Raw genomic sequence first — 57671 nt, 5'->3', positions numbered from 1 at the left:
CCAATCCGGAGAACATCCTGGAGCTGTACATCGACTCGCTGAAGGAGCTGGGGCTCGATCCGCTGGTGCACGACCTGCGCTTTGTCGAGGACAACTGGGAATCGCCCACGCTCGGCGCCTGGGGGCTGGGCTGGGAGGTGTGGCTCAACGGCATGGAGGTGACCCAGTTCACCTACTTCCAGCAGGCCGGCGGCCTGGAATGCCGTCCGGTGACCGGCGAGATCACCTATGGCCTCGAGCGGCTGGCGATGTATCTGCAGAACGTGGACAACGTCTACGACCTGATCTGGACCGACGGCCCGCGTGGCGTCGTCACCTACGGCGACGTGTTCCACCAGAACGAGGTCGAGCAGAGCACCTACAACTTCGAGCACGCCAACGTGCCCGAGCTCCTGCGCTGGTTCGACGTGTGCGAGGCCACCGCGAACCAGCTGATCGCCGCCAACCTGCCGTTGCCGGCCTACGAGCAGGTGATGAAGGCCAGCCATACCTTCAACCTGCTCGACGCGCGTCGCGCGATCAGCGTCACCGAACGCCAGCGCTACATTCTGCGCGTGCGCACGCTGGCCCGCGCCGTGGCGGAAACTTACGTGGGCCAGCGCGAGAAGCTCGGTTTTCCGGGCCTGAAGAAGCACCAGGAGCAGGCTGCATGAGCGCCGCCAAGTCGCTGTTGATCGAGCTGGGCACGGAAGAGCTGCCGCCCAGGGCGCTGGACGAACTGGCTGCCGCGTTCGCGAGCGGCATCTGCGACGGGCTGGCCCGGCGCGGCATCGACGCCGGCCTCGATGCCGCGCGCACCTTCGCCACGCCGCGGCGTCTGGCCGTCCATATCCCGGGCGTCGCCCAGGCCCAGCCCGAGCAGACCATCGAACGCCGCGGTCCGGCGGTGAGCGCCGGCGTGGACGCGAACGGCCAACCGGCCAAGGCGCTGGTCGGCTTCGCGCAGTCCTGCGGGGTCAGCGTGGATGCGCTGGAGAAGCTGCAAACCGACAAGGGCGCGTGGTTCGTCTACCGCTCGGTGAAGCCGGGCCGGTCGGTGGCCGCGCTGTTGCCGGAGATCGTCGCCGAGGCACTCAAGGCGCTGCCGATCCCCAAGCCGATGCGTTGGGCCGGACACGACTACAGCTTCGTGCGCCCGGTGCACTGGCTGGTGATGCTGCACGGGTCGGAGATCGTCGATGGCGAGGTGATGGGCCTGACCAGCGGACGCAAGTCGCGCGGCCACCGCTTCATGCGTCCGCAGCCGATCCACGTGGTGGACGCCGACAGCTGGGAAGACGCGCTGCTCGCCGCCAAGGTGATCGCCGATCCGGCCGCCCGCCGCGATCGCATCCGCGACGAAGTCGCCCGCGTCGCCGCCGAGATCGGCGGCACGCCGCGCCTGGACGGCGCGCTGCTGGACGAGATCGCCAACCTCACCGAATGGCCGGTGGCGATCGCCTGCACCTTCGAGCGCGAGTTTCTCGCGGTGCCGCCGGAGGCGCTGGTCACCACCATGGAGGCGAACCAGAAGTTCGTGCCCGTTTTCGATGCCGACGGCCGGCTCACCGAGCACTTCATCGGCATCGCCAACATCGAGTCGAAGGATCCGTCCGAGATCCGCAAGGGTTACGAGCGGGTGATCCGTCCCCGCTTCGCCGATGCCAAGTTCTTCTGGGACGAGGATCTGAAAACGCCGCTGGCGGGTTATCAGGAGGCGCTGAAGAATGTCACCTACCAGCAGTCGCTGGGCAGCCTGTGGGACAAGACCGTGCGCGTGGCCGAGCTGTCGCGCGTGATTGCCAGCCGCGTGGGCGTGGACGCCGGCGCGGCGACGCGCGCCGCCAGCCTGGCCAAGTGCGACCTGCTGACCCGCATGGTCGGCGAGTTCCCCGAGCTGCAGGGCGTGATGGGTCGCTACTACGCCAGCCGCCAGGGCGAACCCGCGGCCGTCGCCGACGCCTTGGACAGCTTCTACCGGCCGCGTTTCGCCGGCGACGCGATCGCCGCCGACGCGGTGGGTCAGGTGGTGGCGGTCGCCGAGCGGCTGGACACGCTGGCCGGCATTTTTGCCGTGGGTCTCAAGCCCACCGGCAGCAAGGACCCGTTCGCCCTGCGTCGCACCGCGCTGGGCCTGGCGCGCACGCTGGTGGAGGCGGGCCTCGAACTCGATCTGCAGGCGGCGTTTGCCGAGGCGCTGGAGCTGCTGCCCGAGGCAGCGCTGCAGGCGGGCATCAAGCCGGGCAAGGACGGCCAGGCCGGCGCGTTCGATGCCGGCGTGCGGCGCGCCGCGCTGCAGCGCGAGTTGCACGAGTTCGTGCTCGATCGCCTGCGCGGCTACTACGCCGAGCGGGGCTTCGACGGCCAATCGTTCGAAGCGGTACTGGCCGTGGCGCCGACCAGCCTGGCCGACTTCGACCGCCGCCTGCGCGCGGTGGCCGACTTCTCGCGCCGCCCGGAGGCGACCAGCCTCGCGGCGGCGAACAAACGCGTGGCCAATCTGCTGCGCAAGCAGGCCGAGGAATCCGGCGCGGGGGTCGTGCCCACCGCGGTGGACGCCGCCCGCTTCGAACTGCCCGCCGAGCACGCCCTTGCCGAAGCGCTGGCCGCCGCCGACCGGGACAATGCCGGCCCCTGGGCCGGGCGCGACTACGGCCGCGTGCTGGAGCGTCTGGCGCAGTTGCAGGCGCCGGTGGATGCGTTCTTCGATTCGGTGCTGGTCAACACGGACGACGTGGCCGTGCGCGCCAATCGACTCGCCCTGTTGGCGAAGCTCAAGGACCAGTTCAGCGCGGTGGCCGATATCGCCCTGCTGTAAGCGGTCAGCCAACGCCGGTGCGTCCGCTGCCGGCCGCGTGTTTTGGCGCCGTCAGGCGATCTCGTCGCACCGCAGGCGCAGCGCCAGTCGCTGCTGGAATGCGAGCAGGGCACTAGCGTCGATCTGGGTGCCGCCCGGCCCCACGATTTCGTACAGCTCGCCAAGCAGGCGCTCGTGCTCCGCGTCGTCGAGCTCGCTGCCGGACAGCGACAGGTCCGTGCGCAGGATGGCGCGTGCCGCCTCCAGCCGCTGCTCGTCGACCACCTGGGCCATCGGTGCGTCATCCAGCGGCGTGGAAAGGCCGTCGCGTCCACGGTTCTCGCGCGACTCACCGATCGTCCGCGCCTCGCCGGTGCGCGGTTCCGCCTGGATCGCGCCTTCGCCGGCCACCAGCCAGACCAGCGAGATCCCCAGCGTGCGGGCCAGGGTGACGCATCGCGCCCGCGACGGATCGCTGTTGCCGTCGCGCCAACTGCGCACCACACCTTCGGAAAAACCGCACATACGGGCGATCTCGGTGGCGCTGCCCACGCGCTGGATCAGCAACCGGATGCGCTCGGCGAAGCTGTTGGAAGCGCTGGTCGCCGCATGGGTGGCGGTGGGGTCGATCGACGCAAGCCGGGATTGGGTGGTTTGAGGCGGGAGGAGGTGCTGGCGAGAATTCATGGATGTGCCTGGAACGAGGGTGCCGCCAAGCGCGATCCGGGCGCATGCCGCGGCAACGGGGGATAGGAAACACTACCTGACGGCCGACCATAGCCGGGACAAAGTGTCGTGAATCTTTCGCCCAGTAGGGTTGCACCGAAGCACCGCGGCAGGCATGGGGCAGTGTGCGACGGCTTGCTCGACGACGGCTCGCTTGACTGCACGCTTGACTTTTCCCCTTCATCCTTTATCGGCTAAGCTTGACCCTCTCCCCCGCGGTGCTTTGCGTGGCGCGTCGGCGTCAGGCGAGGTTCGTGCCCGTTAAAGATCGTTCGATGAGGTTTCACGATGCGCAAGGCAATTTGGTCGCTGGTTTCGGTGGCTGCGCTGGCGATGTCCGGCTGCAACAGTTCTTCTTCCTCCCAGCAGGCGCCGAGCAAGGCCGATGAGGGCGCCGCCGCGACCGCCGCGCCCCAGGCCGGCAACACGGTGGCCGGCCAGATCACCCTGCGCGAACCGACCCAGCTGTCGCCGCAGGCCAAGCTGGAAATCAGTCTGGTGGACGTGTCCGCCGCTTCGGCCGGTGCCGCCGCGGAGGGGGCCGCTGCCCCGGCTGCCGCGCGCGCGCCGCTGGCCACCAAGACGATCTCACCGGTGGGGCCGTTCCCGGTCAGCTTCGAGCTGGAGTTCAACCCGACCGACGTGAACCCGAACGACCTCTACGTGGTCAAGGCCAACCTGGTCGATGGCGATCGCACCTACGAGATGCCGCTGCAGGCGCCGGTGCTGACCAAGGGTGCCAGCAACCAGGTCAGCATCCAGTTGGTGGCCCGGCAGACCCCGGCGGAGAAGGATCTGGCCGCGTTCGAGGATCTGAAGAAACAGATCGGCGGCATGAAGATCAAGTCCGGCACCAAGCTGGAGAAGGACGCGTCGCGCGGCTGGCAGGTGTTCCGCAAGGACGGACAGGTGCAGTTCATCCGCGAGCAGGTCGATTACGGCGACAAGGGTTTCACCGAGACCGATTACGCCTACAAGGCCGGCAAGGCATGGGTCGCCGTGCAGCAGAAGAAGTCCAGCAAGGACGCCAAGCCGAATGCCATCGAGCGCGTGAGCTGGGATGTGGACGGCAAGCCGGTGCTCAGGCAGGTGGTGAGTGGCGGCAAGACCAGCGACCTTTCAGACGGCGAGGCGGACAGCCTGAAAAGCCAGGCCGAGGTGATCCTGAAGCTCGCCCAAAAATAGGCGATCCGCTTCGGTGTCCGGCAAGGCGCCGGGCGCCTCCGGTACTGGAAACAAAAAGGCCGTCCGCATCGCGGACGGCCTTTTTCGTAGTGCGGGCCGATGGATCAGAACGCGACCTTGAAGCCCAGGTTCACGCTGTTGTCCTTCTGCGTGCTGTCGCTGAAGCGGCTGTTGACCGCGATCCAGCTGGTCACGCTGGGGGTGAGCTGCGCCGACAGTCCGATGTTGGCGCTGCCCCAGGTCTTGTCCGGCGTGAAGCCCGACAGCGCGAAGCTGCCGCCCATGCTGTTGAGACCGGCGCGCACGGTGCGCGGGTCGGCCTTGCTGTCGTGGTTCCAGGCCAGCTCGACGAACGGGGCCATCTGCAGGTCGTTCACCTTCCACGAGCCCATCAGGCGCCAGCCCAGCGAGCTGATCAGCGCGTCGCGCTGCTGGCGACCGAAGTACATCGCGGTCGAATCGCGGCCGCCCTCGGTATAACCGTTGACCTTGATCGACTGCCATTCCACGTGAGCGAACGGGCCGGTCTTCAGCGACGGCCCCATGTCGAACCACCAGCCGCCCTCGACGCCGCCGCCCAGGTGCGAGCCATCGGCCTTGCCGCTCTCGACGCGCAGCGACGGGCCGAGCTGGATGCGCCGCTCGATGTCCTTGAAGTTGGACTGGCCGAAGCTGGCGAAGCCGCCCACGTAGCCGCCGCCGTTGCTGTACAGGGCAAACGCCTGGCCGGAGATGTCCTGCATCTTGTAGCCGCCGCTGTTGCCCTTGAAGTCGGCCTTGCTCTGGCCGATGCCCAGCGACAGGCCCACCGAAGTGTGCTCGCCGGTGCGCACGTCGGCGCCGAGCGTCAGGTTGACGTTGTCGCTGCTGGTCCTGGGCGTGCTGTCGGTGCCGTCGAAGCGCTGCTGGCCGTAGTCGATGGCGGCGAACATGCGCGTCCCGCTGCCCTGGCTGTCGGCGAGCATCTCGTTGCGGATCGCGCGGTACTGCGCCGCGGACGACGCCAGCGGCGCCTCGCCCAGCAGCGAGATCTGGCCCGGCGCCGCCAGCTCGGCCAGCACCACCTGCGACAGCAGGCGATGCGCCGCGGTGGTGGGATGCACGCCGTCGGCGAACAGGTAGCTCTCGTCGGTGCCGGCCGCATAGGTGTACGGCAGGCCCGAGCCCGCGGGGCCGCACTGCACCGAGCTGGCGGCCAGGCCACAGGCCGCGTCGGTGACGTTGCTGAAACCGAACGCCTGCGGATTCGCAACGACCTCGTTGATCAGGCCGTAGGTGTTCACCGGGATCACGTTCAGACCCTGGCTGCTCAGCTGCGACAGGCCGCTGCTCAGCGTGCTGTTGTAGAGCACCGACAGCTGCGTGGCGCCGGCCGAAGCGGCCGCGCCCTGCGCCATGGCCGACGGCGTCTTGCCGATGTCCGGCAGGTTGTACACCACCACATAGTTGGCACCGGCGGCCTTGAGCTGGCCGAGCATGCCCACTTCGGTGATCGCCGCATTGGCGGTGCCGGCGGCCAGTACGGTCGGATCGGTCGAGGTGGCGGTGAGGTAGAAGATGTCGTTCGCGCCACCCCACACCTGGTAGAGGGCATTCGGATCGGCCTGCCCGCCGGTGGCGGTGAGATACATGCCCAGCTGCTGCGGCAGGGTCGGCACGGCCGCCACGTTGTTGACCAGGCCCGCGCCGCCCCAGGCGAAGTCGGTGCCACCGGCCAGCGAGGCGGTAATCGGATGGCCGAGACCATCGGCGACCAGCTCGGCGGCGGTCTTGCCCGGGTTGGTGGTGAAGCGCAGCGGCGGCTGGATCTGCGGCGCACTGGCGAGCGAGATGTTGCCGCCATCGCTGAGGCTGTCGCCGAACACGACGACCTGGCTGAAATCGGTGGCGCTGGCGGCCTGGCTGGCGAACAGGCCGGCGACGATGGCGCCGGCGAGAAGACGGGTACGAGGCATGGTGATGGAGCTCCTGGGCCGGGGTGGCTTGTTATGACCGCGTTACGGTAATCCACTCCATACCTGAGCGCATGCTGCGTTGCATCGCAACGGCGCATGCGCTCAGGCGGGGCGCTTTCAGCGCTGCCTGGCGCGCAGGAGGGCGTCGGCGAAAGCGCTGTTGGCGGGCGGGGCGCTGGGCTTGGGCGCGCCGCCGCCGGGGCGTGGCCCGCGGCTGTCGCGGCGCGGCTCACCGCCACCCGCGGCCGGCCGCGCGCGGCTCTGCCCCGGCTCGTCGTCCAGCCGCATCGACAGGCCGATGCGCTGGCGCGGCAGGTCAACCTCCATCACCTTCACCTTGACGATGTCGCCGGCCTTCACCGCGTCGCGCGGGTCCTTGACGAAGGTGTGCGACAGCGCCGAGACGTGGACCAGGCCGTCCTGGTGCACGCCGATGTCGACGAAGGCGCCGAACGCGGCGACGTTGGTGACGCGGCCCTCGAGGATCATGCCGGGGCGCAGGTCCTTCACGTCCTCCACGCCCTCGGCGAAACTCGGCGCGACGAACTCGGGGCGGGGGTCGCGGCCGGGCTTCTCCAGTTCCTTGAGGATGTCGCGCACGGTCGGCACGCCGAACTGCTCGTCGGTGAACTGTTCGGCCTTGAGGCCGCGCAGGAAGCCGGTGTCGCCGATGATGTGGCGCACCTCGCGGCCACACTGGGCGATGATCCTCTCGACCACCGGATAGGCTTCCGGGTGCACCGCGCTGGCGTCCAGCGGATTGTCGCCGCCGGTCACGCGCAGGAAGCCGGCGCACTGCTCGAACGCCTTGTCGCCCAGGCGCGGCACCTTCAGCAGCGCCTTGCGGTTGGCGAACGGACCATTCGCGTCGCGATGCTTCACCACGTTCTCGGCGACCGAGGCGGTGAGGCCGGCCACGCGCGAGAGCAGGGCGGCCGAGGCGGTGTTCACGTCCACGCCGACCGCGTTCACGCAGTCCTCCACGCGGGCGTCCAGCGCGCGGGCCAGCTTCACCTGGTTGACGTCGTGCTGGTACTGGCCCACGCCAATCGCCTTGGGCTCGATCTTCACCAGCTCGGCCAGCGGATCCTGCAGGCGGCGCGCGATGGAGACGGCGCCGCGCAGGCTCACGTCCAGCTCGGGGAATTCCTTGGCGGCGGTCTCGGAGGCCGAGTACACCGAGGCGCCGGCCTCGCTCACCACCACCTTCGAGAGCTTGTGCTCCGGATGGCTCCTGGCCAGCCCCTTGATCAGCTCGCCGGCCAGCTTGTCGGTCTCGCGCGAGGCGGTACCGTTGCCGATCGCGATCAGGTCCACGCCGTGCTTCTGGCACAGCCGCGCCAGCGAGGCCAGCGACTCGTTCCACTGCCGCCGCGGCTCGTGCGGATAGATGGTGTCGGTGGCCAGCAGCTTGCCGGTGGGATCGACCACGGCGACCTTCACGCCGGTGCGGATGCCCGGGTCCAGCCCCATCACCGTCTTGGCGCCGGCCGGTGCGGCCAGCATGAGGTCCTTGAGGTTGTCGCCAAACACGCGGATCGCCTCGTCCTCGGCGCCTTCGCGCACGCGGCCGAACAGGTCCAGCGTGAGGTGCAGGTGCAGCTTCACGCGCCAGGTCAGGCGCACCGTCTCGCGCAGCCAGGCGTCGGCGGCGCGGCCGCGGTCGAGGATGCCGGCGTGCGCGGCCACGCGGCCCTCGCCCTCGGCGTGGCCCTGCTCCGGATCGAGCGCGGGGATGAGCTCCAGCTCGATCACCCCCTCGTTGCGTGCGCGCATCAGCGCCAGCAGGCGGTGCGAGGGGATCTTGCCGATCGGTTCGACGTGGTCGAAGTAGTCGCGGAACTTGGCCCCTTCGTGCTCCTTGCCCTCGACCACCCTGGCGCGGATCTGCCCCTTGTCCCACAGCCAGTCGCGCAGTTCGCCGACCAGTGCGGCATCCTCGGCGATGGTCTCCATCAGGATCGCGCGGGCACCGTCCAGCGCGGCGCGCACGTCGGCCACGCCCTTGTCCGCGTCGACGAAATCGGCGGCGAAGGTTTCCGGGTCGCGCGTGGGATCCTCGCGCAGGCCCAGCGCCAGCGGCTCCAGGCCCGCTTCGCGGGCGATCTGCGCCTTGGTGCGGCGCTTGGGCTTGTAGGGAAGGTAGAGGTCTTCCAGCCGCGCCTTGGTGTCGGCGGCGAGGATGTCGCCCTTCAGCGCGTCGGTGAGCTTGCCCTGTTCCTCGATGCTGGCCAGCACCGCCGCGCGGCGGTCTTCCAGCTCGCGCAGGTAGCGCAGGCGCTCTTCGAGCAGGCGCAGCTGGGTGTCGTCGAGGCCGCCGGTGGCCTCCTTGCGGTAGCGCGCGATGAACGGCACGGTGGCGCCGCCGTCGAGCAGATCCACGGCGGCGCGCACTTGCTCGGGCTTGGCGGCGATGTCCTGGGCAATGCGTTGTTCGATGCTGGGCATGGTCGAGCGGGTTTTCCTTGAGGTTAGGAGCGTGGGCCGTCGAAAGCAGAACTGATCGCTGATCATAGCAAGCGGCCAGGAGCGGTCCGGTGCGTGCGGCAGCAAAGGAAACGCCGCGGCAGGCCGCGGCGTCGGTAGTACGTAAGGAGGCTGGTCAGGCGTCAAAGCGGCCGGGCGCGCTGCCTTCCTTTCTCGCGTCGTGTTGCTGGAATTCGGAAGCACGGCCGTTCAGCACCAGCGTGCTGGCGACCATGTCATGCAGCGCCTGCTTGCGGCTGGTCCAGCCGGCCATCAGAAAGCCGAAGCCCAGCGTAAACACGCTGAGGAACTTCGCCGGATAGCGGCCGAGCGCGCGCGGGAGGCTGATGCGCGCGCCGTGCAGATCGGTAACCCGGATGCCGAGCGCGAGCTTGCCCAGCGTACCCTGCCAGACCGAGCTCTCGCACAGCGCGAAGTACAGCCAGGCGAGCACGCCGGTTACCAGTGTGGCGTTGCCGATCTCCGCATAGAACCGGCTGTAGGCATCCAGCATGGCCTGGATGTTGCCCGCTGCCGCCTGCATGGCCTCGCCGAGGCGGGCTTGCGCCGCTCCCGCGCCCATCGCATCCATGATGAGCTTGTTCGGGATGTACAGCACCAGCGCATCGATGATGTAGGCGAGGAAGCGCTTCCAGAAGCCGGCGTAGTTCTCCAGCGCCATCGTGACGGTCGGCGGCAGCGGCGCGGCGGCGATCGGCGGCGGCGTGGCCGAGGCGGGGCGTTGCACGTCCTCGGGAAACAGCACCGCCAGCGGCTGCCAGTCGGCCAGGCCGTCGTACCAGCCGAGGTCGTCGCCGCTGGCTTCGCCGCTGCGCAGCCACTGGCGGACATCCGCTTCCTTGTAGGGCCCGTGGCGTTCGCCGTTGCGGCCGATCCAGATGTCCATGCGTGGGTGCCTCGCGGTCAGTCGAATCGCGCCATGATGCCACGGCACCATGACGCGGGCAGGCGTCAGGCGGCGCGTCGCTTGAGGTGCACCAGCAGCAGCGAGATCGCTGCCGGGGTCACGCCACTGACCCGCGCTGCCTGGCCCAGCGTGGCCGGCTGCACGCGCTTGAGCTTGAGCAGCACCTCGGCGGACAGGCCGCGCACCTGGTCGTAATCGAAGCCGGTCGGGATCGCCGTGTGTTCGTGGCGGCGCGCCCGTTCGATCTCCTCGCGCTGGCGTTCGAGATAGCCGGCGTACTTGGTCTGCACTTCCACCTGCGCCGCCACGTCCTCGTGCTCCACCGCCGGGCCGAGCTCGGGCACCGCGGTGAGGCGGAGGTAATCCAGCTCCGGCCGGCGCAGCAGGTCCAGCGCGTTGGTCTCGCGGCTCACCGCGATGCCGAGGTGGCGCTCGATCGCTGCACCCAGGGCATTGTTCGGCGCGGCCCACAGCGCGCCCAGGCGCTGCGTCTCGCGCTCGACCGCGTCGCGCTTGGCGCGCAGCGCATCGAAGCGTTCGACGGGCACCACGCCCAGCGCGTGGCCGGTTTCGGTGAGGCGCAGGTCGGCGTTGTCCTCGCGCAGATGCAGCCGGTATTCGGCGCGCGAGGTGAACATGCGGTAGGGCTCGAGGGTGCCGTTGCCGGTGAGGTCGTCGATCAGCACGCCGACATAGGCCTCGTCGCGGCGCGGGTACCACGGCGCCTTGCCCTGTACGGCCAGCGCCGCATTGAGCCCGGCGATCAGGCCCTGCGCGGCGGCTTCCTCGTAGCCGGTGGTGCCGTTGATCTGGCCGGCGAAGTACAGGCCGCCGATGGCCTTGGTCTCCAGCCACGGCTGCAGGCCGCGCGGATCGAAGTAGTCGTACTCGATGGCGTAGCCGGGCCGGGTGATGTGGGCGTGCTCGAAGCCCTTGATCGAGCGCACCAGCGCCAGCTGCACGTCGAACGGCAGCGAGGTGGAGATGCCGTTGGGATAGATCTCGAACGTATCCAGCCCTTCCGGCTCGATGAACACCTGGTGGGATTCCTTCTCCGCGAAGCGCACTACCTTGTCCTCGATCGACGGGCAGTAGCGCGGCCCCACGCCCTCGATCTGGCCGCTGTACAGCGGCGAGCGGTCCAGCGCGCCGCGGATCAGTTCGTGGGTGCGTCCGGAGGTATGCGTGATCCAGCAGCTGACCTGGCGCGGGTGCTCCTCGCGCGAGCCGAGGTAGGAAAACACCGGCGCCGGATCGTCGCCCGGCTGCTCTTCCAGGCCGCTGAAGTCGATGCTGCGTCGGTCGAGGCGCGGCGGCGTGCCGGTCTTCAGCCGGTCGGCCGCCACGGGAAGTTCGCGCAGCTTTTGCGCCAGCATGCTGGCCGGCGGGTCGCCGGCGCGGCCGCCGGCGTACTGCGCCGGACCGATGTGGATCCTGCCGGCGAGAAAGGTGCCGGCGGTCAGCACCACGGCGGGCGCGTGGAAGCCCAGGCCCATCTGGGTGATCACGCCGGTCACCCGGCCGCCCTCGACGATCAGGTCGTCCACCGCCTGCTGGAACAGCTCCAGATTGGGCTGGGTTTCCACGATCCGGCGAATCGCCGCCTTGTACAGGGCACGGTCGGCCTGGCAGCGGGTGGCGCGCACGGCCGGGCCCTTGGAGGCGTTGAGCGTGCGCCACTGGATGCCGGCGCGGTCGGCGGCCCGGGCCATGGCGCCGCCCAGCGCGTCGATCTCCTTCACCAGGTGCCCCTTGCCGATGCCGCCGATGGCCGGGTTGCAGCTCATCTGGCCGATCGTCTCGATGTTGTGGCTGAGCAGCAGCGTGCGCGCGCCGGCGCGGGCGGCGGCAAGGGCCGCCTCGGTGCCGGCGTGGCCGCCGCCAACCACGATGACGTCGTAGGATGTCGGGTGACGCATGGAACTGACCTGCTGGGTCCAAAAGTGGACGTGGTTGGGCGATATGGTAAGTCGACGTCAGGCGGTGCGCCTGTTTGGAAATGCCTGGCACGGTTCATGCACAAATTCTCACGCACTTTTCACGGGCAGACGCTGCGCAGTCGATGCGCGCCGAGACGGAACGACAGGGGTTCCGCCGCGTGCCGGGAAAGGAAGCAATGACGGCGCCCTCGGGCGCCGTCTCCCTTTGCGGGATGCGTTGCGAGATGCGCAAAACACAAAGCCCCGCGCCATATGGCGCGGGGCTTTGTTTTGAGAGATCTGGCGCCCGGCGGTCTCAGGAACAGGGGGAATCCAGGATGACCGTATTGCCGGGCGCCAGAAACCGGTAAATCGGGAATGCGGGTGGCCAAGACGCCAGTAACGTGGGTCCGATATTCGACTCGCACGCGTGAACCCGGTGTGACCGAAACGGCTCTTTTGGCCTTGCCGCGGCAGCACCTGACGCGATGCGTCAGTTCCGGTGGCGGGTGCACAAAACGGGTGTGAGTGCGATCACATTGTTGGCACGCCGGATGCATTCCCCCTGGCGAGGCAACCGCAACAACCGAGGGGGGGCGCGGCATGGACATGAGCATCAATTTCGAACCGGTCTATCGGCAGCACGACCTGTGGATGGAGATCGGTCGCGTCGAGATGGCGATGGAGCAGCTCGAGCGCCGTGGGGAGCGCGAGCGCAGCACGCTGCGTCCCCGTCTGGAATCGCGCCGTCACCGCCTGCTCGAACAGCTGCAGCAGCTCTCCGCCTGAGCGCGCTGGCCGCCCGTGCCGGTCATCGGCACGGCCTGCCTTCGGTACGGCGTGGAGTGTCTTCGCTCCGCCGCGCCGAAGGCCTGCGAGGGATGGCGAGTGCCCCGTTTCGCTTGAGCGATCAGCTCTTCAGCATGCCCGCCACGATTTCCGCCAGATTCCGCGACAGCCCCGGCGTTTCGGCCAGGGCTGACAGCACGTGTCTGGCCGCGTCACGGCGTACCGGTTCCAGCCGCTGCCAGCCATTGAAGGCGGTCGCCAGCCGCGCGGCGATCTGCGGGTTGAGCGCATCGAGCGCCACCAGGCGCTCGGCCAGCAGCCGATAACCGGCACCATCGGCGCGATGGAAACCGCTCGGGTTGCTGCTGGCGAAGGTGCCCAGCAGGGCGCGCGCGCGGTTGGGATTCTTCAGCGTGAAGGCCGGATCGCTTTCCAGCGAGCGCACGCGCTCCAGCGCTCTCTCGCCCGGCAACTGCGCCTGCACCGCAAACCACTTGTCCAGCGCCAGCGGATTGTCCGCGTGGCGGCGACGGAAATCGGCCAGCGCGTCGGCGGCCGATGCCGCCTCGCTGCGCACCAGCACCGAGAGTGCGGCCAGGCGATCGGTCATGCCCTGCGCCCGGCGGTATTGGGCGTCCGCACGGGCCTGCGCCGTGGGTGCATCGGCCAGCGCGAGCAGTTCCAGCACGCGGCGCTTGAGCCGCCGCTGCGCCTTGGCCACCGCATCGAGCTGCAGCGGTCCGGCCACGTCGAGCGCGGCCAGCCGTTGCGCCAGGGCCAACACGCCGATTGTCTCGGCCAGCTGCTTCTGCAGTTGCTGCCGCAAGGCGTGGATCTGCGCCGGATCCACCTCCTGCTCGCGCTCGGCCAGCTCCACCTCGCCCGGCGGCGTCAGCAGGTCGGCCAGCAGGGCCGGGTCCAGCGCGCAGTCGGCAAACAGCTGCGCCAGCGCGTTACACCATGCCTGCAGGGCGGTCCGCCCGCCATGGCGGCAGTCGTCGAACGCCAGCGCGGCCAGCTGCTGGCCGGCCTCCCAGCGGTTGAAGCCGTCCGGATCATGGGTGAGCAGCAGGGCGAGGTCGGCCGGGGCGGAGTCGCACTCCAGGATCACCGGCGCGGAGAATCCGCGCAGCAGCGAGGGCACCGGCGAGCGCTCGATTTCGTCGAACGCGAACGTCTGTTCGGCCCGGTCGAGCACCACCACCGTCTCATTGCCGAGCGTCCTGTCGTCGATGCGCAGCGCCAGCATGCGGCCGTCGCGATCGAACAGCGCGAGCTTCACCGGGATCGGCAGCGGCGGTTTCTCCGGCTGGCCGGCCGCGGCCTGCGCGTGCTGCGACAGCGTGAGCGTGTAGCGGCGCGCGCCGGCGTCGAAGTGTCCGCGCGCGCGCAGTCGGGGCGTGCCGGCCTGGCCGTACCAGGCGAGATAGGGCATCAGGTCCAGATCGTTGGCGTCGCCCAGCGCGGCAAGGAAATCCTCGATCGTGGCGGCGCGGCCGTCGTTGCGTTCGAAGTAGCGGTCCATGCCGCGGCGGAAGCCCTTCTGCCCCAGCCTGCCGGCCAGCATGCGCACCAGTTCCGAGCCCTTCTCGTAGACGGTGGCGGTGTAGAAGTTGTTGATCTCGTGGTACTCGGCCGGGCGCACGGGGTGCGCCAGCGGGCCGGCGTCCTCGGGGAACTGCGCGCGGCGCAGCAGCGCCACGTCCTCGATGCGCTTGAGCGCCGCCGAGTTCATGTCGGCGGAGAACTGCTGCTCGCGGAACACCGTGAGCCCTTCCTTCAGCGACAGCTGGAACCAGTCGCGGCAGGTCACGCGGTTGCCGCTCCAGTTGTGGAAATACTCGTGCGCCACCACCGCTTCCACCGCCTTGTACTCGTCGTCGGTGGTGGTGTCCGGATCGGCCAGCAGGTATTTCGCGTTGAAGATGTTGAGACCCTTGTTCTCCATCGCGCCCATGTTGAAGTCGTGCGTGGCGACGACGTGGAACACGGACAGATCGTAATTGCGCCCGTAGGCCTGCTCGTCCCAGCGCATGGCGCGCTCGAGTGCGTCCATCGCGTAGTGGCAGCTGTCGATCACGTCGGCTTCGGCCCAGATCACGAGTTTGACGTCGCGTCCATCGGCGGTGCGGTAGTCGCGCTGGATTTTTTCCAGCCGTCCGGCGACCAGCGCGAACAGGTAGCAGGGCTTGGGATGCGGATCGACGAAGCGCGCCCAGTGGCGGCCGTCCGGCAGCTCGCCGGCGCCGTCCGGGTTGCCGCCGGCCAGCAGCACGGGAAAGCGCGCGCGCTCGGCCTGCAGCGTCACCGTGTAGCGGGTGAGCACGTCGGGGCGATCGGGGAAGAAGGTGATGTGGCGGAAGCCTTCGGCCTCGCACTGGGTGAGCAGGAAGCCCGCCTCGCGGCTGCCGGAGAGATACAGGCCCTCCAGCGCGGTGTTGGCGGCGGGGTGGATGCGCACGCGGGTGCTCAGCACGCTGCCGTCGCGCGCGCCGTCCACTTCCAGCACGCCGTCGGCGTAGCGCCACGCGCCGGCGTCCAGCGGCTGCTCGTCCAGCGCGATCGCCAGCAGCTCCAGCCCCTCGCCGTCGAGCCGCAGCGGCCTGCTGGCGTCGCCGCGCAGATGCAGGCGGGCGGCGACTTCGGTGGTGTCGATGCCGAGCTCGAAGCTCAGCTCGATCGATTCCACGCGCCACGCGGGCGGGGTGTAGTCGCGCAGGCGGATCGGAGCGGTGGCGTGGTCCTGACGGTCGGGCATGGGAGAGCGGATCGGGTGGGGCCGATCAGGCTAACATGGCCGGCCTTGTAGCCAGGTTCACGTCGATGCCGTCCTTCGAGGTTGCCCGCGATGCGCTGGGAGCGCACGCACTGATCGTGCTGCACGACGCCGCGCGCGCGCGCAGCGTGCGGATTGCCCGCCGTGGCGCCACCGTGCTGTCGATCGAGGTGCGTCACCGCGACCGCACGATCGACCTGGCCGACGGCTACCGCGACGCCGCCGAACTCGACGCGCGACCCAGCTCGCGCTTCGCGGTGATGGTGCCGTTCGCCAACCGCATCGCCGGTGCACGCTACCGCTTCGACGGCGTCGACCGCGACCTGCAGCCCGGCGTGCCGGAGGTCGAGCGCGCGGCCCGCCATGGGTTCGTGCGCGGCGTCGATTTCGACCTGCAGGCGCTCAGCGCAGACGACGACGGCGCCGGGGCCACCTTCACCACCGCGATCGCGGCGGACGCGCACCCCGGTTATCCATTCGCGATCGCGCTGGCGATCCGCTACCGTCTCAACGCGCGCGGGCTCACCTTGGAGGCGACCATGCGCAACACCGGCGACCGCGCCGCGCCGTGCTTCTTCGGCTGGCATCCGTATTTCCGCCTCGGCGACACGCCGCTGGCCTCGTGGGAACTGCAGGTGCCCGCGTGCACGGTGATCGCCACCGACACGGGCTACATTCCGCTGCCCGGCCACGCGGCGCGCGTGCCGATCGACCGCGCGCCTGCGCTCGATTTCCGCACGCCACGCGCGGTGGGCGCGCTGGAGCTCAATCACGCTTTCGCCGACCTCGTGCCCGACGCCGATGGCCGGCTGCGCAGCCGCCTGCGTGACCCCTCCAGCGGCCTGGGCCTGGCGCTGTGGCAGGAGCGCGGCGTGATGCTGGCATTCACCGCCGACACGGTGAGTCGCGACGTGCGCGGCTCGCTGGCGCTGGAGCCGATGGAAAGCTGGGCCGATGCCTTCAACCGGGCCGATTGCGCCGACGCGATCCGCCTCGCCCCCGGCGCCGAGCGCCGCTTCCGCTGCGGCGTGGAGTTCGAAACCGCATGAACCTGCCCGCGCTGCCCACGCTCGAGACCATCCGCGACGCCGCCGCGCGCATCGCCCCCTACGCCGTGGTCACGCCGGTGCTGCGCAGCGATGCGCTCGACGCGCTGGCCGGCGCCCGCCTGCACTTCAAGTGCGAGAACTTCCAGCGCGGCGGTGCCTTCAAATTCCGCGGCGCCTGCAACGCGGTGTGGTCGCTGGGCGATGCCGACGCGCGCCGCGGCGTGGTCACCCACTCGTCCGGCAACCACGGCAGCGCGCTGGCGCTGGCCGGGGCCACGCGCGGCATCGCTGCCCATGTGGTGGTGCCCGAGGGTGCGGTGCAGGCCAAGCTCGAGCTGATCGCGCGCGCCGGCGCGGTGCTGCACCGCTGCGCACCGACCCAGGCCGCGCGCGAGGCGAAGGCCGAGCAGGTGCGGCGCGACACCGGCGCCGTGCTGGTACATCCGTATGCCGATGCGCGGGTGATCGCCGGGCAGGGCACGATCGCGCTGGAGCTGCTCGCCCAGGTACCCGCGCTGGATGTGCTCATCACGCCGGTGGGCGGCGGCGGGCTGGCCGCCGGCGTGGCGATCGCCGCGCACGCGCTGTGCCCGGGGCTGCCGCTGTTCGCCGCAGAACCGGCCGGTGCCGACGATGCGGCGCGTTCGCTGGCGGCCGGCCACCGCGTGCAGAGCGTTGTCCCCGATACCGTCTGCGACGGCCTGCGCGCGCTCATCGGCGCGCCGAACCTGCAGGCCTTGCGCGAGCACGCGGTGGAGGTGATCACGGTCACCGACGCGGAAGCCATCGCCGCGATGCGGCTGATCTGGGGCGAGCTCAGGATCATCGCGGAGGTGTCCTGCGCCACCGTGCTGGCCGCGGTGCTCAAGGCGCCAGGATGCTTCGCCGGTCGCCACGTCGGCCTGGTACTCACCGGCGGCAACGTGGATCTCGACGCGCTGCCCTGGGGCACGACGCCGCGCCCCTGATCCGTGCCGGCGGCCGCCGGCCGCATCACGGGACGGTTTTCGCCAGTCGGCTCAGTCGCCGATCGTCTCGCCTTGCAGGGACGTCGCGTGCCGCCCCGGCGGCGCGGCGTGATCCACCGGCACCGGCCGGTAGCCCGGTCCGAACGACACTTCGCCCGGCTTCCAGCCATCGAGCGTGCGCACTGCACCCCAGAAGCGCCTGAACGCCGCCCAGTGCAGGCCGACCAGGCCATGCTCGTTGTCCGCATCCACCACCGGATCGCCCACGCCGGTGGGGCGGATCGGCTCGCCGTACAGCGCGGTGCCGAACAGCACGTCCCAGATCGAGAACACCTGGCCGTAGTTGCAGTTGTGCAGGCCCGGACGCTCCGGATCGACCCGCATGTGATGCAGGCGATGGAAAGTGGGGTCGACGAACAGCCGTCCGAACAGCGGCCCGAAGTTCAGCCGCGTGTTGGTGTGCGAGAAGTTCTGCACCAGCTCGCCCAGCAGCATCAGCCAGGCGAAGTCGGTCGGCGCCACGCCGATCGCCAGGCCCACCACGGCGAGGATCATCGACTGGATGAAGCCGTCCACCAGGCTGCCGCGATCGTTGGTCCAGCAGCTCATCTGGCGCGTGCTGTGGTGCATCGAGTGCAATGCCCACCACCACGGCAGCGCGTGCTGCACGCGGTGCATGGTGTAGTACACCAGGTCGTAGATCACGTAGTAGACGAGGAACAGCGCCAGCGGGTGCTGCCCCAGCACGGGAAACCAATGCGTGATGCCGAGGATCGAGTCGCGGCTGGAGGTGTCCGGCCCGTTGGACACGCCGCCGAAGTAGTTGGCGAACGGCGTCAGCACCAGATAGGAAAACAGCGGGAAGATCCCCAGCAGCATCCACAGCGTGTACTGGCGATCGACCCGGGTCAGCCTGCGGTCGATCCAGCGCTCGGCCGGCCAGAAGCTTTCCAGCGGACGGAACAGGCCCGCGATGATCGCCACCTGCGCCACCGCAATCAGCAGCGACTCGGCGATCTCGCGCGGATCGCCGGCCAGCCCGTCCAGGTGCAGCCATTGCAGCAGCGGCAGCACGCCGTGCCGGGAGAAGGCATCGACCAGGGCGGTCCAGGCGTGCGCGAGGGAAGGCATCGGAAACGGCATCGGCGGGAGTGCACCGCGTAGCCTCGTCGCCCCGCCTTTCCGGCGGGTTTCACCGGGGTCGCTCCGGCATGCCTGACCCGGCGCGACGCGTGGGCTGGCTTGCCGCTTCCCGCGGTGTGGAATCATCGGGCGTGGAAATCGACCGACAGCCCCGTCGCCGCGCGTGAGCCCCGTCAGCGTCGCCGCAGGCGCAGCGCTCCGATACATTGCGGATCCGCCGTCACGAGAGAGAGAGAGAGATCGATGCAACGCTGTCGCTGGGCCGGGGACGATCCGCTGATGTGCGCCTACCACGATCGCGAGTGGGGCACGCCGCTGCACGACGACCGTGCGCTGTTCGAGTTCCTCTGCCTGGAAGGCGCGCAGGCCGGCCTGTCGTGGTGCACCGTGCTGGCCAAGCGCGAACGCTATCGCGAGGTGTTCCACGGCTTCGCGATCGATCGCGTGGCGGCGATGAGCGATGCCGAGCTCGACGCGCTGATGCTCGATCCGGGCATCATCCGCAACCGTCTCAAGATCTCGTCCGTGCGCGACAACGCACGCGCCGCGCAGGCGGTGATCGCCGAACACGGCAGCCTCGATGGCTGGCTGTGGTCGTTCGTCGACGGCGTCCCGATCCGCAACGCCTGGCGCAGTGCGGCGCAGGTACCGGCCACCACCGCGCACTCCGACCGCCTGAGCAAGGCGCTGAAGAAGCGCGGCTTCCGCTTCGTCGGCAGCACCATCTGCTACGCCTTCATGCAGGCCACCGGCATGGTCGACGACCACACGCTCGACTGCTTCCGCCACGGCATGCGCTGAAGCGACGGTGTTTGCACCGCAGCATCGCACGTGCCGCTCAGCCGGTGGATGGATAGCGGTGCGTGCCGGGGTCACGGCACGACAGGCAGGGGCTCACGACAGGCAATGGCGTAAGTTTTTGCGCATCGAGCCGTCGTGTGCACGTCGTGTGACGCAGTTCGCACGAATCGCCTCGATTCCCGCACGGGAACTGAGCGCAACCCCAACGCCATCTAAACAAAGCGCCTCGCAAGCCTTGTGGTTGCGTCGGTACTGCGGAACCATGCCACGGGTTTTGCTGCACGCGGTCGCCATCGTCACACGATGCGCGACGGGATACAGGGGCGTGGCAGGGACGGCAGCTTGCATGACCTCCCATCATCCATCCACGGAGAACCCGCATGAAAACCAAGCAGCTTGCGCTTGCCTGCGCCATCGCACTCTCCGCGCCCATCGCGGCTCCCGCTTTCGCGCAGACCTCGGCCGGCGACACCACGGACACGCAGACCAGCACCACCAGCGGCCCGGAAGCCTCCCGCCTGAGCACCGAGTTCTCGACCTTCGCCGGTTCGGACACCAACGCACAGGCGCTGGTGTCCGGCCTGCGTGACGGCACCGCCATCACGCTGGACCAGACGGTGACCCATGCCGACGGCACCACCAGCACCACGCAGACCACCATCCAGCCGGCCACCGGCCCGCTCGGCTACGGCAACGTGCGCATCGCGCTGGCGCTGGCCGAGGCCAGCCTGGCCCGGCAGGGCATCGCCGATCCCACCGCCGAGGAAATCGCGGCCGCCCTCAACGGCGGCACGCTGACCCTGGCCGATGGCACCGCGGTCGATCTCAACGGCGTGCTCGCCGATCGCGCCGCCGGCCAGGGCTGGGGCCAGATCGCCAAGGCGATGGGCTTCCAGCTCGGTGAGCTGATGCGTTCGCCGAACGCCACCGCCCACGCCGCCGCCACGGCGCACGGCCACGCCGACGTAAGGGTGGCCAAGGTCGACCTGTCGGCCCACGGCCAGGCTTCCGCGCACGCCTCGATGCCCGACCACGCCGGCGCCATGGCGAGGATGGATCGCCCCCAGCGTCCGGTCCGCCCCGAGCGCCCGGCCCTGCCGGAGCGCCCGCAGCTGCCGGATCATCCGACCCATGTCGGTCGTCCGGGCGGCTGATCGCCGTTCTTCCCCGCGGGCCCGGCCCGGTGCCGGGTCCGCTCCCTTCTCAGTCATCAGGAACCCCACGTCATGCGCAACACAGCGTATTGGATCGCCCTTGGCTCGCTCGCACTGATCGCCGCCCCGGTGGCCCATGCGGCCGATGGTGGCGGCCAGTTCAGCCTCAGCGGCGGTGCCGACTACAGCAGCGGCAAGTACGGCACCAGCATCACCACCGACATCTGGTCGGTGCCGGTCACCGCGGCCTACCAGACGGATCGCTGGACCTTCAAGCTGGTGGTGCCGTACGTCAGCATCAGCGGCGCCGGCAACGTGATTCCTGGCACCGGTCCAGTCAACAACGGCAACCCGATCGGCCGCGGCCTGGGTCGCCTGCTCGGCGGCGGCGGGGGCAGCGGTACCCCGACCACCACCACCTCCGGCTCCGCCTCGGGCCTGGGTGACGTGGTGGCCTCGGCCGGTTATCAGGTCTACACCAGCCAGGACGGCACCTTCGGTCTGGATCTCACCGGCAAGGTCAAGTTCGGCACCGCCGACGAGAACAAGGGCCTGGGCACCGGCAAGAACGACTACGGCGTCTCGCTGGACACCTACAAGGTGGCCGGCAACTGGACCCCGTTCGGCGGCGTGGGCTGGACCAAATACGGCAGCTCGCAGTACATCAAGCTGAAGAACGCGCTCAACGCCAACCTCGGCGTCGACTACAAGCTCGACAGTACCAACAACGTCGGTACGTACTACTACTACCGCGAACGCATCGCCGAGGGCAGCGCCTCGCAGAGCGAGCTCGCCGGTTACTGGAACCACAAGATCGGCAACCATTGGCGCGTGCAGGCGTATGCGCTGACCGGTTTCAGCAACGGCAGTCCGGATTGGGGCGCCGGTGCCTCGATGAAGTTCCTGTTCTGAATCCGGCGCGGACGACGCACGCGTTCCCCGCGCGATTTTCGGCCCCGCCGCGCACGTCGCGGCGGAGCTTCTTCCTGTGTCCGCCGCGACGCCTCAGGCGCCGCGCCGCGATAGCGCACACGCGCGGTGTGCGGGGTGCCCGGGATCCTCGTGCAGCAGGCGACGGGTGACGCCGTTGGTCCAGCCGAAGCCGTCCTGCAGCGGATACTCACCGCCATCGCCGCCGTGCGCGCCGTCGTCCTCGTGGTTGAGCACGTATTTCTCCACCAGCTTGCCCTCGCGCTGGTACAGGCTGCCCACGGTGTGCAGCCAGCGCTGCGCGATGTCGCGCGCCAGCGGTTGCTGACCGCAGCGGGCGAAGCCCTTGATCGCCAGCCACTGCAGCGGTGCCCAGCCGTTGGGTCGGTCCCACTGCTGGCCGCTGCCCACCTCGCTGGTGGCGATGCCGCCCTGCGCCAGCAGACGCTGGCGCACTGCGGCGGCCACGCGCCCGGCGCGCGCGTCGTCGTCCACCAGTCCGGCGAACAGCGGCGCGGCGGTGGCCGCGGTGACCAGTTCGCGCCGCCTGCCGTGCTGCCAGTCGAAGTCGACGAAGGCGCCCTGCGCGTCGTCCCACATCCAGCGCAGCATCGCCTCGCGGCGCGCCCGCGCGCGCGAAGCGAAACCGGCCGCGTCCTCGCGCTGTCCGGCCGCTCCACTGAATCGGGCGAGCTGGCGCTCGGCGATGTACAGCAGGCTGTTGAGATCCACCGGCAGGATCGCCGTGGTGCGCGTGGTAGAGAGATCGTCCGCGCGGTCGCACCAGCGTGCGCTGAAGTCCCAGCCGGAGGCTGCCGCGGCGCGCAGGTCGCGGTATACCTCATGCGTGGGCCGCGCACTGCGCGACGCGGTGGTCTCGTCTTCCAGGAACGACTCCTCGCGTGGCGTGTCGCGATCGTCCCAGTAGCGATTGAGCACGCTGCCGTCGTCCAGCCGTACGCCGTGGCGGTGCGCGTCGCCGCGGCGCAGGTCGTCGGTGCCATCCATCCACCACGCGTACTCGCGGCGCAGCTGCGGAAGGTAGCCGAGCGCCTGGCACAGGCCGTGCTGCTCGAACAGCGCCACCATCAGCGCGAACACCGGCGGCTGCGAGCGGCTGAGGTAGTAGCTGCGGTTGCCGTTGGGTACGTGGCCGTAGTGGTCAATCAGCCAGGCGAAGTTGTCGGCCATCGCGGCGAGCAGGTCGCGCCGGCCGCTTTCGACCAGGCCGAGCATGGTGAAGTACGAATCCCAGTAGTAGATCTCGCGGAAGCGTCCGCCGGGCACCACGTAGTCGTTCGGCAGCGGCAGGATCGAGCTGTCGGCCGGGTGCTCGTGCGGGCGACGCGTGAGCACGCGCCACAGGCCGTCGATGTGCGCTTTGAGGGATTGGTCGGGGTCGGAGGTGTAGTGGCTGGCGGCAGCCTTCTCCTCGTCGAAGTGCGCGTGCACGAACTGCGCCAGGTCGAAGTCGTCGCGATGCCGCTGCGCGCGGTAGCGCTCCAGGATGCGCTGCGGATCCTGTCGCGGGATGCAGTCGACGAAGGTCTTGCCGTCGTCGAACACCCGCGCGCGCTGCACGGCCCGAAATAGTTCCTGATAACGGTCGGCCGGCGTCAGCGGATCGGCGGCCGGCATCGCGGCCACGCGCCCGGCGGTATCATGCGAAGTCGCGTCCGCCATCGTCATTGTTCGGCGTAGTTCCACAGCAGGCCGCCGTCGACGAACAGCGTGGTGCCGGTGACGTAGGCCGCCTCGTCGCTGGCCAGGAACGCGGCGGCATTGGCCACGTCCTCGGGCGTGCCCAGCCGCTTGAGCGGGATGTTCGCCAGCAGCGCCTTCAGCTTCTCCGGCTGCGCCATCAGCGCGGCGTTGATCGGCGTCTGCACCGCGCCCGGCGCGATGTTGTTGACGCGGATGCCCAGCGGTGCCAGCTCGATCGCCAGGTTGCGCATCAGCATCTTCAGCCCGCCCTTGCTCGCCGCGTAGCTGGCGAAGTGCGGAAACGGCAACTCCTCGTGCACCGAGCTGACGTTCACCACCACGCCGCCCTCGTTGCGTTCGCGCACGTGCAGTGCAAACGCCTGGGTGGCGAAGAACGCGCCGCGCAGGTTCACGCCCATCACGGCGTCGTAGTCCTCCTCGGTGACCTCGACGAACGGCGCGCGCTTCTCGATGCCGGCGTTGTTGACCAGGATGTCCACCCGACCCATCGCCTCGACCGCCCGGGCGATCACTTGCCGGTCGGCGGCCGCGTCGGCGATGTCGCCGGCCACCACCACGCCGTCACTGCCGGCGGCGCGAATCAGCGCCAGCGTCTCGTGGGCCTGGTTGCCGTCCTCGCGTTCTTCCACCACCACGCGGGCGCCCTCGCGGGCCAGCTTCAGCGCGATGGCGCGACCAATGCCCTGGCCGCTGCCGGTGACCAGCGCCACCTTGCCTTGCAGTCGCATGCGTTGCTCCTAGTGATCGCCAGCTTCTTGTCGATAGCGTGCGTTGCTAAGCACACGAGCATGACAGGTTGCCCGTGAAGGTCGCGGCAGTGCATGGCGTGCGCTCACGGAGCGCCACCTCTATCCTTGGAAGGGTCGCCACATGCCGTTCGAACATCATGGACCTGACGGAATCATTTGCATCGTGCGTACCTGACGATCTTGTGGCGCGGTATCAATTCGCCGAGACGCGAAACGCCGCCAGGATCTTGCGGGCAACGAATCCGCAGGCATTTGGACAGATCATCGAAGTCCTCCGCGCATTCCGCTTGCAGACTTCGGACTTGATTGGCGGCTGCCCCGTCCTTGCGGTCTTCATCTGTTCGGCAACGCACGATCAGGACTAGCTCGGCGCATCAAGATCCAATAGACTGCCACTCTGAAGATCTATTAGAGGTGCGCGATGGCAAATCCGTTGATCGAGCAGGAACACGGCGTTCCATTGCCCACCGTCGATGGCGGATGGAGTGCCGTCCTGGCAGATCCCCCTTGGCGGTTCACAAACCGAACGGGGAAGGTGGCACCTGAGCACCGCAGGCTGGATCGTTATTCCACCATGGACCTGCGCGAAATCTGTGCGCTTCCGGTCCGGTCTGCGGTGGCGAAGAACAGTCACCTCTACCTCTGGGTACCCAATGCATTGCTGCCGGATGGCCTGAAGGTCATGGAGGCATGGGGTTTTCGCTATGTCTCGAACATCGTCTGGGCGAAGCGTCGGAAAGACGGCGGGCCCGATGGCCGGGGGGTCGGCTTCTACTTCCGGAATGTGACCGAGCTCTTGCTGTTCGGTGTGCGCGGTTCCCTGCGCACGCTTGCACCAGCACGAAGCCAGGTCAACATGATCGAAACTCGCAAACGCGAGCATTCACGAAAGCCGGATGAGCAATACGCCCTGATCGAGAGCTGCTCGCCGGGTCCCTACCTGGAGATGTTCGCGAGGCATCCGCATCCCGGCTGGACGGTGTGGGGCGCCGAGGCAGCGCCAGAGGTTCAGCCGCGCGGCCGCCAGCACAAGGGATATTCCGGTGGGTCCATGCAGCTACCGCTGATTTCTCCGCATGCCCGCCTCGATGAGCAGGAGGCCGAGAGCATCGGCCAGAAACTCAAGCATAAGTATGAACTGGGGCATTCGATTCGGGATCTCTCGGAAGAGACCTCCTATTCCATCGCGCGAGTGAGAAGCCTGCTCGGCAAGGCCGAAACCAAGCTGCGTCCGCGCGGCGGAGCGCAGTAGCCGCATCCGCCTGAGGATGCGCCTTCCGGCGCCTTCCGGCGGCTTCGGCACTATCTATCGGGAAGGATCGCTGCGCCGACGCGAACCGCGCAGGCTGTCGACCGAGAAGCTGGCGATCTCGCCGCCGTCGCGGCCGCGGCGCGATTGCCCCGGCGGCGGGCCCCACGCATGCGCGGTGACCACTTCCCAGGTGGCCGGGATGCGGCCGTCCACGCGCATGCCCTCGTAGGCGGCGAGCATGCGCTGGTAGTGCGCCTTGCCGGTGAGGTGGCGTTCGCGGGCGCGATCGGCGTGGGTGGCGCCCAGGCCCTTGAGCTCCTTCAGCAACATCGTCGGCGAGCTGTAGGTGAGCGTGTAACGGTCCACGTCGAGCACCGGGTCACGCAGGCCCGCGGCGATCAGCGCGTCGCCCACGTCGTGCATGTCCAGGAAGCGGCTTACGTGCGACTGCTGGTCGGCGCTGGCCCAGGCCGCGCGCAGTTCCTTCAGCGTGTCCGGGCCGAAGGTGGAGAACACCAGCAGTCCGCCGGGCCGGAGCACGCGCGCGCACTCGTTGAACAGCGCGGCGAGGTCGTCGATCCACTGGAAGCACAGGCTCGAATGCAGCACGTCCACGCTATGGTCGGGGAACGGCAGGTGCGCGGCCTCGGCGCACACGCGCTGGAACGGCTTGAGCCACGCGCTGTGCTTCTTCGCCATCTGCAGCATCGGCAGCGCGAGGTCGACCGCGATCACCTCGGCCTTGGGGTAGCGCTTCTTCAGCAGTGCGGTGCCGCGGCCGGTGCCGGCACCCACGTCGAGCACGCGCGCGGGCGATTCCAGATAGAAGTCCAGACGTTCCAGCAGCGACTGCTGTACCTCGCGCTGCAGCGCGTCGTGCTGCTCGTAGGTCTGCGCGGCGCGGGCGAAGTTGCGCTGCACGCGCGCGCGGTCCAGGTGGAACTCGCTCATCGAACCGTCTCCAGCAGCGGCCGCAGGGCATCGGCCACGGCGTCGACGTGGCCCAGGAACGGCGCGTGACCGGCGTGCGCGATCTCGTGGAAGTCGCCCTGCGCGCGCGCGGCGGACCAGCGCATGGCCTCGGGGTGCACCAGCCGGTCGCGGCGGCCGGCGATCCACGCGTTGGGCAGGCACAGCGTGGCCAGCGTGTCGCGCCAGTCGGTGTCTTCCAGCAGGGCGATGCCTTCCTGCAGCACGCGCAGGTCCGGCTCGCCGTGGGCAAACACCAGCTCGCGCAGGTGGCGCAGCTCGGCGCGCGGATCGGCGCTGCCCATCGCCTCCAGCGCGAGGAAGCGTTCCAGCGTGGCGTGGTAGTCGGTTTCCAGGTCGGTGGCGAGCTGGTGCACCAGCGCAGCGTCGCTGCCGTGCGGCCAGCTCGCGTCGCGCACGAACTTCGGCGTGGCGCACAGCATCGCCAGTCCGCGCGTGGGGATCGCCACCTCGCGTGCCGCGGCCAGTGCGACCAGCCCGCCCATCGACCAGCCCAGCCACACCGCGGGCGGCACCTGTGCGGCAATGGCGCGGGCGATCGCGCCCGGCTCCAGCGGCAGACCGTAGCCGCGCGAGCGGCCGTGGCCGGGCAGGTCCGCCACGTACAACGTGCAGCGTTCGCGCAACGCCTCCACCAGCGGCGCGAACACGCCGCCGTGCATCGCCCAGCCGTGGAGCAGCACCAGCGGCACCGGTCCGTGGCCGGATTGCTCGATATGCAGGCTCACGGTCTGTCCCCCTCTCCCCCGCGGGGAGAGGACTGAGGTGAGGGGGCGGGGCTGGCAACCAGGCTGATCGGTGCCGGCGCCAGCGACGGATCCACCGCGCCGCGCTCGTCGAACACGAAGCAGTCGTCGTGGCCCTGGTCGAGCCAGCGCTGCAGCGTCGTGGCATCCACCGCGGGCGCGCGGCCGGCCTCGGGGCGGATCAGCGGCTGGCGCATGGTGATGATTTCCTTCTTCAGCCGCACCCGCATGCGGCCGAACGGCACGGCCTCTGACAGTGATTCCTTCGCCTCCAGCCCGGCGAAGCGCGGGTCCTCGCGCAGCCACTGCATGCAGGCGTCCACCGCCTCGCGCGCGCCGACCAGGAACAGGTTGATGCCCTCCGTCGCCAGCAGGATCGTGCCCTTCAAGGCCAGCGCTTCGCAGCGCGCCAGCACGCGCTCGCGCAGCGCGGGCAGGTCGTCCAGGCGGACGAAACGGTAGGCGGAGAGATTGACGATCGACATGGGGAGGTCGCGGCGCGGAGCCGCCGATTATAGCGGGCCGGTCCGCGTCACCTGGCGGCGGGAAGCCGCAGCGCGGCCAGTGCGTCGAGCAGGCGATCGACGTGTTCTTCCTGGTGCGCCGCACTGAGCGTGATGCGCAGCCGCGCCTGCCCGGCCGGCACGGTGGGCGGACGGATCGCGGTCACCAGCAGGCCCTGGGTTTCCAGCCGCAGCGCGGCGGCGAGCGCGGCATCGGCGTCGCCCAGCAGCAGCGGCTGGATCGGCGTGTCCGAACGCATCAGCGGCAGGCCGAGTTCGCTGGCACTGTGGCGGAAGCGGGCGATCAGGGCGGCAAGCTTCGCGCGTCGCGCGTCGTCTTCGCGGGCGATCTGCACCGCGGCCAGCGCGGCGGCGGCCAGCGCGGGCGGCATCGCGGTGGAGTACACGAACGGCCGCGCGAACTGGGTCAGCCCCTCGATCAGCGCGGCCGAGCCAGCCACGAAGGCCCCGGCGCAACCCAGCGCCTTGCCCAGCGTGGCCATCAGCACCGGCACCTCGTGCGTCGAGAGACCGGCGGCCGACACGCTGCCGGCGCCATGCTCGCCCAGCACGCCCAGGCCGTGCGCATCGTCGACCATCAGCGTGGCGCCTTCGCCGCTGGCGAGCGTGGCCAGTTCGCGCAGCGGCGCCACGTCGCCATCCATGCTGAACACGCCGTCGGTGGCGAGCAGGGCAGGCGCCTGCGGACGGCTGCGCAACTGGCGCGCGGCGCCGTCCACGTCGGCATGCGGATAGCGCTTGAGTTCAGCGCCGGCCAGCCGCGCGCCGTCGATCAGGCAGGCGTGGTTGAGCCTGTCCTGCACGCAGACTGCGCCACCGACATCGCCGAGCAGGGCCTGCAACGCGCCGAGATTGGCCGCGTAGCCGGTGGAGAACAGCAGCGCGCGTTCGCGCCCGGTCCAGTCGGCCAGCGCTTCCTCCAGCATCGCGTGCTCGCGGCGATGGCCGCATACCAGATGCGCCGACGTGCTGCCCACGCCCTCATCGTCGGCCACGCGCTTGAGCGCGGCGATCAGCTGGGGATGCTGGGCGAGACCGAGATAGTCGTTGCTGCAGAAGCCGAGCAGACGACGGCCGTCGACTTCCAGCCAGGGGCCCTCCGCGTGGTCCACGGTGCGGGCGCGGCGCAGCAACGATGCCTGCGCGCGTTCGGACGTCCGGATGGCCAAACGTTGGAGCAGGCCTGGCCGCTCTGCTCCCTCTCCCCCGGCATCGCCGGGGGAGAGGGTCGGGGTGAGGGGGGCTTCTGACTTTGGATGGTTCATCACATCAAGGCGAAAAGCCGCCCCCTCACCCCAGCCCTCTCCCCCGAGCGGAGCTCGGGGGAGAGGGAGTTTGCGAGCCGCGGCGCGGAGAAATCAGGCGGCGCAGCCGCAGCCCAGGCCGCAGCTGGCTGCCTCGGGTTCCAGGATGTCGGCGTGCACGGTGCCGGATTCCTCCACCACTTCCAGCGCGTGTAGGTCGAGCCGGCGGAACAGGGCGCGGTCGTGTTCCACGTCGGGGTTGCCGGTGGTCAGCAGTTTCTCGCCATAGAAGATCGAGTTGGCGCCGGCGAAGAAGCACAGCGCCTGCACCGCGTCGTCCACCTGCTGGCGGCCGGCGGACAGGCGCACCATCGAGGCCGGCATCAGCAATCGGGCCACGGCGATGGTGCGCACGAACTCGAACGGGTCCAGCGCCTCGGTGCCGTGCAGCGGCGTGCCTTCCACCTGCACCAGCTGGTTGATCGGCACCGACTGCGGGTGCTCGGGCAGGTTGGCCAGGGTCTGCAGCAGGCCGGCGCGCTGGCCGCGCGTCTCGCCCATGCCGACGATGCCGCCGCAGCAGGTCTTCAGGCCGACCTCGCGCACGTGTTCGAGCGTGTCCAGCCGATCCTGGTACTGGCGGGTGTGGATCACCTCGCCGTAGAACTCCGGCGCGGTGTCGAGATTGTGGTTGTAGTAGTCCAGCCCGGCCTGCTTCAGCGTGGCGGCCTGTTCGCCGCTGAGCATGCCCAGCGTGGCGCAGGTCTCCAGGCCCAGTCCCTTCACCGCGGCGACGATCTCGGCGACCTTGGCCACGTCGCGGTCCTTCGGGCTGCGCCAGGCTGCGCCCATGCAGAAGCGGCTGGCGCCGGCCGCCTTGGCCGCCTGCGCGCGGGCCACCACCGCGTCCACGCTCATCAGTTTCTCGGCCTGCACGCCGGTGGCGTAGCGCGCCGCCTGCGGGCAATAGGCGCAGTCCTCGGGGCAGCCGCCGGTCTTGATCGAGAGCAGGGTCGACACCTGCACCGCGTTCGGGTCGTGATGTTCGCGGTGCACGCTGTGCGCGCGGTGCAGCAGCTCGTTGAACGGCAGCGCGAACAGCGTGGCGACTTCCTCGCGCGTCCAGTCGTGGCGCAGGGCGGATGCGGTCATGGATCGGGGACTCCTTCTGGCAAGGCGCGAGTGTGGGAGCCACACTCCAGGAGTGTCAACCCGATGCTTTGGCGCATGGTTGACGAGCGCGGCGCGTGGGTTCGCTACCATCGGGCGACCTACCAGGAGAGAACCGCCGATGAGTGCAATGCTGTTCAAGCCGGCGAGCTGACCGCGCGATGCCGCGCATGGACGCGTTCCGTTCCCGCCTCGGCGCCGTCGGCCGCTGGCTGCTGCCGCCGCGCTGCCTGCTGTGCGGCGATCCCGGCCACGAGGACCTGGACCTGTGCCGCGACTGCGCCGCCGAGCTGCCGCGCAACGCGAGCTGCTGCGCGCGCTGCGCCCTGCCGTTGCCGCTGCCGGCCGCGCTGTGCGGCCGCTGCCAGCGCGATCCGCCGCCGTGGGAGGCGGCGTGGGCGCCGTTCCGCTACGGCTGGCCGCTGGACCGGCTGGAGGCGCGCTTCAAGTTCGGCCGCGATCTCGCCGCGGGCCGTTCGCTGGTGGCACTGTGGCGCGGCCAGTCCCGCCCGCTTGCATTGCCCGAGGTGGTCGTGCCGGTGCCGCTGCATCGCGCGCGGCTGCGCCAGCGCGGCTATAACCAGGCGCTGGAGCTGGCCCGTCCGCTGGCCCGTGCGCTCGGCGTGCCGCTGCGCCACGACCTGCTGGTGCGCACCCGCTCCACCGCCGCGCAGAGCGAACTGGATGCGCCCACGCGCCGGCGCAACGTGCGCGGTGCGTTCGTGCTGCGCGCCGCCGTGCCGTTGCCTTCGCATGTCGCCGTGCTCGACGACGTGATGACCACCGGCGCCACGCTGGCCGAGTGCGCCCGCGTGCTCAAGCGTGCCGGCGTGGTGCGGGTGGACGTGTGGGCGCTGGCGCGGGCACCGTCCGCGCGCCGATGACTGGGTCGCGGCGCCGGTCGGCCGGAGGCTTCCAGGGCAACGCGTGGTCGGCACGGGCGACGCCGACCCGCTCAATGCGTGCGTCGCCACAGCCACCACGCCGTCCAGCCGAGCGCCAGCAGCCACAGCAGCACAATGACCGCCGCGGCGGTGCGGCTCACGGGTCTGCCCTGCAGCACCCGCGCGCGTCGCCGCGCATCGAGCAGCAGCGGCCGCGGCGCCAGGCGCAGGATCAGCGCCAGCCCCAGCGGCACGATCAGCAGGTCGTCCAGATAGCCCAGCACCGGGATGAAGTCCGGGATCAGGTCGATCGGGCTCAGCGCACAGGCCGCCACGGCGAGCGCCAGCAGGCGCAGCGGCATGGGCAGGCGTGGATCGCGGGCGAGGAAGTACACGGTCAGCGTCTGCCGCTTGAAGCGGCGGGCCCAGCGCCTGAGCGCGGCGATCATTTGAGCGCCAGCGCCACCACGATGCCGGCCCACAGCGTGAGGCCGAGCCAGTGGTTGTGGCGGAACGCGGCCAGGCAGGCGTCGCGGTCGCGCCCGCGGATGCGCCACAACTGGTGGCCGAACAGCGCCACGCTGGCCACCAGCGCCAGCCAGTACGGCCAGCCCAGCTGCGCGCGCTGGCCGACGAAAACCATCGCCAGCTCGAACGTGGCCATCAGGATCGCCAGGATCGGCAGGTCGGCGTCGCCGAACAGGATCGCGGTGGACTTGGCGCCGGCCTTGATGTCGTCGTCGCGGTCGACCATCGCGTACTCGGTGTCGTAGATCACCGACCACAGGATGTTGCCGATGAACAGCAGCCAGCCCAGCGGCGACACGCTGTCGGTCACCGCCGCGAACGCCATCGGGATGGCCCAGCCGAACGCCGCGCCCAGCACCACCTGCGGCAGGTAGGTGTAGCGCTTGGTGAACGGATACAGCGCCGCCAGCGCGGCGCCGGCGAAGGAGAGCTTGATCGTCAGCGCGTTGGTGAACAGCACCAGCACGAAGGCGAATGCCAGCAGCGCGCCGAACACCATCAGCGCCTCGCGCGGCGTCACCCGGCCGCTGGCGATCGGCCGTCCGGCGGTGCGCGCCACCTGCGGGTCGAGCTTGCGGTCGGCGTAGTCGTTGATGGCACAGCCGGCCGCGCGCATGGTGAACACGCCAAGGGTGAAGATGAACAGCGCGGGCCACGGCGGAAAGTCGCCCGCGGCCAGCCACAGCGCCCACCAGGTCGGCCACAGCAGCAGCAGCGCGCCGACCGGGCGGTCCATGCGGGTGAGCACCAGGTAGTCGCGCGCCTTTCCGTGCAGATGCGGCGGCAGCGGCGCGAGCAGGCGGTCGAGCGCGCGGGTGGCGCGCGGCGAGGCGTCGGCCGGACGCACCGGCTTGCGGCCGACGGCGGCCGGGCGCGGCCGGCCGGCCGGCGGCGGAGCGGGGCGGCGTGAGCGTTTGCGCGAGGTCGGAGCCACCGCGGAAGTCTAGCAGCCTGTCGCTGGCCGAGCTGGCCGACGCCGAGGTGGTGACCCTGTACAAGCGCGACGCCGAGCGCGGCGATCCCGGCCGAGCAACTGCTGCGCTGCGCGCACTGTCCCGTCGCGCTCAGCGCGCCAGCGCCGTGCCAGCGCTCATCGCGTGGACCGTTGCCGGCGGCGGCTCGCACAGCAGCAGCCGATACGCCGGGTTGGCGCTCTCGTCGCGGTACGGATAGCCCAGTGTGGCGAGGAAGCGTGCGAACAGCACGCGCTCGGCCGGCGGCACCTGCAGGCCAACCAGAATGTGGCCGTGGTCGGCGCCCTGGTTGCGGTAGTGGAACAGGCTGACGTTCCAGTCCGGATGCAGCTGCGCCAGGAAACGGGTCAGCGCGCCAGGACGCTCGGGGAAGTCGAAGCGGTACAGCAGCTCGTCGTGCGCCAGCGGCGAGCGCCCACCCACCATGTGGCGCAGGTGCAGCTTGGCCAGTTCGTCGTCGCACAGGTCGAGCACGCCGAAGCCCTGCGCCTCGAACGTACGGGCCAGCGCGCGGCTCTCGGCGCGCCCGCCGGTGCGGATGCCGACGAACAGGTGCGCCTGCCGCGCGTCGCCGATGCGGTAGTTGAACTCGGTCAGGCTGTGCCGGCCCAGCGCCTCGCAGAAGCGGCGGAAGCTGCCGCGCTCCTCCGGAATCGTCACCGCGAACAGCGCCTCGCGCTGCTCGCCCACCTCGGCGCGCTCGGCGACGAAACTGAGCCGATCGAAATTCATGTTGGCGCCGGAGCAGATCGCCACCAGCGTCTCGTTCTGCAGGCCGTGCGCGGCGGTGTACTGCTTGAGCCCGGCCACGGCGAGCGCGCCGGACGGCTCGGGCACGCTGCGGGTGTCGACGAACACGTCCTTGATCGCCGCGCAGATGGCGTCGGTGTCGACCCGGATCATGCCGTCCACGTGCTGCCGGCAGATCGCGAAGGTCTGTTCGCCCACCTGTTTCACCGCGGTGCCGTCGGCGAACAGGCCGACCTCCTCCAGCAGCACGCGCTCACCGGCCGCCAGCGACTGGGTCATGGCATCGGCGGCGGCGCTCTGCACGCCGATCACCCGCACCTCCGGGCGCACCGCCTTGACGAACGCGGCCACGCCGGCGAGCAGGCCGCCGCCGCCCACCGGCACGAAGATCGCGTGCAGCGGCCCGGCGTGCTGGCGCAGGATCTCCATGCCCACCGTGCCCTGGCCGGCGATCACGTCCGGATCGTCGAACGGATGCACCAGGGTGTAGCCGTGTTCCATCTGCAGTGCGGCGGCCGCGGCCTGGGCCTCGCTGTAGGAATCACCGGCCAGCACCACCTCCACCGCGTCGCCGCCGATCGCGCGCACCGCGTCCACCTTCACCTGCGGCGCGGTCTGCGGCATCACGATCGCCGCGCGGATGCCCAGCCGCGCCGCGGCCAGCGCCACGCCCTGCGCGTGGTTGCCGGCCGAGGCGGTGATCACCCCGCGCGCGCGGGCGGCGGCATCCAGATGCACCATCTTGTTGTAGGCACCGCGCAGCTTGAACGAGAACACCGGCTGGTTGTCCTCGCGCTTGAGCAGCACGGTGTTGCCGAGCCGCCGCGACAGCGCGGGCGCGGGGTCCAGCTCGGTCTGCCGCGCCACCTCGTAGACGCGCGCGGTGAGCACGCGGCGCAGCAGGTCGAGGTGGGAGTCGTCTTCCATCGCGTTCACGCGCCGGCGGCCGGGTCCGACGCCAGCGCCACCGGCGCCGGCAGCTCCACCGCCTCGATCACGTCCACCAGCTTGCGCGCCTGCTTGAGGATCTGCTCGATCGAATCCTCACCGCCGTGGGTCACCACGATCAGCCGCGACACCTCGATGTCGGTGGTCGGCGCCACGTTGAGCGAGTCGATGTTGTAGCCGCGCGAGGAGAACAGCCCGGCCACGCGCACCAGCGCGCCGGCTTCGTTTTGCAGGAGGATGGAGAGAGTATGTTTCATGGGATTCCGTGAGTCGCTTTCTTGCCTTTTCCGGTCACCGACCGACGTTCAAAGCTCGGCCGAGTTGTGACGGGGCGATGAGTTCTGGCGTGGATGAGTCACTGGATCCCGGCTTTCGCCGGGATGACGGGCGTGGGGCTTGCGCTAGCGAGACGTTCACAGGCGCATCGTGAACTCTCATTCCCGTCATCCCAGCGAACGCTGGGATCCAGCGTCTTTGCTCTGAATGCGCCAGCCACGCCACCTAGAACATGTCCGCCGGCGCCCCGTCCGCCGCCTCCGGCGGCGTGCGCGAGGCGATGTGCTCGCCGGTGATCATCTGCGCGTAGGTCATGCCGGGGCCGACCATCGGGTAGACGCCGGCGTCCGGGTCGATGATCACCTCGAGGAAGGCCGGACCGTCGAAGGCGAGGAAGTCGGCGATCACGCGCTCGATCTCGGCCGGCTGGTCCAGCCGCTGCGCCCAGGCGAAGCCGTCGGCCTGCGCGGCCTTGACGAAATCCTTGGTGTGCAACGTCTTGTCCGACGAGGCGAAGCGGCTCTCGAAGAACAGCTTCTGCCACTGCCGCACCATGCCGTCGCCGGCGTTGTTGAACACCACCACCTTCAGCGGCAGGCCGTAGGTGGTCACCGTCTCCAGCTCGCCGAAGTTCATGCGGATGCTGGCGTCGCCGTCGATGTCGATCACCAGCGCCTCCGGCCGCGCGAACTGCGCGCCGATCGCCGCCGGCAGGCCGAAGCCCATCGTGCCCATCGAGCCGGAGGTGAGCCACTGGCGCGGTCCGCGGAAGTCGAAATACTGCGCGGCCCACATCTGGTGCTGGCCGACGCCGGTGGAAATGATCGCGCGGCCGTCGGTGATGCGGTTGATCGCCTCGATCACCGCGTAGGGCTGGATCATCGCGCTGGCGCGGTCGTAGTTCATCGCATGCACGCGCTTGAGCTCGACCACGTGCGCGTGCCATGCGGCGTAGCGGCGATCGGCCTGCGGGCGGAAGCCCTGTGCCTTGCCGTAGCGGCGCAGCCGGTCCAGCGTGCGCACCATCGGCCCGCAGTGGTGCCAGTCGACCGCCTTCACCTTGCCGATCTCGGCCGGATCGATGTCGACCTGGGCGACATAGCGCGCCCGCGGCGCGAACTTCGCCGGCACGCCGGCCACGCGGTCGTCGAAGCGCGCGCCCAGCGCCAGCACGAAATCGCAGTCCTCCACCGCGTAGTTGGCGTACGCGGTGCCGTGCATGCCCAGCATGTGCAGCGCCAGCGGTCCGGTGGTGTCGACCGCGCCCAGCCCCATCAGCGTGGTGGTGACCGGCAGGCCGAAGGCGTCGACGAACGCGCGCAGCGCCTCGGCCGCCTCGGCCGCGATCACGCCGCCGCCGGCGTAGATCAGCGGCCGCTTCGCCTGCCCCAGCGCGGCGAAGAACGCGGCGCAGTCCGCGTCGGACAGGTGCGATTGCTCCACCGCCCGCATCCGCGCGCGGTAGCCGGGGATCGCCAGCTGCCCCTCGCCCTGGAAGGTCAGCGCGGCGTTCTGCACGTCCTTGGGGATGTCCACCACCACCGGGCCGGGCCGGCCGCTGCGCGCCAGCTCGAACGCGGTGCGCAGGGTGGATTCCAGCCTGGCCGGCTCGGTGATCAGGAACACGTGCTTGGCGCAGGCACTCATGATGCTGGTGATCGGCGCCTCCTGGAACGCATCGCTGCCGATCGCCGCGGTGGGCACCTGGCCGCAGATCACCACCATCGGGATCGAATCGGCCATCGAGTCGCGCACCGGCGTCACCGTGTTGGTGGCGCCGGGACCGGATGTGACCACCGCCACGCCGACCTTGCCCGAGGCACGCGCGAAGCCTGCCGCCATGAACCCCGCCCCCTGCTCGTTGGCCGGCACGATCAGCGGCATCGGCTCGCGGCCGTCCTCGCGCGGGTGCTCGGCGTTGTAGCGGAACACCGCGTCGTACACCGGCAGGATCGCGCCGCCGGAATAGCCGAACAGCACCTCCACCCCTTCGTCGGCGAACACCTGCACCGCGATCTCGGCACCGCTCATGGCGCGGCCGGCGAGCGGATGCACGCCCGGCGGCGGCAGCCCTGCCGGCGCAGCGTGCGGAGCCTGTCGGGTGTCCGGTGCAGCTTTCAGCGATGGCGCGTTCATCAGCAAACATCCTTCAACGGTGGTGGGCCTTTCCACTCCCTCTCCCCGCTTGCGCGAGGAAGGGTTCGAAGCAACAGCGGCCGGCATCCCGCGAGACCCCGGCTTTTGGCTCCCTCTCCCCTGGAGGCGAAGCCGCCGGGGGGAGAGGGTCGGGGTGAGGGGGGCTCTGGCTCTTGCCGTGGGTAGCGGCCGAAGCAAGAGCGTCCCCCCCCCCTCACCCAGCCCTCTCCCCCGCTGCGCAGGGGAGAGGGCTTCAAGCAGCTTCGGCCGGTTTTTCGCGAGGTGCCGGCTTTCTTGCTCCCTCTCCCCTGGAGGCGAAGCCGCCGGGGGAGAGGGTCGGGGTGAGGGGGGGCTCTGGCTCTTGCCGTGGATGGCGGCCGAAGCAAGAGCGTCCCCCCCTCACCCAGCCCTCTCCCCCGCTGCGCAGGGGAGAGGGCTTCGAGCACTTCGTCACCCCACTTTCTTGAGCGGTGCGGCGGTGGCCGCGGCATTGCCGGTCTGCAGCCACGGCATGCGGGCGCGCAGGGCGGCGCCGACTTTCTCGATCGGGTGGTCGAGGTCGGCCTGCTTCAGGCGCTGGTAGTTGGGCAGGCCGGCCTTGTATTCCTCGGTCCAGTTCTTCGCGAAGGTGCCGTCCTGGATGTCCTTCAGCACCTCCTTCATGCGCGCCTTGACGCCGGCGTCGATCACCCGCGGGCCGCTGACGTAGTCGCCGTACTGCGCGGTCTCGGAGACGAACTGCAGCATCCTGGTCAGGCCGCCCTCGTAGAACAGGTCGACGATCAGCTTCAGCTCGTGCATCACCTCGTAGTAGGCGATCTCCGGCTGGTAGCCCGCTTCCACCAGGGTCTCGAAGCCCGCCTTCACCAGCTCGCTGGCGCCGCCGCACAGCACCGCCTGCTCGCCGAACAGGTCGGTCTCGGTCTCTTCCTTGAAGTCGGTCTTGATCAGCAGCGCGCGGCCGCCGCCGATGCCGTCGGCGTAGGCGTGCGCCCGGGCCTCGGCCTGGCCGCTGACGTCCTGGTACACCGCCCAGATGCTAGGCACGCCGCGGCCGCGCTCGTATTCGGTGCGCACCAGCGCGCCCGGGCCCTTCGGCGCGACCAGGATCACGTCGATGTCCTTGCGCGGCACGATCTGGCCGAAGTGCACGTTGAAGCCGTGCGCGAACAAGAGCGCCGCGCCGGGCTTGATGTTCGGTTCGATCGATTCCTTGTAGAGGGTGGGCTGCACCATGTCCGGGGTGAGCACGGCGACCAGGTCGGCGCCCTTCACCGCCTCGGCCGGTTCCACCACGGTGAAGCCCTCGGCCTTGGCCTTGTGCCAGGTCGGGCCGTTCGGGCGCAGGCCCACGACCACGTCGAGGCCGGAGTCGCGCAGGTTCAGCGCATGGGCGCGGCCCTGGCTGCCGTAGCCGAGCACGGCGATGCGGCCCTTGGCGAGGCGGCCTTGGGCGAGGCGGCCCTGATCGGGGATGTTGTCGTTGTTCGTGCTCATGCGGTGACTCCTTGGGTGTGTGCTTGCGATGATTTGGCCGTCTGGACGGCCGAAACGGAGGGGGTGTCGGCGCGCGTGGTGGCGCCGTCGGAGGCGGAGCCGACCAGGCGGGCGTACTTGGCCAGCGCACCCTGGGTGACCTTCGGCGGCGGCGCCTTCCAGTCGGCGCGACGAGCGTCGAGATCGGCGCTGGTGCGCAGTTCGCGCCGCTCGCCGTCGATGACGATGCGGTCGCCCTCGCGCAGCAGGGCGATCGGGCCGCCGCGCACGGCTTCGGGCGCGATGTGGCCGACCATGAAGCCGTGGGTGGCGCCGGAGAAGCGGCCGTCGGTGATCAGCGCGACGTCGTCGCCCAGGCCGCGACCGACCAGCGCCGCGGTGACGCCGAGCATCTCGCGCATGCCGGGGCCGCCGGCCGGACCCTCGTTGCGGATCACGATGACGTCGCCCCTGGCGATGCCGCCGGACTGCACGGCGGCGAATGCGGCCTCCTCGCTCTCGAACACGCGCGCCGGGCCCTCGAACTGCGCGCCGGTCTTGCCGGCCAGCTTGAGGATGCAGCCCTCGGGCGCGAGGTTGCCGTAGAGGATCGAGTAGCCGCCGCGCGGCTTGAGCGGGGCGCTGACCGGATGGATCACGTCCTGCGCTTCGGCACGCGGCGCGGCGGCGGCTTCGGCGAACAGCGAGCGGCCGGTGACGGTGGGCGTGTCGGCGAGCATGCCGGCGGCGATCAGCTCCTGCGCCACGCGGGCGGCGCCGCCGGCGCCGAACATCTCCACCGCGGTGTAGCGCCCACCGGGCAGCAGGTCGGCGATCACCGGCGTGTGCACCGAGGCGGGCTCGAAGTCCTCGATGCTCCACTCCACGCCGGCCTCGCGGGCGATCGCCAGCAGGTGCAGCACCGCGTTGGTGGAGCCGGCGGTGGCGGCGACCATGCGTGCGGCGTTCTGGAACGCGCTGCGGCTGAGCAGGTCGGACGGGCGGCGCTCGGCCTTCAGGCATTCCATCACTAGCTCGCCGCAGCGGTAGGCCGCCTGCCGCTTGGCCGGATGGGTGGCGGGGATGTCGTTGAAGCCCATCGGCGACAGGCCCAGCGTGGTCAGCACCATCGCCATGGTGTTGGCGGTGAACTGGCCGCCGCAGGCGCCCGCGCCGGGGCAGGCGTCGCGCTCCACCGCGGTCAGTTCGGCGTCGTCGATCCTGCCGGCGCCGTGCGCGCCGACCGCCTCGAACACCTGCTGGATGGTGATCGGGTGGTTGTCGTGGTTGCCGTGCGCGATGGTGCCGCCGTACAGCGCCACGCCGGGGATGTTCAGCCGCGCCAGCGCCATCGCGGCGGCGGGGATGGTCTTGTCGCAGCCGCACAGCACCACCATCGCGTCGAGCGAATGGCCGTCCACGGCCAGCTCGATCGAGTCGGTGATCACCTCGCGGCTGACCAGCGAGGCGCGCATGCCGGGCGTGCCCATCGCCATGCCGTCGGTGATCGCGATGGTGTTGAACTCCACCGGCGTGCCGCCGGCGGCGCGCACGCCTTCGATCGCCGCGTCGGCCAGCTCGCGCAGGTTGAGGTTGCACGGGCTGACGTTGGTCCAGGTGTGCACCACCGCGACCAGCGGCCGGGCGATCGCCGCGTCGTCCAGGCCGGTGGCCCGCATCATCGCCCGGGCGGGCGCGCGGTCCGGGCCGGTTTTCATCACATCACTGCGCATCACATGCTCCATCGGAACCAAGAGAAAGACCTCACCGCACGCCCCGGCCTGTCTGCGAGTACCGGGGAGGAGCAGCGCAGCGCGACGGGGAGTTGGCCGGCGGGCGCGCGGAGAAGCCAAACGGGGGCCGGACTCAACCGCATGCGCGGCCGCCGGCAAAAAAGGCGTGGTGGATCGAGGCGTGCTCTTCCACCGCCATCAGCACCGCATCGCGCACCGCGGCGGTGCCGGCGCGGCCACCGATGTCGCGGGTGCGCGGACCGTGCTCCAGCACCTTGGCGACGGCGGCCTCCACGCACTGCGCCTCTTCCTCCAGGCCCAAGGAATGGCGCAGCAGCAGCGCGGCGGAGAGGATCGCGCCGGTGGGGTTGGCCACGCCCTGTCCGGCAATATCCGGTGCCGAACCATGGATCGGCTCGTACAGGCCGCGCTTACCATCGCCCAGCGAGGCCGAGGGCAGCAGGCCGAGCGAGCCGGCCAGCGCGGCGGCCTCGTCGGTGAGGATGTCGCCGAACAGGTTCTCGGTGACCACCACGTCGTAGCGCGAGGGCTGGGTCAGCAGCAGCATCGCCATCGAGTCGACCAGCTGATGCTCGACAGTCACGTCGCGGTATTCCGGCGCGAGGCGCTGCACGACGTTGCGCCACAGGCGCGAGGTCTCCAGCACGTTGGCCTTGTCCACCGAGGTGAGGTGATGACGGCGTTCGCGGGCCAGCGCGAAGGCGCGGCGCACCACGCGTTCGATCTCGGCCACGGTGTACTTGCACTCGTCGGTGGCGGTGTCGGCCGTGCGCGTCCTGGCGCCGAAGTAGGCGCCGCCGGTGAGCTCGCGCACGAACAGCACGTCGACGCCGGCGAGCTTCTCGTTCTTCAGCGGCGACAGCTCGGCCAGCGCCGGATGCACCTGCAGCGGACGCAGGTTGGCGTACACCCCCAGCGCCGCACGCAGCGCCAGCAGCCCCTGCTCCGGACGCACCGGCGCGTTCGGATCGGACCACTTCGGCCCGCCGACCGCGCCCAGCAGCACCGCGTCCGCTTTCTGGCATGCGGCCAGCGACACGACCGGCAGCGGCTCGCCGGTGGCGTCGATGGCGCCGCCGCCGATCATGTGTTCCTCGAACATGAACTGGTGGTCGTAGTGCTCGGCCACGGCTTCGAGCACGGCGACCGCGGCAGCGGTGACTTCCGGGCCGACGCCGTCGCCGGGCAGGGTGACGATATGGGCCTTCATGCGTGTGGCTCCTGGCGGTGGAGGGTCGTCGGGGACGTCTGGTTCTCTCTCACGTCACCCCAGCGGAAGCTGGGGTCCAGCGTCTTTGCGGTGTGCGCGGAAGTCACTGGATGACTCGCTGCGCTCGCCCCTGCGGGGCCGTCCTGCGGACGTTCTGCGCGCGAAGCGCTGGTCCGGCTTTCGCCGGGATGACGGTGAGGAGACGGGCAGGTATCGGCGAATGTCATGCCGCCGCTCCCACGTGTGCTTCGAACGCCGCGATCGCCTCGTCGTGCTGCAGCAGGAAGCCGAGCTGGTCGACGCCTTCGAGCAGGCAGTGGCGGGCGAAGGGTTCGAGCTGGAAGGCGATGCGCCCGCCATCGGGCAGCGCGATGAACTGCTCGCGCACGTCGATGCCCAGCTCCACGCCGGGGTGCTCGAGCAGCCAGCGGTGCTCGGGCTCGCTGATCATGATCGCCAGCAGGCCGTTCTTCAGCGCGTTGCTGCGGAAGATGTCCGCGATCTCGCTGCACAGCACCGCCTGGATGCCGTAATCGAGCAGCGCCCACGGCGCGTGCTCGCGCGAGGAACCGCAGCCGAAGTTGCGTCCCGCGACCAGGATCGCGCAGCCGGCCGCTTCCGGCCGGTTCAGCGGGAAGGCGGGGTTGTCGCTGCCGTCGGCCTGGTAGCGCCAGTCGTGGAAGCACAGCTTGCCCAGGCCCTCACGCGTGGTGGTGGTGAGGAAGCGCGCCGGGATGATGCGGTCGGTGTCGATGTTCTCGTCCGCCAGCACGGCGGTGCGCGAGTGGATGCGGGTGACGGGCTGCATCAGAAAACCTCCGAAGGACAAGCTCCCTTCTCCCCGCCGGGGAGACAAATCGGCAGGACGGCCGATTTGCGCGGCGTCAGCCGCCTGAAGGGCGAGGGCCATGGATGGCCCAAGTGAAGGTGCCCCGAAGGGGCGGATGAGGGGCGGGTGCTCGCCGTGAGCAAGCTGCTTGCGTTCGCTTCCTCTCCCCGCCGGGGAGAGGATGGAGGTAAGGGGCTGGGGTTTGCGCTGATGTGGATCGAAGCGCGCATTGATGTTGGGCCGAGGCCAGGTTGGCCCCTCACCCCAGCCCTCTCCCCGCGGGGGAGAGGGAGCAGTGCGCGGTGAGCGTCAATCTTCATGCCGCCACCTCCACCAGGTATTCCCGCGGATCGGCGATGCGCCCCGCGACGGCCGAGGCCGCCGCGGTGGCGGGGCTGGCCAGCACGGTGCGCGCGCCCTTGCCCTGGCGGCCTTCGAAGTTGCGGTTGGAGGTGCTCACCACGAGCTGGCCGGGCTGGGCGAGGTCGCCGTTCATGGCGATGCACATCGAGCAGCCGGGCACGCGCCATTCGGCGCCGGCGGCGGCGAACACCTCGTGCAGACCCTCGCGCTCGGCGTCGCGGCGCACCGCCTCAGAGCCGGGCACCACCAGCATGCGCACGCCGTCGGCGACGCGGCGGCCGCGCAGCACGCCGGCCGCTTCGCGCAGGTCGGACAGCCGCGAGTTGGTGCAGCTGCCGATGAACACCACGTCCACCGGCGTGCCCTGCATCGGCTGGCCGGCCTCGCTGCGCATGTAGTCGAGCGCGCGCTTTTCCTGCGCGTTGCGGGCGGCCGGCACCGGCGCGTCCATCGCGATCGCCATGCCCGGATGGGTGCCGTAGGTGACAGTGGGCTTCACCGCGGCGGCGTCGATGCGCACCTCGCGGTCGTAGCGTGCGCCGGGATCGCTGGGCAGCTGCTTCCAGCGTGCCACGGCGGCGTCCCAGGCGGCGCCCTGCGGCGCGTGCGGGCGGCCCTTGAGCCAGGCGAAGGTGGTCTCGTCCGGGGCGATCAGGCCGGCGCGCGCGCCCGCCTCGATCGACATGTTGCACACCGTCATGCGCTCTTCCATCGACAGCGCCGCGATCGCCGGGCCGCGGTACTCGATGACGTGGCCGGTGCCGCCGTCCACGCCGATCCGGCCGATGATGTGCAGGATCAGATCCTTCGCGCCCACGCCCTTGGGCAGTGCGCCGTCGACGTGGATCGCCAGCGTCTTCGGCTTGCGCTGCAGCAGGCATTGCGTGGCCATCACGTGGCCCACCTCGGTGGTGCCGATGCCGAACGCCAGCGCGCCGAACGCCCCGTGGGTGGAGGTGTGGCTGTCGCCGCAGACGATGGTCATGCCCGGCCGGGTGGCGCCCAGCTCCGGGCCGATCACGTGCACGATGCCGCGCTCGGCGCTGTCCCAGCCGTGCAGGGCGATGCCGAACTCGCGGCAGTTCGCTTCCAGCTGGGCCACCTGCGCCTTGGCCTCGGCATTGGCGTAGGGACGCTCGCCGTCCGCGCCGGCGGGCAGGGTGGGGGTGGAGTGGTCCAGCGTGGCCAGCATGCGGTCGGGGCGGCGGGGCTTGAGCCCGCGCTCGCGCAGCTCGGTGAACGCCTGCGGCGAGGTCACCTCGTGCACCAGGTGCAGGTCGACGTAGAGCACCGCCGGGGTGTCGGTGCTTTCGGGCGCCACCACGTGGGCGTCCCAGATTTTTTCGAACAGGGTCTTCGGAGCCGTCACGCCGGGATCTCCTGGGAGGCGGGTTGGGAATGGGGCGGGCGAACGTGGGCGGCCGCGGCAGGCGCATCGATCGCCTCCAGCCAGCCCCAGCGGTCCTCGGTGCGGCCGTCGAACAGGCCGAAAAAGGCATCCTGCAGGGCGCGGGTGATCGGGCCGGGCCTGCCGTTGCCGACGACCTTGCGGTCGACCGAGCGCACCGGCGTGATCTCGGCGGCGGTGCCGGTCATGAAGATCTCGTCGGCGCTGTACAACGCCTCGCGCGGCAGGTCGCGCTCTTCCACCACGAGGCCGAGATCCGCGGCCAGCGTGATCACGCTGTCGCGGGTGATGCCGGCGAGAATGCCGGCGCTGGTCGGCGGGGTGAGCAGCTTGCCCTTCCTGACCAGGAACAGGTTTTCGCCCGCGCCCTCGCTGAGCAGGCCGTTGTGGCCCAGGGCGATGCCCTCGTCGTAGCCGCCGCGGCGCGCTTCGGCCGCGATCAGCTGGCTGGACAGGTAGTTGCCGCCGGCCTTGGCCCAGCTCGGCAAGGTGTTCGGCGCCGGCCGATGCCAGGACGACACGCACACGTCGGCGCCCTTCTCGCGCGCGTCGCCGAGGTAGGCACCCCACGCCATCGCCATGATCGCCACGTCCACCGGCGCGCCGTCCTTCGGCAGCACGCCCAGCCCGCCGGCACCGCGGAACACGATCGGCCGCACGTAGGCCGAAGGCATCGCGTTGGCGCGGATCAGCTCGCGGCAGGCCTGGTTGATCTCCTCCTCGCTGTAGCCGATGGCGATGTCGTACACGCGCGCGGACTCGAACAGCCGCGCGGTGTGGTCGGCGAGGCGGAAGTACGCCGGGCCGGCCGGCGTGGCATACACGCGCTCGCCCTCGAACACCGACGAGCCGTAGTGCAGCGCGTGCGTGGTGACGTGGACGGTGGCGTCGGCCCACGGCACCAGGCGGCCGTTGTGCCAGAGGAAGGGTGTGCTCATCGGTGGGTTTCCTTGTGCGCGCGTCCGTTCGCGCGAAGGTCAACAAGCGGCCTTCCATGGCCGCACTCTTCATCAGAAGCGGGCGGGTTGGGGTCTTGCGCGCACTGGCGCTCGATGCGGTTGACGATGGCCAGCGCGGCCAGCGCGGTGGCTTCGACGATGTCGGTGCTGATGCCGTGGCCGCGCCAGTCGCGGCCGGCGTGGCGCGCGGTGAGCTTGGCCTGGCCCTGCGCGTCGCCGCCTTCGCTGACCGCGCGCACGCTGAAGTCGGTCAGTTCCACCGCATGGCCGGTGGCGCGCTCGATCGCGCGCAGCACGGCGTCGACCGGGCCGTCGCCGATCGCCGCCTCGCTGGCATCGCGGCCATCGTCGTGGGCGAGCTTCACCGAGGCGGAGGCGCTGCCCTGGTGCGTGCTGCTGTTGAGCTGCACGATCCGCCACGGCCCGGTCGCCTGCGGGTCCTGGCCCAGCGCCAGGGCTTCCAGATCCTCGTCGTGGATCTCGCGCTTCTTGTCGGCCAGCGTCTTGAAGCGGGCCAGGATGTCCTCCATCGCCGCCTCGTCCGGCGCGTGGCCCAGCGCTTCCAGTCGCTGGCGCAGCGCGGCGCGGCCGGAGTGCTTGCCCAGCACCAGCTTCGTCTCGGCGATGCCGACGTCCTGCGGGCGCATGATTTCGTAGGTGCCGCGGTGCTTGAGCATGCCGTGCTGGTGGATGCCCGACTCGTGCGCGAACGCGTTCTCGCCGACGATCGCCTTGTTGCGCGGCACCGCCTGGCCGGTGAGCTGGGTGAGCAGGCGCGAGGTGGGATAGAGCCGGCGCGTGTCGATGCCGGTGTCCACGCCGAAGTGCGGCGCGCGCACCTTCAGCGCCATCACGATCTCCTCCAGCGCCGCGTTGCCGGCGCGCTCGCCGATGCCGTTGATGGTGCATTCCACCTGGCGCGCGCCGGCGCTGATCGCGGCCATCGAGTTGGCCACCGCCATCCCCAGGTCGTCATGGCAGTGGCTGGAGAAGATCACTTTCTCCGCGCCGTGCACGTGCGCGCGCAGGTAGGTGAACAGCTCGATCATCTCCGACGGTGTGGTGTAGCCCACGGTGTCCGGCGCGTTGAGCGTGGTGGCGCCGGCGGCGACCGCGGCGCTGAACACCTCCGCCAGGAAGTCGGGCTCGGTGCGAAGGGCGTCTTCGGCGGAGAACTCGACTTCGTGGCAGAGCTGCACGGCGCGCTCGACCGCCTTGATGGCGGCATCCAGCACCTGCGCCCTGCTCATGCGCAGCTTGTGCTCGCGGTGCAGCGGACTGGTGGAGAGGAACACGTGGATGCGCGCGCGCTGCGCCTTTTCCAGCGCGCGGGCGGCAGTGTCGATGTCGCCGTCCTGGCAGCGGGCGAGACCGCACACGGTGGTGGTTTTCAGCGTGCGGGCGATCTCCGACACGGCGGCGAAATCGTCCGGCGAGGCCTGCGGGAAGCCCGCCTCGAGCACGTCCACGCCCAGTGCCTCCAGCGCCTGCGCCATGCGCAGCTTGGCGCGCCGGTCCATCGAGAAGCCGGGCGCCTGCTCGCCGTCGCGCAGAGTGGTGTCGAAGATCCGCACGCGGTCTTCGGCAGTGGGTGTGGCTACGTCGTGCTCGGGATTCATCGGTGTCTCCGGGAGGGGCGGCACGCGGGCCAAAAAAAACCCCGCGCCGGTGTCGGTGCGGGGTCTGGGGGTGTCTCAGGTGTGTTGCTCTTGCCTGGACGCAGCCGCTAGCCCGCACCTCCGCTGGTAATGAGGAGTACGAGTACAAGGGAAATGAGAAGGAGGCCGCCGCCGACCGGCAGCGGGTCGCCCACCGTCGTGGGGCGACGGCTCAGGGAGAGGCTGCGGTGGCTGTTGCGCTGCGACATGGACCGACCATAGGGCAGCGGAAAAGGTGGCGTCAACAGTTTCATGTGAATCCATGCGGAAAACATGATTTGGCCGTCCAGATGTCCATATGCGCTTCGGGCGTGATCCACGCAGGGCAAGCGATGAGCGCCAACGCGTGCGTATGGAAGAGCGGACTCGCGGGTTTTCGGCAAGATGCCCTGGCGCCGCAAAGAGCTGCGAATGGGGGCTTTCCGCGGCCCGCAACCGCCACGCGGCCGATGCGGCTGCGCGATTTCCGTGCTTCGAAACCGTCACCCTTGCATGCCTGGCAGCCAGGTTGCTCCGCAAAAAGCAGGGGCCGGCAGATGCCGGCCCCGAGGGGTTGTCGCATGGACTGGCACGACCTCGCCAAGGCGATGGCGCGATGCAGCAGGTTTACAGCTCGGCGCGGAATTCCACGCCGATCACCCGCGGATCGTTGACGAAACCCGTGCGGTTGTTGAAGTCAATTGCGCCGATCAGCGCGCGCTTGTCGGTGATGTTGCGGCCGTACAGGGCGATCTCGCGGCGGCCGTAGTCCCAGTTGTAGCCCACGCGCAGGCCGCCTTCGAGCAGCGGCTTGCCCTTGAACTCGGCCGAGTCGTAGAGGAAGAAGTTCACCTCGCTGCGGTAGTTCCAGTCGGTGTAGACGAAGAACTCGCCGCTGTCGCCGTACGGGATGCCGTAGCGGGCGGTGAGGGTACCGATCCACTGCGGCGCGTTCGGCAGCACGTTGCCGTCGATCAGCGCGTTGCCGTCGGCGTTGCGCGGGTCGAGCACGGTGCACTGGGCGCCGCATACGGCGACCGCCAGGGTCGGGTCCTTCAGCTTGGTGTGGTTGTAGCTGCCGCCGGCGGTGAGCACGAAGTTCGGCGTGAGGTAGGCTTCCAGGTCGAACTCGGCACCGTAGCCCTCGGTCTTCCTGGCGTTGATCAGGCGAGTGATGTTGATGTCGCCGCCCACCGCGGTGAGCTGCTCGTTGTGCATGGTGTAGCTGTACACGTCGGCGTTGAAGCGCACGTGGTTGTCCATGCCGGTGGACTTCAGGCCCAGCTCGTAGGAGGTGATCGTCTCCGGCCTGGCCTGCGAGATGAAGTCGGAGAACAGCACGCGGCCCTGCACGCTGGGCGCACGGAAGCCGTTGGCCACGCGGGCGTAGACGTTGACGTTCGGGCTCAGCGTCCAGGTGCCGGTGAGGTCGCCGCTCCAGCGCGAGTCGTTCGGGTTGGCGGTGAGCGTGAGCGGCGGCGCGCCGAGCGGCGAGAGCAGGCGGTCGACGCGGAAGTCGCGCTGGTCGTGCGAGTAGCGGGTGCCGGCGCGCAGCTCGAAATCGTCGGCCAGTTGGTAGTTGACCGAGCCGAACACCGCCCACGCCCGGGTGCGCTGGGTCTGCCTGGCGTAGCCGTCCAGCGCGTGGTTGTTGAAGGTGGCGTAGTCGAAGTTGCTGATCGCGATGTCTTCGTCGAAATAGTAGGTGCCGACCTGCCAGTTCAGGCGATCCCGGCGGTTGCTGGCCAGGCGGAACTCCTGGGTGATCTGGCGATCGTGCGGCATCGCGTCGGCGGTCTCGGACGGGAACGGGATGAAGCCCGGACCCATCGGCAGGTGGAACACCGCGCCGTAGCCGCCGTCCACGTCGCCCAGGCTGTAGGTGGTGGCGTGTTCCAGCCCGGTGATCGAGGTGACGCTGTAATCGCCGAGGTTCCAGTCCAGGTGCAGGTTGCTGCCCCAGGTGAACAGGTGCTGCTGGTTGCGGCCGTCTTGCGCCACCTGGTCGCGCTGGAAGCCGGGCACGAACTGGTTGCTGCCCAGCGTGATCGCATTGGCGCGGTTCACCGTGGCGGTGCCGTTCAGCCAGCGCGCGTGGGTATTGACCAGCGCACTGAAGCCGCCGTCCTCGTACAGCGCCTGCAGGCGCACGGCGCGCTCGTTGTAACCGCCCAGCGCGTTGGCCTTGCCGGTGAAGGTGTTGTCGATCCAGTTGTCGCGGTGCTGCGCCAGCGCCGATATGCGGCCGGACCAGTGCCCGCCCAGCGCGCCGCCCAGCGCCGCCTCGGCGTTGGCGGTGCCCAGCGAGCCGTACGAGACGCGCGCGTAGCCGGAGGTTTCCTGGCTCGGGCGCACCGACTCGAACTTGATCACGCCGGCCGGCGAGTTGCGGCCGAACAGCGTGCCCTGCGGGCCGCGCAGCACTTCCACCTGGGCCAGGTCGAACAGCGGGAAGCCCTTGAGGATCGGGTTCTCCTGCACGATGTCGTCGTACACCATCGACACCGGCTGCGAGGCGTTGAGGTCGAAGTCGCTGTTGCCCAGCCCGCGGATGTAGAAGCGCGGAAACTCGCGGCCGTAGGAGGTTTCGGCGTACACGCTGGGCGCGCGCGAGGCCAGCTGCAGCACGCCGTCGCCGGACTGGCCGAAGGCCTCCAGCTTCTCCGGGGTGATCACGGTCAGCGACATCGGCACCTTCTGCAGGTTCTCCACCCGCTTGGAGGCGGTGACCTTCACCGTCTGCAGCTCGGTGGTCTTGATGTGTTCGGCGGCGGTGTCCTGCGCGTGCACGGCAGACAGGCAGAGCCCAGCGAGAATGGAACCGGCGAGCGCCGCGCGGCGCGGCGTGGATGCGATCGACATGATGGTGTCCCCGGGGCGGTGGTTGGAAAAAGCGGCGGCTCTGCGGCCGCCGTCCCGCGCATTTTCCTATGCCGTCGCCCCGGGGCGACAGTGCCCGGCCCCGATCAGGCCGTCGCGTGTTCGCGCAGCACGCGGCGCAGTGCATCGTCCGTGGCCGGCAACGGCGCGGCGTGTGCCGGGCGCGCCAGCATCGCCGCCAGCGCGGCCGGCACCGCCAGCGGATGCCCGACCAGCGGCTCCACCACGCTCTCGAACTTGGCCGGATGGGCGGTGGCGACGACGGTCCAGTCGTCGCGGTTGCCCGCTGCGCGCAGCGCGTCGAGCACGTGCACGGCGGTGGCAGTGTGCGGGCAGAACTCCTCGCCGTGCTCGCTGGCATGACGGGCGATGGTGGCGCGGATGGCGTCGTCGTCCACGCCGGTGCCGGGCAGCTCGCGGCGCAGCGTGGCGTCATCGAACAGCCAGCGCAGGCGCTCGACGTTGCTCGGCGCGCCCACGTCCATCGCGTTGGCGATCGTCGCCACCGCTTCGCGCGGGCGGTAGTCGGCGCCGCCGAGGAACTCCGGCAACGTGGCGTTGGCGTTGCAGGCCAGGTGCACGCGGCCGATCGGCAGGCCCAGTGCGCGCACCCACAGCGCGGCCAGCGCGTTGCCGAGATTGCCGGTGGGCACGATCAGGTTCAGCGGCTGCCCTCGTTCGCGCCACCAGGCCAGTGCGGTGTGCGCGTAGTAGCTCATCTGCGGCAGCAGGCGGCCGAGGCTGATGCTGTTGGCCGAGGACAGTGGCACCACGGCCTGCAGCGCGGCGTCGTTGAGCGCGGCCTTGACCATGCGCTGGCAGTCGTCGAAGCGGCCGGCCACGCGCAGCGCGCTGACGTTGCCGCCGAAGCAGCCGAGCTGGTGCGCCTGCCGCGGCGAGACCTTGCCGGCCGGATACAAGATCAGCACCCGCACCCCGGGCCGGCCGTGGAAGGCCGCGCCGACCGCCGCGCCGGTATCGCCGGAGGTGGCGACCAGGATGGTCAGCGGCCGCGCGTCGCGGCGCGGCAGCCGCGCCAGGCAGGCGGCGAGGAAGCGCGCGCCGACGTCCTTGAACGCCGCGGTGGGGCCGTGGAACAGCTCCAGCACGTGGGCGCCGTCGGCCGGCAGCGCGCGATGCGGCACCGGGAAATCCAGCGCCTCGGCGCAGATCGCCGGCAGCGCCCCGGCCAGCGGATCGCCGGCGAAGAACGGTGCGAGCACGGTGGTGGCGGTGTCGGCCAGCGTGCCGTGCGGGTCGAAGGCGGCGACGTCCAGCCGCGGCATCGTCTCGGGCACGTAGAGGCCGCCATCCGGGGCGAGGCCGGCGGCGATGGCCTCGCTCAAGGTTGCGGCCGGGCTGCTGCCGCGGGTGCTGACGTAGCGCAACACTCCGCTCATGGCCACCTCGTGTAGGAGCGCACCCTGTGCGCGACCGCTTCCGGCGCCATGCGTGTCACCGGCAAAATGCTTCCGCGCACAGCGAAAATGCTTTCGCGCACAGGGTGCGCTCCTACAGGAAATGCTCGGCTCATACGGCGTCTCCGACATCGACCACGTTGGCCGCCGGCCCGTCGACCGGCGCGACGAACGCGTCGCTGTCCAGTCCCGCTTCCGCAAAGGCGGCGCGCATGGCGACGGCGGCGTTCTCGGCGTCGGCGCGGTGCTCGTACCAGCCGAACACGCTGGGCCCGGCGCCGGAGATGCTGGCGCCCATCGCGCGGTGCTCCAGCGCGGCCTGCTTCACGCGGGCGAAATTCGGCACCAGCGGCGCGCGGCGCGGTTCCACCAGCACGTCCTTCAGGCCTTCGCGCACCAGCGCGGCCTCGCCGCGGTAGCAGCCGGCCAGCACCAGCGCGAGGTTGGCGCTCTGGCTGACGAAGCTGCCCAGCGGGTAGTCGCCGGCCAGCGCGGCGCGCGCCTTGCGCGTTTCCAGCACGAGGTGCGGATGCACCAGCGCACAGTGCCAGCCGGCGGGCACCGGGATACGCACCAGCCGGTCGTGGGTGGCCAGCACCAGGCCGCCCAGCAGCATCGGGCCGATGTTGTCGCCGTGGCGGCTGCCGCTGGCCACCGCCTCGCCGTCCAGCGCGAAGCCGTACAGCGACTCCGGTGGCAGCGGCCGTTCCAGCAGGGCGTTGGCCGCGACCAGCGCGGCCACGCAGGAGGCCGCCGAACCGGCCATGCCCGAACCCAGCGCGATGCCCTTGTGCAGGGTCAGCTCGAAGCCGTGCGCCAGGCCCAGCGCCTTGCGCAGCGATACCAGCGCCATGCCGGCGGTGTTGCGCTGCGGATCGAGCGGCAGCTCGGTGACCACGCCGCGGATCGCGGCGATGCGCACCAGCGGCTCGTCGATGCGGCGCACCTCGGCGCGATCGCCGGCGCCGGCCATGGAGTGGCCGAGGATGTCGAAGCCGACGCCGACGTTGCCCACGCAGGCGGGGGCGAAGGCGCAGGCGTGCAGGGCGCGTTGCGGGGCGGTGGTCATGCGGTCTCGCAGTTGGGCGTTCATGCGCGCAGCTCCAGCGATTCGGCGATGCGCAGCAGGTCGGCGAAGATGCCGGCGGCGGTGACTTCGGGACCGGCACCCGGCCCCTGCACCAGCAGCGGATTATCGCAGTAGCGGCGGGTGGTGAACTGCACCACGTTGTCGGTGAGCCGCGAGTGGGCGAACGCGTGCGCGGCCGGTAGCACCGCCAGCTTCACGCTGGCGCGGCCGGCGCGGTCGAGGTGGGCGACATGGCGCAGCACGCCGCCGCGCGCATGCGCCTCGGCCAGCCGCGCGGCCATCGGCGCGTCGAGTTCGTCCAGCCGCTCCATGAAGGCGTCGCGCGACAGCGCAGCCAGCGTGTCCGGCACCAGGCTCTCCACCGCCACGTCGTCCAGCGACAGCGCCCAGCCGGCCTCGCGGGCGAGGATCACCAGCTTGCGCGCCACGTCCATGCCGGACAGGTCGTCGCGCGGATCGGGCTCGGTGTAGCCCAGCGCGTGGGCCTCGCGCACCAGCGCGGAAAACGGCTGCGCGCCGTCGTGGCGGTTGCACAGCCAGGCCAGCGTGCCGGAGAACATGCCCTCGACCGCGAGCAGCTCGTCGCCGGTGTCGAGCAGGTCGCGCAGCGTCTGCACCACCGGCAGGCCGGCGCATACGGTGGCCTCGTAGCGGAAACGCGCGCCGCTGGCGGCACTCGCCGCGCGGATGGCCTGCCAGCGCGCCAGCTCGCCGCTGCCGGCGAGCTTGTTCGGCGTCACCACGTGCAGCCCGGCGGCGAGCCAGCGCGGATAGTGCGAGGCCACCGCATCGCTGGCGCTGCAGTCGATCAGCAGCGCGTCGCGCGGCTCGTTGCCGCCGCGCACGTGGGCGGCAAAGGCGTCGAGGTCGTTCGGGCGCCACACCTGGGCACCGCCGGCGCGGCCGTTGAGTTCGGTGTCGTCGCAGTCCAGCCACATGCGCTTGCTGGCGACCACGCCGCGCAGGCGCAGCCGCACGCGGCCTTCGCGCTCCAGCCGCGGTTGCGCGGCGCGCAGCTGGTCGAGCAGGGCGCTGCCCACCCGGCCGGGGCCGATCACGCCGACCGCCAGTTTCCGGCTGCGCGGGGAGGCGGCCGCCGGCGCGGACGCCGACGGCAGCGGTTTGGGATGTTCGAGCAGTGGGGGTGCGCAGGTATTCACGTAAGCCTCCGGATGAGGCCCGTGCTCTTCTGGCGGTATCGGTGGTGTACGCCGGCCCGCCTCGTCGAGGGCGGGGCCGTTGCGTGTGATGAAGCTAGTCGCGCACGGACACCCACCCCGACCGAGTGGTAATGGTCGTGGTGGTAATGGTCGTGGCGCAGGAGAGGGTGTCGACACAGCGCCCGCCAGCGCGGCGCGCCACACCGGGGAGGTGCGCGGAGCGGAGGCTGGCAGGGGCGTTGTCGGTCGACATGTGTTCGACGTTACGGGCCTTGCTGCAGTGCAGTCAACAGGTGCAATTGCAACCATCCGCGCGACGTGACGCGCGTCGCGGCCGGTTCCGGCATCAGCGCTGGTAGTGGAAGCTGAGCAGGAAATAGCGCCCCACCACGTCGTCGAACGACGGGCTGTAGGTCAGCGAGGGACGGCCGAAGTAGCGCGGGTGGTGATCGAGCGCATTGTGCACGTTGACGCCGATCCGCCAGTGCCCGAAGCCGCCGTAGTCGAGGTTGAGGTCGAGCAGGGTGAACGCCGGCGTGCTGCAGTGGCCGGCCGCGCGCAGCTCCTTCGGGCAGGTCAGCAGGCTGTTGGCGCTGGTCCGGTAGGCGTAGTGCCCGGTGTAGCGCAGGTTGGCGGTGGCGACCCAGTTGCCGCGCGTCCATTCCACCCCGGCCAGTGCGGTGGCCTTGGGCTGGTCGGCATAGCCGTCGTAGACGTCCGGCAGGGCGCCCGGCTCGATCTGCCGGCGCAGCCTGGACAGCCAGTCCACGCCGAGGCTGAAGCTGAAGCTGCCCCGGTGCGCGGTGTCGAGCCGGTAGCGCACGTCGAGGTCGAACGAGCGCACCATCGTCTTGCCCAGATTCACCAGTTGCTGGTCGAAGGCGTACAGCGCGCCCTGGGCGTCGCGCCGGAACAGTTCGGGATAGGCGTCCGGATGATCCAGCGCGTAGGACACCGGCAGCGCGCGGATCTCGTGGCGGCGGTCGACCTGGTAGACGTCCAGCGCGATGCCCAGTGCCGGGGTGGGCGCCAGCACCACGCCGAAGGTGAGGCTGCGCGAGCGCTCCGGCTGCAGGTGGGGATTGCTCACGCTGTCCAGCCGCAGCGTGCACAGCGAATAGCCGGAGCCGACCGGGCGGGCGTTCACGCACGGCAGCAGCGCGTCGGGCACTTCCACCCGCACGCCGGTGGGCAGCAGCGCCTGCGGGCGGTCGAGTTCGGGCAGGGTCGGCGCGCGGTAGCCGCGGGCGATGGTGCCGCGGAAACTCACGCTGTCGGTGACGTCCCACTTCAGTCCCAGCCGCGGCGAGAAGGCCCAGCCGAAGCCGCCGCTGTGGTCGGCGCGGGCCGCCACGTTGGCGGTGAATCCCTGCGCCAGCGGCATGTCCATTTCCACGTAGGCGGCGGAGATCCAGCGGTTGCCGCGGCGCACGTACGGCGGCTGGAACTGGAACACGTCGTTGGCGATCAGCAGTGGATCGGGCTGGTCGTCCAACTGTTCGCGGTAGCCCTCGATGCCGGCGGCGAGGCCCACCTCGCCCAGCCGCCACTGCGCCAGCGGGCCATCGGCGCGCAGGCTGAAACCGCTCTGGCTGGTGCGGCCGGTGCGCAGCAGCTCGGGCGACAGCGCGGCGAGCAGGGCCGGATCGTTGTGGCCGCCGGGCCGGTAGCTGCCGTCGGCCAGCGCCTGGTCGAGCACGCTGGAGCGCAGCAGGCCGCGCGCGCGGTCGGTGCCGGCGTTGTGCTGATCGTCCAGCCGCAGGTCCCACTGCCAGTCGCCGGGATGGCCGCGCAGGCCCACGCTGAGCTGGGTGCTGCGCGACTGCGTCGCATCGCGGATCGGGCCGACGTCGCTGAAGGCGTAGTTCACCACCCGCGAGCCCTGCGGTGTGGCGGGGTCGTAGATCAGCAGCTGTTCGGTGGCCGGCCCGGTCTGCTGGCGCTGGCGCACCATGTTCCAGCGCAGGTCGGCGTAGGCCTCGAGCGTACCCAGCGGATGGTCGAGGTGGGCCAGCAGCGAGCGGCTGTCCAGCCCCGTCTGCAGCGTGGTGAGCGGACCGGAGGTATTGGTGCACGGGCCGTCCAGCGTGATCCGCGTGCAGCCGCCGCCCGTATTGCCGTAGCCGATCTGGCCGCCGTCGAAGTAGTAGGTGCCGTCGCCGCCGTCGCCGCCGTTGCGCGCCCAGCGGCGCGCGCTGCCCAGCAGGGGCGCGCGGTCGAGGTAGTCGGCGCCGAGCACGAGGTGGCCGCCGTGGCCGAACGCGGTGCCGAAACTCGCCGTGCCGCGATGCTGCGCGGCGTCGCCGCGCGAGGAGATGCCGGTGTTGCCGTCCAGCGCCACGCCTTCGAAGTGCTTGCGCAGGATGATGTTCACCACGCCGGCCATGGCGTCGGAGCCGTAGATCGCCGAGGCGCCGTCGCGCAGCACTTCCACCCGCTCGACCAGCGACAGCGGGATGCTCTCCAGATCGTTGACCAGGCTGAACTCGCCCTGCGACAGGCCGTAGCCGGCCATGCGCTGGCCGTCGACCAGGAACAGCGTGGCGGTGGCGCCCAGCCCGTGCAGGTCCACCGCCGCCGCGCCGGTGGCGCCGGACAGGCCGTTGACCTGGTACAGCGCGTTGTCGCTCAGCGCGACCGGAGCGTTGTTCACGCGTACGCCCGGCTGGGCGCGCAACAGCTCGAACAGGGTCTGGTAGCCGCTGTGCTCGATCTGCCGGCGGTCGATCACGGTCAGCGGCGAGGCGGTTTCCAGCGCGGTGCGGCGCAGGTGGGTGCCGGTGACTTCCACCGTCAGCAGCGGCACGGGCACGTTTTCCAGCGGCACCGCCGGCAACGTGCGCGGTGCCGCGGGTGCGGGCGCCGGTGCGGTCGCGGCGCGGCGCAGCACGAAGGTGTCGGCATTGACCGCCTCGGCGACGAGCCCGCTGCCCTGCAGCAGGCGCGCCAGCGCGTCCGCGGCGGTGAAGTCGCCTTCCAGCGCGATGGCACGCCGGTGGGCGGTCAGCTCCGGCGCATAGAGCAACTGGATGTTGCCGCGGTGGGCCAGGCGGCGCAGGGCGTCGTCGAGCGAGGCGCCGGCGGCGATGCGGTAATGGCGGGTGGTCGCTGCCTGCGTGCCGGCGGCCGCCGCGCAGGCGATCGACAGCGCCAGCGCGAGTCCGAGCGCGGCGCGTCGACGACCGGGCGCGGCGAACGCGACGTGGCGCCGGGGCATCGCGATCAGTGCGCTCCGGCGGCAGGCGGCAACAGGGTCAGCTCGTTGGCGCCGGTGCGCTCCACGCGCAGCTTCCAGCCCCGTGCCAGCGCCGATGCCAGCGCTTCCTGGTCGCCGGCATGGAAGCTGCCGCTGACCTTGAGCGAGGCCAGCGCCGGATCGCCCAGCCGCAGCTGGGTGGTGGAGTAGCGGTTCATCGACTGCAGCAGGCGGTCGAGCCGGCGCTGGTCGAACGACAGTTCGCCGCGCGTCCAGCCGCGTGCCTGGTCCAGGTCCAGCGGCGCCACGCCGGCGGCCCGGCCGTGCGCGTCGATGTGCAGTTGCTGCGCCGGGGCCAGGTTGCTGGTCCAGGTCTGGCCCACGGTGTCGCGGCTGACCGACACGCGGCCTTCCAGCAGGCCCACGGTGACGCCGTCGGCGCGCCGGCTGACCTGGAACGTGGTGCCGATGTCGCGGATCACGTTGCCGTCGACCTGCACCAGGAACGGCCGCGCGCCGTCGTGCGCCACGTGGAACTGGGCGCGGCCGTTGCGCACGACCACCTCGCGCTGGTGCGCGCTGAAGCGGGCGACCAGGCTGGACTGCGCATCGAGCTGCACCAAGGTGCCGTCGGCGAGGGTGACCGACTGCGGCAATCCGGTGCCCGTCGCGTAATGCTGTTCCACCGGCGCGCCGTTGCGCACCATCTGGGCCAGCCCCAGCGCCACCAGCAGGCCGGCGGCCACGCCCGCGGCCAGCCACCAGGTGCGCTGCGGCCGCGCCGGCGGGCGGCGGGCGAGGTCGCGCCGCGCCGCGCGCGCCACCGCACGCAGCAGCGGGTCGTCGGCCAGCATGGCGGCGTTGCGGTGCAGGTATTCCACTTCCGCGAACGCGGCGGCGTGGTCCGGGTCGGCGGCGCGCCAGCGCTCGAAGGCTTCCTCGTCCTGCGGGCCGCGCGTCGGCGAATGCAGGCGCGCCAGCCAGGCCTCGGCGCTGTCGGGGAAGGTGTTGAAGCGCGGTTCCATCGCGTGGCGGTTCATGGTTGGACCTCCGTGTGAAAGGCGCCGAGACGCACGCGCAGCACGCGCAGGGCCCGGCTGATGTGCTTCTCCACCGCCTTGACGCTGATCCCGCAGTGGTCGGCGATTTCGGTGTACGTCATGCCTTCGATCCGGTTCAGCAGATAGATCTGCCGACAACGCTGCGGCAGGCGCAGCAGGGCGCGCTGCAGCGCCACCAGCTCCTGCTGTGAGGCGGTGCGCTGCTCGTGGCTCGGTTCGCTGGTGGGCAGTTCGATCGTGTCGTCATCCAGGCTCACGTGCTGCGCGTCGAAATGGCTGGCGGCGCGCCGGCTGCGGTCGTGCAGGGCGTTGACCGCGATGCGGTAGAGCAACGCGGCCCAGGTTTCCGGCGCGTGGCCGCGGTAGCGCATCAGCCGGGTCAGGCTCTCCTGGGCCAGGTCCTCGGCGTCGTCGGCCGAGCGCGTGCGCCGGTGCAGGAAGCGCACCAGCGTCTCGCGCTGCGATCGCACGAAACCGTCGAATTCGTTGGTAGGACCAGTGCCGGCAAGCGTCTGCTTGGGCTCGGCCGTGCCCAGGGCCATGCGGTGGCACCGTGTGTTGACCAGAGAGATAGCCGTCACGATATCGCAAGCGCCGCCGCTTGTGGCCGTCGATGAAGTGCTTCCGCGTCCATGCGGAAGGCTGAGAGGGTGTCGACAAAATAAAACAAACCTGTAGAATCTGCCGTAGGTCTCACGAGCGGACGGTTCTCATGGAACAAAAGAAGCGCAGTGACGTAAAGCGCGGGCGCAAGCCGGCGTTGAACGAA

The 57671-nt window shown here is 70.3% G+C and carries 44 protein-coding genes and 1 pseudogene (1 of these 45 running past the window's edge); 11 read left to right on the top strand and 34 right to left on the bottom strand.

Annotated features, from left to right (window positions below; genetic code table 11):
* Both glyQ and glyS read left to right on the top strand, forming a co-directional pair.
* A protein-coding gene (glyQ, locus tag ACO2Q2_RS14175; protein ID WP_423256482.1) for a glycine--tRNA ligase subunit alpha crosses the window boundary here: on the top strand, positions 1-653 show its 3' portion. Its footprint begins 256 nt before the window's first position; 653 of the gene's 909 nt are visible here — the last part of the coding sequence; its start codon lies off the left edge, out of view; its stop codon occupies positions 651-653.
* Complete coding sequence (glyS, locus tag ACO2Q2_RS14170) at positions 650-2797, top strand: glycine--tRNA ligase subunit beta (protein WP_423256480.1); 2148 nt, start codon at positions 650-652, stop codon at positions 2795-2797. Before glyQ ends, glyS begins: the two co-directional genes overlap by 4 nt.
* A 51-nt stretch (positions 2798-2848) precedes the next feature.
* On the opposite strand, the gene ACO2Q2_RS14165 is transcribed toward glyS, so the two are convergent.
* Positions 2849-3463 (bottom strand): helix-turn-helix domain-containing protein, encoded by a 615-nt coding sequence (locus tag ACO2Q2_RS14165; protein WP_423256479.1) that lies wholly within the window; start codon positions 3461-3463, stop codon positions 2849-2851.
* 327 nt (positions 3464-3790) lie between these two features.
* On the opposite strand from ACO2Q2_RS14165, the gene ACO2Q2_RS14160 reads away from it, so the two are divergent.
* On the top strand, positions 3791-4687 hold the full coding sequence (locus ACO2Q2_RS14160; RefSeq protein WP_423256477.1) for a YbaY family lipoprotein: 897 nt from the start codon (positions 3791-3793) through the stop codon (positions 4685-4687).
* Between the two features lie 104 nt (positions 4688-4791).
* Here the strand turns inward: ACO2Q2_RS14160 and ACO2Q2_RS14155 are convergent, their stop codons facing one another.
* The 4 genes from ACO2Q2_RS14155 to mnmG all read right to left on the bottom strand — a co-directional run bounded on the left by ACO2Q2_RS14155 (position 4792) and on the right by mnmG (position 11955).
* Positions 4792-6642, bottom strand: coding sequence for an autotransporter outer membrane beta-barrel domain-containing protein (locus ACO2Q2_RS14155; protein WP_423256475.1), 1851 nt, complete (start codon positions 6640-6642; stop codon positions 4792-4794).
* 117 nt (positions 6643-6759) lie between these two features.
* Positions 6760-9090, bottom strand: a complete 2331-nt coding sequence (locus ACO2Q2_RS14150; RefSeq protein WP_423256473.1) for a Tex family protein — start codon at positions 9088-9090, stop codon at positions 6760-6762.
* A gap of 154 nt (positions 9091-9244) precedes the next feature.
* A complete protein-coding gene (locus ACO2Q2_RS14145) occupies positions 9245-10015 on the bottom strand; it encodes an RDD family protein (RefSeq protein ID WP_423256471.1) in 771 nt (256 codons plus the stop codon).
* 65 nt (positions 10016-10080) lie between these two features.
* On the bottom strand, positions 10081-11955 hold the full coding sequence (mnmG, locus tag ACO2Q2_RS14140; protein WP_423256469.1) for a tRNA uridine-5-carboxymethylaminomethyl(34) synthesis enzyme MnmG: 1875 nt from the start codon (positions 11953-11955) through the stop codon (positions 10081-10083).
* A gap of 609 nt (positions 11956-12564) precedes the next feature.
* On the opposite strand from mnmG, the gene ACO2Q2_RS14135 reads away from it, so the two are divergent.
* On the top strand, positions 12565-12744 hold the full coding sequence (locus tag ACO2Q2_RS14135; RefSeq protein ID WP_423256468.1) for a hypothetical protein: 180 nt from the start codon (positions 12565-12567) through the stop codon (positions 12742-12744).
* 121 nt (positions 12745-12865) lie between these two features.
* Here ACO2Q2_RS14135 and pepN read toward each other — a convergent pair whose 3' ends face one another.
* Positions 12866-15502: an aminopeptidase N gene (pepN, locus tag ACO2Q2_RS14130; protein WP_423256466.1), complete on the bottom strand. Its 2637-nt coding sequence runs from the start codon at positions 15500-15502 to the stop codon at positions 12866-12868.
* Between the two features lie 65 nt (positions 15503-15567).
* On the opposite strand from pepN, the gene ACO2Q2_RS14125 reads away from it, so the two are divergent.
* Together ACO2Q2_RS14125 and ACO2Q2_RS14120 are read left to right on the top strand one after the other, a co-directional pair.
* On the top strand, positions 15568-16569 hold the full coding sequence (locus ACO2Q2_RS14125) for an aldose 1-epimerase (RefSeq protein WP_423256464.1): 1002 nt from the start codon (positions 15568-15570) through the stop codon (positions 16567-16569).
* Positions 16566-17537, top strand: coding sequence for a pyridoxal-phosphate dependent enzyme (locus ACO2Q2_RS14120; protein ID WP_423256462.1), 972 nt, complete (start codon positions 16566-16568; stop codon positions 17535-17537). Before ACO2Q2_RS14125 ends, ACO2Q2_RS14120 begins: the two co-directional genes overlap by 4 nt.
* Positions 17538-17588: 51 nt before the next feature.
* Here the strand turns inward: ACO2Q2_RS14120 and ACO2Q2_RS14115 are convergent, their stop codons facing one another.
* Positions 17589-18668: a sterol desaturase family protein gene (locus ACO2Q2_RS14115; protein ID WP_423256460.1), complete on the bottom strand. Its 1080-nt coding sequence runs from the start codon at positions 18666-18668 to the stop codon at positions 17589-17591.
* 255 nt (positions 18669-18923) lie between these two features.
* Between ACO2Q2_RS14115 and ACO2Q2_RS14110 the strand changes: the two genes are divergently transcribed.
* The 3 genes from ACO2Q2_RS14110 to ACO2Q2_RS14100 all read left to right on the top strand — a co-directional run bounded on the left by ACO2Q2_RS14110 (position 18924) and on the right by ACO2Q2_RS14100 (position 21547).
* A complete protein-coding gene (locus ACO2Q2_RS14110) occupies positions 18924-19481 on the top strand; it encodes a DNA-3-methyladenine glycosylase I (protein ID WP_423256458.1) in 558 nt (185 codons plus the stop codon).
* Positions 19482-19861: 380 nt separating this feature from the next.
* Complete coding sequence (locus ACO2Q2_RS14105; RefSeq protein ID WP_423256456.1) at positions 19862-20635, top strand: hypothetical protein; 774 nt, start codon at positions 19862-19864, stop codon at positions 20633-20635.
* A gap of 72 nt (positions 20636-20707) precedes the next feature.
* Entirely contained in the window at positions 20708-21547 is an 840-nt protein-coding gene (locus ACO2Q2_RS14100; protein ID WP_423256454.1) for a transporter, read from the top strand.
* Positions 21548-21640: 93 nt separating this feature from the next.
* Here the strand turns inward: ACO2Q2_RS14100 and treF are convergent, their stop codons facing one another.
* Both treF and ACO2Q2_RS14090 read right to left on the bottom strand, forming a co-directional pair.
* Complete coding sequence (treF, locus tag ACO2Q2_RS14095; RefSeq protein ID WP_423256452.1) at positions 21641-23248, bottom strand: alpha,alpha-trehalase TreF; 1608 nt, start codon at positions 23246-23248, stop codon at positions 21641-21643.
* A gap of 2 nt (positions 23249-23250) precedes the next feature.
* The gene (locus tag ACO2Q2_RS14090) at positions 23251-24018 is read right to left on the bottom strand and encodes a glucose 1-dehydrogenase (RefSeq protein WP_423256451.1); all 768 of its coding nucleotides are present in this window, start codon (positions 24016-24018) and stop codon (positions 23251-23253) included.
* A 442-nt stretch (positions 24019-24460) separates the two neighbouring features.
* Here ACO2Q2_RS14090 and ACO2Q2_RS14085 point away from each other — a divergent pair, with 442 nt between their 5' ends.
* A complete protein-coding gene (locus tag ACO2Q2_RS14085; RefSeq protein WP_423256449.1) occupies positions 24461-25291 on the top strand; it encodes an MT-A70 family methyltransferase in 831 nt (276 codons plus the stop codon).
* A 54-nt stretch (positions 25292-25345) separates the two neighbouring features.
* Here ACO2Q2_RS14085 and bioC read toward each other — a convergent pair whose 3' ends face one another.
* The 5 genes and pseudogenes from bioC to bioB all read right to left on the bottom strand — a co-directional run bounded on the left by bioC (position 25346) and on the right by bioB (position 29947).
* Positions 25346-26242 (bottom strand): malonyl-ACP O-methyltransferase BioC, encoded by an 897-nt coding sequence (gene bioC / locus ACO2Q2_RS14080; RefSeq protein ID WP_423256447.1) that lies wholly within the window; start codon positions 26240-26242, stop codon positions 25346-25348.
* Positions 26239-27009 carry a pimeloyl-ACP methyl ester esterase BioH gene (gene bioH, locus ACO2Q2_RS14075; protein WP_423256445.1) on the bottom strand — a complete coding sequence of 257 codons (771 nt, stop codon included), beginning with the start codon at positions 27007-27009 and terminating at the stop codon, positions 26239-26241. The genes bioC and bioH overlap by 4 nt, the downstream gene beginning before the upstream one ends.
* A gap of 122 nt (positions 27010-27131) precedes the next feature.
* Positions 27132-27512, bottom strand: a pseudogene (locus ACO2Q2_RS14070) (sulfurtransferase); the annotation flags it as partial.
* A 47-nt stretch (positions 27513-27559) separates the two neighbouring features.
* Entirely contained in the window at positions 27560-28684 is a 1125-nt protein-coding gene (gene bioF, locus ACO2Q2_RS14065) for an 8-amino-7-oxononanoate synthase (RefSeq protein ID WP_423256444.1), read from the bottom strand.
* Positions 28685-28909: 225 nt separating this feature from the next.
* Entirely contained in the window at positions 28910-29947 is a 1038-nt protein-coding gene (gene bioB, locus ACO2Q2_RS14060; RefSeq protein WP_423256442.1) for a biotin synthase BioB, read from the bottom strand.
* A gap of 188 nt (positions 29948-30135) precedes the next feature.
* Here bioB and ACO2Q2_RS14055 point away from each other — a divergent pair, with 188 nt between their 5' ends.
* Positions 30136-30849 (top strand): ComF family protein, encoded by a 714-nt coding sequence (locus ACO2Q2_RS14055; protein ID WP_423256440.1) that lies wholly within the window; start codon positions 30136-30138, stop codon positions 30847-30849.
* Between the two features lie 71 nt (positions 30850-30920).
* Here the strand turns inward: ACO2Q2_RS14055 and ACO2Q2_RS14050 are convergent, their stop codons facing one another.
* The 20 genes from ACO2Q2_RS14050 to ACO2Q2_RS13955 all read right to left on the bottom strand — a co-directional run.
* Positions 30921-31298: a YkvA family protein gene (locus tag ACO2Q2_RS14050; RefSeq protein WP_423256438.1), complete on the bottom strand. Its 378-nt coding sequence runs from the start codon at positions 31296-31298 to the stop codon at positions 30921-30923.
* The gene (ubiA, locus tag ACO2Q2_RS14045; protein WP_423256436.1) at positions 31295-32224 is read right to left on the bottom strand and encodes a 4-hydroxybenzoate octaprenyltransferase; all 930 of its coding nucleotides are present in this window, start codon (positions 32222-32224) and stop codon (positions 31295-31297) included. Before ubiA ends, ACO2Q2_RS14050 begins: the two co-directional genes overlap by 4 nt.
* 217 nt (positions 32225-32441) lie before the next feature.
* Positions 32442-34028, bottom strand: a complete 1587-nt coding sequence (gene ilvA / locus ACO2Q2_RS14040) for a threonine ammonia-lyase, biosynthetic (protein ID WP_423256434.1) — start codon at positions 34026-34028, stop codon at positions 32442-32444.
* A gap of 5 nt (positions 34029-34033) precedes the next feature.
* Entirely contained in the window at positions 34034-34306 is a 273-nt protein-coding gene (gene ilvN / locus ACO2Q2_RS14035; protein ID WP_423256432.1) for an acetolactate synthase small subunit, read from the bottom strand.
* A gap of 244 nt (positions 34307-34550) precedes the next feature.
* Positions 34551-36461: a biosynthetic-type acetolactate synthase large subunit gene (gene ilvB / locus ACO2Q2_RS14030; RefSeq protein WP_423256430.1), complete on the bottom strand. Its 1911-nt coding sequence runs from the start codon at positions 36459-36461 to the stop codon at positions 34551-34553.
* A 450-nt stretch (positions 36462-36911) separates the two neighbouring features.
* Complete coding sequence (gene ilvC / locus ACO2Q2_RS14025; protein WP_423256429.1) at positions 36912-37958, bottom strand: ketol-acid reductoisomerase; 1047 nt, start codon at positions 37956-37958, stop codon at positions 36912-36914.
* Entirely contained in the window at positions 37955-39670 is a 1716-nt protein-coding gene (locus ACO2Q2_RS14020) for a dihydroxy-acid dehydratase (protein ID WP_423256427.1), read from the bottom strand. Before ACO2Q2_RS14020 ends, ilvC begins: the two co-directional genes overlap by 4 nt.
* A 133-nt stretch (positions 39671-39803) precedes the next feature.
* Positions 39804-40901 carry a 3-isopropylmalate dehydrogenase gene (gene leuB / locus ACO2Q2_RS14015; protein ID WP_423256425.1) on the bottom strand — a complete coding sequence of 366 codons (1098 nt, stop codon included), beginning with the start codon at positions 40899-40901 and terminating at the stop codon, positions 39804-39806.
* A gap of 223 nt (positions 40902-41124) precedes the next feature.
* On the bottom strand, positions 41125-41709 hold the full coding sequence (gene leuD, locus ACO2Q2_RS14010; RefSeq protein WP_423256424.1) for a 3-isopropylmalate dehydratase small subunit: 585 nt from the start codon (positions 41707-41709) through the stop codon (positions 41125-41127).
* Positions 41710-42046: 337 nt separating this feature from the next.
* Positions 42047-43462 (bottom strand): 3-isopropylmalate dehydratase large subunit, encoded by a 1416-nt coding sequence (gene leuC, locus ACO2Q2_RS14005; RefSeq protein ID WP_423256422.1) that lies wholly within the window; start codon positions 43460-43462, stop codon positions 42047-42049.
* A complete protein-coding gene (locus ACO2Q2_RS14000; protein ID WP_423256420.1) occupies positions 43459-44439 on the bottom strand; it encodes a branched-chain amino acid transaminase in 981 nt (326 codons plus the stop codon). Before ACO2Q2_RS14000 ends, leuC begins: the two co-directional genes overlap by 4 nt.
* Positions 44436-46079: a 2-isopropylmalate synthase gene (locus tag ACO2Q2_RS13995; protein ID WP_423256419.1), complete on the bottom strand. Its 1644-nt coding sequence runs from the start codon at positions 46077-46079 to the stop codon at positions 44436-44438. The genes ACO2Q2_RS14000 and ACO2Q2_RS13995 overlap by 4 nt, the downstream gene beginning before the upstream one ends.
* A gap of 645 nt (positions 46080-46724) precedes the next feature.
* The gene (locus ACO2Q2_RS13990; RefSeq protein ID WP_423256417.1) at positions 46725-48959 is read right to left on the bottom strand and encodes a TonB-dependent receptor; all 2235 of its coding nucleotides are present in this window, start codon (positions 48957-48959) and stop codon (positions 46725-46727) included.
* A 104-nt stretch (positions 48960-49063) separates the two neighbouring features.
* The gene (gene thrC / locus ACO2Q2_RS13985; RefSeq protein ID WP_423256415.1) at positions 49064-50377 is read right to left on the bottom strand and encodes a threonine synthase; all 1314 of its coding nucleotides are present in this window, start codon (positions 50375-50377) and stop codon (positions 49064-49066) included.
* A gap of 130 nt (positions 50378-50507) precedes the next feature.
* Complete coding sequence (locus ACO2Q2_RS13980) at positions 50508-51488, bottom strand: homoserine kinase (RefSeq protein WP_423256413.1); 981 nt, start codon at positions 51486-51488, stop codon at positions 50508-50510.
* Positions 51485-52645 carry a homoserine dehydrogenase gene (locus ACO2Q2_RS13975; RefSeq protein WP_423256411.1) on the bottom strand — a complete coding sequence of 387 codons (1161 nt, stop codon included), beginning with the start codon at positions 52643-52645 and terminating at the stop codon, positions 51485-51487. The genes ACO2Q2_RS13980 and ACO2Q2_RS13975 overlap by 4 nt, the downstream gene beginning before the upstream one ends.
* A gap of 346 nt (positions 52646-52991) precedes the next feature.
* Positions 52992-55862, bottom strand: coding sequence for a TonB-dependent receptor domain-containing protein (locus ACO2Q2_RS13970; RefSeq protein ID WP_423256409.1), 2871 nt, complete (start codon positions 55860-55862; stop codon positions 52992-52994).
* 5 nt (positions 55863-55867) lie between these two features.
* Complete coding sequence (locus tag ACO2Q2_RS13965; protein ID WP_423256408.1) at positions 55868-56881, bottom strand: FecR family protein; 1014 nt, start codon at positions 56879-56881, stop codon at positions 55868-55870.
* A complete protein-coding gene (locus ACO2Q2_RS13960) occupies positions 56878-57444 on the bottom strand; it encodes an RNA polymerase sigma factor (protein ID WP_423256406.1) in 567 nt (188 codons plus the stop codon). The genes ACO2Q2_RS13965 and ACO2Q2_RS13960 overlap by 4 nt, the downstream gene beginning before the upstream one ends.
* Before the next feature lie 35 nt (positions 57445-57479).
* Positions 57480-57671 (bottom strand): hypothetical protein (locus tag ACO2Q2_RS13955; RefSeq protein WP_423256405.1); only part of this gene is annotated, 192 nt, incomplete at its 5' end.

It is taken from the genome of Dyella sp. KRB-257 (assembly GCF_049445995.1).
Lineage (GTDB): Bacteria > Pseudomonadota > Gammaproteobacteria > Xanthomonadales > Rhodanobacteraceae > Dyella_A.
The sequence above is the reverse complement of the archived record's forward strand: the minus strand, read 5'-3'. Positions and strand labels throughout refer to the sequence as shown.

Bases quoted from the DNA above. Each gene is read 5' to 3' on its own strand.
- glyS (WP_423256480.1), top strand. From the start codon at position 650: ATGAGCGCCGCCAAGTCGCTGTTGATCGAGCTGGGCACGGAAGAGCTG.
- ACO2Q2_RS14165 (WP_423256479.1), bottom strand. From the start codon at position 3,463: ATGAATTCTCGCCAGCACCTCCTCCCGCCTCAAACCACCCAATCCCGG.
- ACO2Q2_RS14160 (WP_423256477.1), top strand. From the start codon at position 3,791: ATGCGCAAGGCAATTTGGTCGCTGGTTTCGGTGGCTGCGCTGGCGATG.
- ACO2Q2_RS14155 (WP_423256475.1), bottom strand. From the start codon at position 6,642: ATGCCTCGTACCCGTCTTCTCGCCGGCGCCATCGTCGCCGGCCTGTTC.
- ACO2Q2_RS14150 (WP_423256473.1), bottom strand. From the start codon at position 9,090: ATGCCCAGCATCGAACAACGCATTGCCCAGGACATCGCCGCCAAGCCC.
- ACO2Q2_RS14145 (WP_423256471.1), bottom strand. From the start codon at position 10,015: ATGGACATCTGGATCGGCCGCAACGGCGAACGCCACGGGCCCTACAAG.
- mnmG (WP_423256469.1), bottom strand. From the start codon at position 11,955: ATGCGTCACCCGACATCCTACGACGTCATCGTGGTTGGCGGCGGCCAC.
- ACO2Q2_RS14135 (WP_423256468.1), top strand. From the start codon at position 12,565: ATGAGCATCAATTTCGAACCGGTCTATCGGCAGCACGACCTGTGGATG.
- pepN (WP_423256466.1), bottom strand. From the start codon at position 15,502: ATGCCCGACCGTCAGGACCACGCCACCGCTCCGATCCGCCTGCGCGAC.
- ACO2Q2_RS14125 (WP_423256464.1), top strand. From the start codon at position 15,568: ATGCCGTCCTTCGAGGTTGCCCGCGATGCGCTGGGAGCGCACGCACTG.
- ACO2Q2_RS14120 (WP_423256462.1), top strand. From the start codon at position 16,566: ATGAACCTGCCCGCGCTGCCCACGCTCGAGACCATCCGCGACGCCGCC.
- ACO2Q2_RS14115 (WP_423256460.1), bottom strand. From the start codon at position 18,668: ATGCCTTCCCTCGCGCACGCCTGGACCGCCCTGGTCGATGCCTTCTCC.
- ACO2Q2_RS14110 (WP_423256458.1), top strand. From the start codon at position 18,924: ATGCAACGCTGTCGCTGGGCCGGGGACGATCCGCTGATGTGCGCCTAC.
- ACO2Q2_RS14105 (WP_423256456.1), top strand. From the start codon at position 19,862: ATGAAAACCAAGCAGCTTGCGCTTGCCTGCGCCATCGCACTCTCCGCG.
- ACO2Q2_RS14100 (WP_423256454.1), top strand. From the start codon at position 20,708: ATGCGCAACACAGCGTATTGGATCGCCCTTGGCTCGCTCGCACTGATC.
- treF (WP_423256452.1), bottom strand. From the start codon at position 23,248: ATGGCGGACGCGACTTCGCATGATACCGCCGGGCGCGTGGCCGCGATG.
- ACO2Q2_RS14090 (WP_423256451.1), bottom strand. From the start codon at position 24,018: ATGCGACTGCAAGGCAAGGTGGCGCTGGTCACCGGCAGCGGCCAGGGC.
- ACO2Q2_RS14085 (WP_423256449.1), top strand. From the start codon at position 24,461: ATGGCAAATCCGTTGATCGAGCAGGAACACGGCGTTCCATTGCCCACC.
- bioC (WP_423256447.1), bottom strand. From the start codon at position 26,242: ATGAGCGAGTTCCACCTGGACCGCGCGCGCGTGCAGCGCAACTTCGCC.
- bioB (WP_423256442.1), bottom strand. From the start codon at position 29,947: ATGACCGCATCCGCCCTGCGCCACGACTGGACGCGCGAGGAAGTCGCC.
- ACO2Q2_RS14055 (WP_423256440.1), top strand. From the start codon at position 30,136: ATGGACGCGTTCCGTTCCCGCCTCGGCGCCGTCGGCCGCTGGCTGCTG.
- ACO2Q2_RS14050 (WP_423256438.1), bottom strand. From the start codon at position 31,298: ATGATCGCCGCGCTCAGGCGCTGGGCCCGCCGCTTCAAGCGGCAGACG.
- ilvA (WP_423256434.1), bottom strand. From the start codon at position 34,028: ATGGAAGACGACTCCCACCTCGACCTGCTGCGCCGCGTGCTCACCGCG.
- ilvN (WP_423256432.1), bottom strand. From the start codon at position 34,306: ATGAAACATACTCTCTCCATCCTCCTGCAAAACGAAGCCGGCGCGCTG.
- ilvB (WP_423256430.1), bottom strand. From the start codon at position 36,461: ATGAACGCGCCATCGCTGAAAGCTGCACCGGACACCCGACAGGCTCCG.
- ilvC (WP_423256429.1), bottom strand. From the start codon at position 37,958: ATGAGCACGAACAACGACAACATCCCCGATCAGGGCCGCCTCGCCCAA.
- ACO2Q2_RS14020 (WP_423256427.1), bottom strand. From the start codon at position 39,670: ATGCGCAGTGATGTGATGAAAACCGGCCCGGACCGCGCGCCCGCCCGG.
- leuB (WP_423256425.1), bottom strand. From the start codon at position 40,901: ATGAAGGCCCATATCGTCACCCTGCCCGGCGACGGCGTCGGCCCGGAA.
- leuD (WP_423256424.1), bottom strand. From the start codon at position 41,709: ATGCAGCCCGTCACCCGCATCCACTCGCGCACCGCCGTGCTGGCGGAC.
- ACO2Q2_RS14000 (WP_423256420.1), bottom strand. From the start codon at position 44,439: ATGAGCACACCCTTCCTCTGGCACAACGGCCGCCTGGTGCCGTGGGCC.
- ACO2Q2_RS13995 (WP_423256419.1), bottom strand. From the start codon at position 46,079: ATGAATCCCGAGCACGACGTAGCCACACCCACTGCCGAAGACCGCGTG.
- ACO2Q2_RS13990 (WP_423256417.1), bottom strand. From the start codon at position 48,959: ATGTCGATCGCATCCACGCCGCGCCGCGCGGCGCTCGCCGGTTCCATT.
- thrC (WP_423256415.1), bottom strand. From the start codon at position 50,377: ATGAGCGGAGTGTTGCGCTACGTCAGCACCCGCGGCAGCAGCCCGGCC.
- ACO2Q2_RS13980 (WP_423256413.1), bottom strand. From the start codon at position 51,488: ATGAACGCCCAACTGCGAGACCGCATGACCACCGCCCCGCAACGCGCC.
- ACO2Q2_RS13970 (WP_423256409.1), bottom strand. From the start codon at position 55,862: ATGCCCCGGCGCCACGTCGCGTTCGCCGCGCCCGGTCGTCGACGCGCC.
- ACO2Q2_RS13965 (WP_423256408.1), bottom strand. From the start codon at position 56,881: ATGAACCGCCACGCGATGGAACCGCGCTTCAACACCTTCCCCGACAGC.
- ACO2Q2_RS13960 (WP_423256406.1), bottom strand. From the start codon at position 57,444: ATGGCCCTGGGCACGGCCGAGCCCAAGCAGACGCTTGCCGGCACTGGT.